Consider the following 57,415-nt stretch of genomic DNA (forward strand, 5'->3'; position numbering starts at 1 on the left):
AAGCTTGCGACATTCTGCGTGAGTACGCGGAGCACATTCCTCTGGAAAAATCCCGCTGGGACCGCGCAGAAGCTGCCTGTAAGGCAATGCTGTTACTGGCCTATCTTGAAAAGCAGAGGGGCAACAAGGCGGAGAGTGAACGGCTGAGTCAATGGGCCTTGACGCAGTGGCTCATCACCGGTTCACGCCGTGAAGACAAAAGCACCCTGTTCTGGCGTCAGGTGGAAGCATTCAACACGGTCACAGATATGATCCAGTTCTGCGACATGCCGCACAATAATATGTGCGTGGCTTATGGAGAGCATTTTCTGGAGTTTCTCTACTTTGAGCAGTTGGGTGAGTATTTCGAAGAGTTTTCCCCCACAGACCAACTCATGCTGACTTCGGCCCTGGGTGAGACTATCCGGATTTTGAAAGCACAGCTATTGGCTTTAGCAGATGATGGGAGATGATGCTCTCCTTGTTGGTTTCGGAATATGGATAATCCGGTCCGGTTTTCCCGGGGCGTGAATAGATTCATGGTCCCGAGACAATGCTTGGGCGTGCGATTCCCGCACAGATCTAGTCCAGCCCTTCCCAGGTTCATGATGTGATAAAGTAGTCGCCACACTCCCAGCCCCGGATTCCCCATGCTCGTTTATCTCCTCGTGGCCTGTGACGGCCTTGATGAAAAACAGGAAAAAAAGCTCAAGCGTAATCGGCCAGAGCTGCAGGCTACCTTGCAGGCCTATGTGGAAGAGAATGAAGCAGCCAGTGCTGTGCTGATGAATGAGTGCGACAGCGAGGAGTGTGAGGACTGGGTACTGGGGGTTAGCCAACCGGTGAAAAAGAAGGCGGAATTGAAGCCGTTGGTGACCTTCTTCAATGAAATTGCCAAGAAGTACGCTGTGGATTGCGAAGTAGGTGCTATTGAGGACGATCAGCGTGACCCGGTGAGTTATTTCGGCAAGCAGGAAGGGCAGGGGGATGCGTTCCTGATTGCGGCTTATCTGGGGCTGTAGCGGCCCTGCTAGCCGGCGGCGCAGTCTTTGCCGCCTTGTCGCCCTGAGGGCTGCAGTCAAGTTTTCTGACTCGAAACATGCTTTCCTGGTTATTTCCAGTTTGGTCCGCTTGCTCTCAAGGGATTAGGCTTTAGTTACTCGATAGCGAGAATAACGGGAGTGCCAATGAGCAAGAACGAAACCGTCCTGTGCTGGGTCTACGCGGCCATCGCGGTGGTGGCGCTTTTCGCCACCTGGAGCAACAACATTGCTTTCATGATGGAGACCGGAAGCCTGAATCTGATTACCTTTATTGAGGCCTTGTATGTGAACCATGCAGCGGCTTCGATCGCCAACGATATTCTGCTGGTTTGCCTGTCTGCTTTTATCTTCATGATCTATGAGGCTCGCCGCGTGGGTGTGCGCCATGTGTGGGTGTATATCGTTCTGTCAGGGATGATTGCCATTGCGGTGATGTTTCCGGTGTTTCTGATTGCCCGGCAGCGGGCGTTAGCCGTCAGCCGGGAATCCATCTCCTGACCTGAGTGTGCCTGTTGCCGGGCTGTGCTGTCCGGTTAGCGTGCGGTCATGCCGCCATCCACGGCCAGGGCCTGGCCGGTGACAAAGCTCGCCAGCGGCGAGGCCAGCCAGACTACCGCGTTGGCCACTTCCTCCGCCTTGCCCATGCGGTTCATGGGGTGCAGCCCGGCAAATTGTGCTTCCACATCCGGCTCCTGTCCGGTGATCCGGTCGATCATTTCGGTCTTGATGGCGCCGGGGCAAACGGCGTTAACCCGGATGTTTTGCTCGGCGTATTCAATAGCCGCTGTGCGGGTCAGTTGCACCACGCCGCCCTTGGAGGCGCAGTAGGCGGGCAGACCGGGAAACCCCACCAATCCTGCCACTGAAGCCATGTTAACGATAGCGCCATGGCCCTGTTTGGTCATGATGCCCAGTTGGGTCTGCATGCATAGAAAGAGACCGCGCAAATTAGTGTTCAATGTGCGGTCGAAGTTTTCCAGGGGGCAATCCGCGGTGGGGGCCTGACTGCCTTCGATGCCGGCATTGTTGCAAGCGGCGTCCAGTCTTCCGAAGTGAGCAAACCCCCGGCGATGCAGTTCACTGACGTCCTGGGGATCACTGATGTCAGCACTGACAAACAGTATGTCGCGACCTGTGGCTTTACGCAGAGCTTCGGCACCGCTTTCTCCCCGACGGGCGTCCTTGTCGGTAAGCACCAGGTTGCAGCCGGCCCGGGCGAACGCCTCGGCAATGGCGCAGCCAATTCCGGTGGCGGACCCGGTGACCAGTGCAACAGCAGATTCACTGAACATGACGACCTCCCTGTGTCTGAGTCATACCTCTAATGGTAGTCCTGCTTGCCAGACAAACATTGATATATGGCAAAAATTTCGATTTTCGGAACATTGCGATCGTCTGGTGGAGCAATGTGAGATATGTCCTACAGACAACCCCTGAGAAGTGATGGAAAATGAACGGTATTCGTTTATTAAAATAAAACAGGCCGTCCTGACGGCGAAATTTTGGGTTACAGGGACAGAAAAGGGGGAAGCATGTCGTCCGAGAATCCTTATCAAAGCACAGCCGCTCAGGTGGCTGACGAGCAGAGCTTTGTAGATACACCGGAACAGATCGCGGGAAAGATCCAGAATGGCTGGATTGCCGGGTTGATCACAGCGGGCGGCTCTCTGCTGTTTGGGCTATGGCAGTTTTTCATCAATCAGATCCCGGCTTCCTTCTTCGGCTTTGTTGCCGTGGATGCCCTGTTTGTGGCGGCCCTGTCTTTCGGCGTCTACAGAAAGAGCCGGGTAGCCGCGATACTCTTGCTGGTGTATTACCTGCTGGGTCGCATCGGGTTCTATCTTGAAGGTGGTAATCTGGGCGGGGTTTTCCTGCAGATCATTTTCCTTATTTTCTTTTATCAGGCAGCCCAGGCAACGCTGAAATGGCATCGGCTTGAGCGGGATCAGGGGGATCAGGCATGAACGCGCTCCACGCCGCCCTGATCGACGCCTCCCATGAAGCAGCGAAACGCCCTGCATTTTATAAAGCCCTGATGGAAGCCGATGTCTTTGTTATTGGCCATACAGACCAACCAGATGGTGGAGAGCATTCTCTGCAAGCTGGTGCAAAGGTATCGCTGGCCAATTGGGAGAAAGCCGACGGGTCGCCGGTGATTCCGTTTTTTACCCATCTCGAAGCGTTGCAGCGGGCCATTGATGCGGAGACCAGTTATCTCTCTCTGCCCGCGCGCAGCTTGTTTGAAATGACCCGTGGAACCACGCTATTCCTGAATCCCAAATCCGATTACGGGAAAGAGTTTGTGCCCCATGAGATTGATGCTCTGCTGGAAACTGGCATGAACCAGCAGGTGGAATCTCGTGTGGTAGAAAAGGAAACCCAGGTGCTGCTGGGGCAGCCTGCGGAATATCCCACAGCCATGGTGGAAGCGCTGCGGCAATTATTGCCATCTCATCCTTCTGTCCAGGCCGCCTATTTATGTCTGATGCATGACCCGGAAAGTGGCGATAAACCTACGTTGGTAGTGGGTTTCGAGGGGAAAGCGCTGGACCAGGCCATGCGTGAAGCGGGATCGGTGGTTGTGGATACGGCACCGGATAACCAGCCTGTGGATTTTGTGGTGGTGGATGAGCACGGGAGCGGTGTGGGAGGTTATCTGCGCGAGAGTGGCGCGTTTTATCAGGCGTGAATGAGACAATAATAATCAGGGAGTGATTAATGAGTGGTCTTGAAACAGCCGCAGACTGGATTGGCGCTGCCATCTTGCTGCTTTCCTATATATTTGTACTGACGATCGCTTTCCAGAAGTCCACCGGTTGGGGGTTGGGATCGTTGTTCTTGTGGCCGGTCGGCGTGATTTTCGTGCTACTCAATTTCCGCGAAACCAGCTTCTGGGTTGGCGGAATGGCACTTGGTATTGCCATCCTGAGTGTGTTCTAGCCTGGTTTGATGTGACGCTACCATACCGTAAGAAATGAGGCTTGGCTGACTCGGAGGAAGACTAACGGCGAGCGGTGGGGAATCCGGGAGCAGGGAGAGGGTTAGTTTTTCTCCCTGCCCGGACAGGCCTGCGCGCAACGCCTCTTACGCTGCCGTTTCTTCCGTGGTGGGCGTGTACTGCGTGGCATCGGTGGTGTATTCGGCGTGGCCGTATTCCACCAGAAGATCCTTGATGCGCTTGACCAGGAATTTGTCCGCCACCTTGTTGGCGACAGGGATATCCTGGAGGACCCGGAAGGCGGTCAGGCGTGGTAGCACGAACAGATTACCCACGGAGAACAGGGCATAGTCCAGCAGGTGAGGCTCCACACCCATTTCCTTAGCTTTGGACTTGTCCTTGCGGCCAAGGAAAGCCTCAGTAAAGAAAACCTTCGAATAGCTGCGCTCCACCGCATTGTGGATTTTGCTAAGCAGCTTCTTGTCCTTGGGACGGTACACGGACATGGTGGTACGGGTCAGTTCGCCACAGGTTTCGTCGTCATAGCCTTCTCGCAGGGTACCCGAGTAGGTGAGCATGGTGTCGATGATGTCTTTCGCCCTGGCTGGCAGTAGCTCTTCCGGCAGGCCCAGCAGGAAACACTCGTAGCGGGACAGTTCCACGATGGCGCGTTCCTGAGGGGTGAATTCCGTACGCCCCTTGCGCATGGCCTTGAAAGCGGTCAGGTAGGCGGGCATGGTGCCGGCGGGCATCTGGTCCACCTGGGGAATGGGGATGCCATAGACAGCCGGGTCCCAGGGGCCACCTTTGTCAGGCGTAGAGCGCTTGAGAATGTTGAAACGCACCATGGAATGCATCAGGCGAACCATGGCGGCGGCCTTGAAGCCGGGACCAAAGCGCTCCAGTGCACCTGGCAAGGTGGCGGTGGTAAAGAAACTGGACGTTTCGTTGATGCGTTGGTTCACGGACTCGTTGGCCAGGGTGCCGGTGATCGCCATGGGCAGGCCCGAGTACTTGTTCATGAAGGTGGCCACAAAGGCGCCACGGATCACCCAGGGCGCCAGATTCGCCATCTGGTTACGGCTCAGACGGGCGCCTTCGCGCACCAGTTCCATGTCCACCCATTCCGGGGTGTCTTCCATGGCCTGGATGAAATTCACCAGTTCCGGGGGGGCGTTTCCCACGGCGTCCAGCCCTTCATCGCAGGCTTTCTTCAGCATGGTAATCAGGTTGCGGAAGCCGTACTTGGGCATCAGTGCGGCATAGGCATCTGACACGGTGTCTCCGAGCAGGGTATAGGCCCGCGCCCGTTCCACCTTTTCTTGGTCGGCCAGAATATCGCTGCGGTACTTGCTGGCGAATTTCTGCGGTAGAGCACTGCGTACGTTGATGTCATCAGTGAAGCGCTCAGGGGTGGCATCGAAATCGATGTCGCCGTAGAGAGAGGGGATCAGGGTTTTCTGTGCACGCACCTTTTCCCAGAGTGCTTCCAGAGATTGGGACATTATGGCCTCGGCATTAACACGGGTTTGGTGCATACATAGCGTTTACTGGGCCGGGCTGACAATGACCGAAAATTGTAGAGCTGGAACTCACGGGTTTTTGGCCTGTAATGACGGCAAAAAAGAAACATACGGCTGGAAAGTGTTGAGCTACGAGCTACGAGCTACGAGCTACGAGCTACGAGCTACGAGCTACGAGCTACGCTCGATCGGATAGGAAGAACCAAAAAGGTTCCCCTGGTTTTGCCTTTCGAAACTCGCTTCTCGCAACTCGAAACTCATTCCTCGCCGATGTTCGTATCGCTGGCAGGCAAGCTCCTGCAGGGTCAGAAAATCGCTTCTATCCCTGTGCCTCCATGGCTGCCTTGTAGAGCGACTTGCGGGGCTCGGCAAAGACCTTGCGCAGCATGGGCTCGAAGTAGTCCAGCGGCAGGATCTCGCCTTCAGGATCAAAGGCCGGGGCGTCGTATTTGCTGACGAATTCCACAGTTTGTTTGAAGTGGGGGTGATCCTTGTAGCTGTCGCGCAGGTTGCGGTCCATGCCCAGGTAGTGGAAGAAGTAATAGCCCTGGAAGATGCCGTGGTGCTTGACCATCCAGTGGTTGGCGTCACTGACGAACGGTTCCAGCAGTACTGCCGCCACATCGGCATGGTTATAGGTGCCCAGGGTATCGCCGATGTCGTGGAGCAACGCGCAGACCACATACTCATCGTCCTTGCCGTCCCGGTGGGCGAGGGTAGCGGTCTGCAGGCAATGCTGGAACCGATCAATCTGGAAGCCACCGAAGTCGCCTTGCAGCAGACGCAGGTGATCCATGATGCGGTCCGCCAGGCCATGGCTGAACTCGCCGAAATTACCCGCGATGATTTTCCAGTCTTCGGCGCTGCCGTCTTTCATATGCCTGAATTTGGCACGGGGTTGACGCATGTCATTCATATTGGCTCTCCCGGTCGGTTTGAGTTTGTTGTTGTACGGGTCAGTCTGCGTAGCCAGGGTTCTCCCTATCCAGCTTGCGCAGCAGCCCCGGCCAGGCCAGCTGTCCCCCCATGCCTTTGGTCACCTGATCGGCTTGCTGCTTGATGGTCTGGACGATGCCGTCGGGGATCGGGGTCAATGGACGATTGCCAGACAGGGCCTGGAGCTGGATCTCGCAGGCCCGCTGCAGGATGAACATGTTCAGGAAGGTATCTGCCACGGTGCTGCCCACGGTGAGCAGGCCGTGGTTACGCAGGATCATGAAGTTGGTGTTGCCAAGGTCTGCCTGCAGGCGGGCTTTTTCATCTTCGCGCAGGGCTACGCCTTCGTAGTCATGATAGGAGAGGCTGGAGAGAGGGAACAGGCTTTGCTGCGAGAGGGGCAACAGGCCTTCCTTCTGGGCAGAAACCGCGACACCGGCGGTGGTGTGGGTGTGCATCACGCAGGTTGCATCGTCGCGCACCGCATGGATGGCGCTGTGGATGGTGAAACCCGCCGGGTTGATATCGAAATCCCCGGGGTCGAGCTTGTTACCTTCCTGGTCCACACGGACCAGGCTGGATGCAGTGATCTCGTCGAACATCATCCCGTAGGGGTTAATCAGAAAATGATGGTCGTCACCCGGAAGGCGGGCAGACAGGTGGGTGAAAATCAGATCATCCCAGCCGAACAGGGCAACAAGCCGGTAGGCGGCTGCCAGGTCCACTCGCAGTTGCCACTCTTCGACACTGACACGGTCTTTTCTGGAATGGATCACCGCAGGATCAAGCGTTGCTTGGCTCTTCATTATAGTGCTCTCCCTGAATTTCTTTTGTGTGTGGGCGCCTCTTAATCATCCCCTCCAAGCCCCGGTCTTTCTGTCTGGCTCACAGCTTGGTACGCGTGTAGAGGGCGTGATTCTGAATATGTCTGTACCGCGATTGCCCCTAGCAGTTTAGGGCCGCATTTGCGGAAAAGACTGTCAACAGGTTTACAATTGCTGAATGACTGATACCTTCAACATTCTTCGGAATTGCCCCCTTCTTGCCGGTTTCCCGGATGCTGCGCTGCTTGAGGCAGTGGAGCACACCCGAATTCGCGACTTTTCTGCCAATGAAGTGATCTATCAAAAGGATGAGCTGCAGTCGTACTTGTGTGTAATTGCCGAAGGGATGGTCAGGATCAACTCCATTAATGCCCAAGGGCGTGAAGCCCTGCTGATCATCTTTGATCAGGGGACCTGGGTGGGGGATGCCGTATTCACGCCGGGCGGGCGGCGAGTCTACGGTGCGACTGCGCATACCCACGCGCGTCTGGTCGAGCTGCCCGGCCCATATTTTCGCACACTGATGGAGCGTTATCCGCAGTGTTATCCGGTAGTGCTGGAGTGCATCAGCCGTCGTCTTTGGTCCGCAATGCACCTGATTGAGGAAGATGCCCTGCGTGGGACAACCGTCAGGGTGGGGCGGCGCCTTTTGTTCCTTTGCGACATGCAGCGAGGCACTGCTGAATCGGGAGCGCCCGTGACGGTGTATCTCACCCGGGAGCATTTGGCCAACATGATGGGAATGACTCGTCAGGGAGTTCATCGAACGTTGAAGCGTTTTCAGCAGGCCGGGCTTATCCAGCTGGGATATGGCTGTGTGACTATCAATGATGAGGAGGCGTTACGCGTCTGGCTGGAACACTGTCAGGAGTGATAACTCGGGAAAGGGGAGTGTGGGGAATAATTCTGGGGGTGTTTGATCTAATTCTTTTGGCTAATAAAAAAACGCCATAAAAAGGGTTTTGTACTCCATCAGTTAATACTTTTGGTTATTTTTAATGCCCCGTAATGGGGGTTTGTTGTTCGCCATATTTCTAAATCATTACTTAAAATATTTGACAGATAATAAGATCAATTCATTAGGAAATCCGCGTCACATTTTAATAAAAACACCATGGAATGGGGATCCTGACCTCTCTAGCATTCAAGCTGTTCAATAGGGCTAGTAAAAAAGCCTTACTCAAATAAGGGTGGTCACCAGGAAGTGCTACCTTAATGAAATAAGGAGAGACGAAACAGGAATAAAAAATGTGCTCTTTATATAAAACTCTGGTTTTCTTGTTTTCATTTAATCTTGCGGCGTGTGGTGCCGGTAGCAGCGGTGGCGGTGAAGCAGTTTCCAATCCCGACGCAGGGTCTTCGTCAGGGACTCCAGAAGCATCTTATCCGAAGGATAGCGACAGCTCAGCAGGTGCTGGCGGGGGTGAGAGTGACAGCAGTGGTGCCCCTGTGTATCAGGGAAAGTCATCATTCGATCAAGCCTTCTCCTCAAGCGTGCTCCAATACGAAGTCACGGACGGCACGAAGCAGAAAACACTCTATTCCGAGGAGTTGCTGGAATACCCTGAAACGGATTATTTCTACTTCAAAAACGCGTATCTGGTCTTTGATCTCATACGTGAAGGCAAGGCCAAAAAACGTTCGGAACTCCGTCAGTATCCGGAGTGGTCCATCGGTGATGAAAACACCATGACAGCGACCCTTCGTCTGGAGTCTTCCGAGTTGAATGAATACACCTGGATGCAATTGCACCGGAAGGAAAAATATTCAGTCAAACCTCCGTTGAGATTGACTTGGGCGAAAGCACAGCGCATCGACGGGAAAACTTACAAGGATTATCTGGTAGCGGTTTTTTACCATGAGGGCAGCGGGTACCACAAAGTACCTCTAATGCCTCGTCCTGACGGTGACTTCAAGGCGCAGGTCCGCGCTAATAACCACCAGGTGTTTATCAGTGTTAATGATAGCCTGATGCATGTGGAGAACGTTGCAGGTTGGGCAAACTATAACTGCTATTTCAAAGTCGGCCTTTACCTCTCAGGCAGTGAGTCCGCGTATGGGAATACGCAGGTTGCTGTCTCGGCATTGGACTTTCAGCACAGCCCGAGTATTAGTGGAAAGTACTGATGAGAACTCGGGCCTGAGGAGGCTTTTGACATTCATTGGGTCAGGCTGCTGATGTCGAGCGTCAAAGTCAGGAGAGCTTCTGGATCAGCATTATCCGAATGGATGGTCAGGGAGCCGCTGAACGCCCAATGACCGCTACATTCGTCCGGCAGGTTGCTCCAAAGCAGTGGCTTCATACTCTTCCGGTCTGATTGTTTTGTGGTCATTTTGTAATTTTCTACTGTCACGAAATTGAAATGGCTGATGTTATTTCGTGGGATAAGTACCTATTTTTATTGAAAGTTTGAAATTCTGGAATGCAGTTTTTTTTTGTCCCTTAATGGGGAGAATAAAAAAAACGTCAATTATAAAGGAGCAAAAGCCGACTGGCGGCCTGTTCTGTGCTGTTTAACACTGTTCCTGCCCATTACCGAAAGGAGCCGTGTCATGCAATCGGGTGCTGTTGTTACGCTCTGGTTTTTCTTTTTGATGGTGATCTGTTCATCGGCGGCAGCAATGGAAGAAGCCTTGAGCCAAAGTGAGCTGCAGTATGAAGTGGGCAATGAGAGGATTTGGGAAGTTTGGGACAGCGATGCTTTGCTCGCGTATCAGGAAGCGCCTTATTATTATTCCTATTATGGGTATCAGGTATTTGATCTGACTCGTCAGGGCAAAGAAAAGAAACGTGCTGAACTCCGTCAGTCAGAAGAGTGGTCGGTTGCAGGTACCCAAGAGCTTAGAGCAACCATGCGGCTGGAGTCCTCCAGTCTTGATGAATTCACTTGGATGCAATTGCACCGCAAGGAAGATTACTCGGTCAAGCCGCCGCTCAGGTTGGTATGGGTGCGCGACGAATGGATTGCGGGGGGGCGCTATAGGGATTACCTGGTGGCTGTCTTCTACCATGTTGGCCAGGGGTACACTGTTCTGCCATTGAGGGAACGCCCTTCCGGGGACTTCAGCGTGCGACTGGTGGTGAGTAATTATCAGGTCTATGTGGTCATCAACGATCAGCTTCTGGCCGTAGAAAATGTGTCGGCCTGGAGCGGTTATGATTGCTATTTCAAGCTTGGGTTATATACATCAGGCAATAGTGCGGATTATGGTCAGGCGAGGGTTGGAGTGCGGGAGCTAACGTACTTGCCTCCCGCACTGTAGCCCTATGACTAACGGACTTCCATGCCAGGCTTGGCACCTGTGTCGGGGCTGAGGATATGGATGTCATCGCCGCCGGGGCCGGCGGCCAGTACCATGCCTTCGGATACGCCAAACTTCATCTTGCGCGGCGCCAGATTGGCCACCAGAACCACCAGTTTGCCTTCCAGATCTTCCGGATTGTACTTTGCCTTGATCCCGGCAAATACATTGCGCTCACCCAGCTCGCCCACATCCAGAGTGAGCTGCAGCAGTTTGTCGGCACCTTCCACATGTGCCGCCTTGGCAACACGGGCCACACGAAGTTTTACCTTTAGGAAATCATCAATGGTGATGGTTTCGTCATCACTGGCCGCAGGTTCGGCAGTTTTCTTCGCAGGTTTGTCAGTCTTGGCCGCTACGTCGCCGGATTTGGAATCTTCCAGCATGGCCTCGATCTGTTTCATGTCAATGCGACCCAGCAGTGGCTTGAACTTGGCGATCTCGTGATCCAGAAGCAGGCTGTCAGCATCTGCCCAGATCAGGGGCTCCACCTGAAGGAAGGCCTCGGCACGCTCGGCCAGTGCCGGCAGGACTGGCTTGAGGTAGATCACCAGCAGGCGAAAGACGTTAATAGCTGTGCTACAGATGGCCAGCACTTCCTGTTCCTTGCCGTCTTCCTTGGCCAGTGACCAGGGGGCCTTTTCGGCAATGTAGCCATTGGCGTGGTCGGCCAGGGCCATGATTTCACGCATGGCCTTGCCGAATTCACGCTGTTCGTAGAACTCTGCAATGCGCGGGGCGGCTTCCTGGACTTCGCGTACCAGCATCAGGTTGTCGAGATCGTTGCTGAGGGTGCCACCGAACTTCTTCACGAAGTTGCCGGTGCGGCTGGCAATGTTGACCAGCTTGCCGACCAGGTCGGAGTTTACCCGCTGGGCAAAATCTTCCAGGTTGAGGTCGAAGTCATCAACCCGACTGGAGAGCTTGGCCGCAAAGTAGTAGCGCAGGTACTCAGGGCTCATGTGATCCAGGTAAGTGCGGGCCTTGATGAAGGTGCCGCGGGACTTGGACATCTTGGCGCCATTGACGGTCACAAAGCCGTGGCTGTAGATGGCGGTGGGTTTGCGCAGGCCGGCACCATCAAGCATGGCAGGCCAGAACAGGCCGTGAAAGTTGATGATGTCCTTGCCGATGAAGTGGTACAGCTCGGCGTTGGAGTCCTTGCCCCAGTAGTCGTCGAAGCTCAAGCCTTCGCGATCACAGTAGTTCTGGAAACTGGCCATATAGCCGATGGGCGCATCCAGCCAGACATAGAAGTACTTGCCCGGGTAGCCGGGGATTTCGAAGCCAAAGTAGGGGGCTTCGCGGGAAATGTCCCAGGGCTGCAGGTCTTCAATCCACTCCTGCAGCTTGTTGGCCACTTGTTCCTGCAGGGCGCCTGATCGGGTCCACTCGCGCAGCAGGGATTCAAATTTTGGCAGATCAAAAAATAGCTGTGTCGTTTCTTTTTCTACCGGCGTTGCGCCGCTGACGGCAGAATAGGGATCGATCAGATCTGCTGGTGAGTAGGTGGCACCGCAAACTTCACAGTTGTCACCGTACTGGTCCTCGGCTTTGCACTTGGGACAGGTCCCCTTGACGAAGCGGTCTGCCAGGAACATGCCTTTTTGGGGATCATACAGCTGGGTGATCTGCTTCTCGACAATGTAGCCTGCATCCTTGTTACGCTGGAACACCATTTCGGAGAGGGCACGGTTTTCCGGGCTATGGGTGCTGTAGTAATTGTCGAAGTGAATCTGGAAATCGGCGAAATCCCGCTCATGGTCGGCTTTGACCTGGGCAATCTGTTCTTCGGGGGTGACGCCATTCTCTTCGGCCTTGAGCATGATGGCGGTGCCATGGGCATCGTCGGCGCACACGTAGGTACACTGCTGGCCGCGGAGCTTCTGGAAGCGAACCCAGATATCCGTCTGGATGTATTCGAGCAGGTGGCCAAGATGGATCGGGCCATTGGCGTAGGGCAGGGCGCTGGTCACCAGAATCTTGCGTGGCGTGTCACTCATGAGAACAGGGTCGTTTATCCGGCCAAAGGGGCGCCTATGATACGGGGACAGCGGTTTTTTTTCATCCTGTCCGGACAGTCATCCGCCAATGGCTGCCATTGGTAGACCGCAGGGCTACATTTGACTCTTTGGCTGGTATGACTCTCGCTGGCGGTCTGGCGCTCCACTGACGGGACAATAATCAAACAATCCGCTTATTGATGTAGGGGAACAAGGGGAATGACACTTCGATCACGAATTCGCTGGTTGCTGATTTTTACGGCGGCCAGCTGCGTAGCGCTGATCTCTGTTGCCCTTTATCAGGTCAATCATTCATTTCTGGATCGGCTTAATGAGCAATCCGCTGGCCGAGAACTGCAGAAGGTGGAAGCGGCTTTTCTGGATCAGTTATCGGTGCTGCGGGTGCGGGCGGCAGACTGGACTCAGCAGCCAGACAAGCCGCCGCTGAAGCTGGACGGTGTTGGGCATCTGGATATGCTGATGGCCCTGGAGAACGACCGCATCGTCTGGCAGCAGGGCGCCGAGAGCCTGATTGCCGGCGGTGTGGCGCAACGTCTGGCAGGTAATTTCGCTGAAAGTTGCTCGCCCATATGGGGCGTTGTACGGACGGATGAGCGGGCTCTGCTGTTTATCACCGCAGTTGAAAACCAGTGTGAGGCCTATCTGTTGGGGGTCTGGCTGGATAGCACGTGGATGAACTATCTGTCCGATCGGGTGGGCCATGCTCTCTATGTCCGGGATGTGCCGGCAGGTAAAGAGCCGGTCCGGGGGCTTTCACGGGAAACCAGTGACGCGCTGCATGGTCGCTTTCCGTTACCCGATTACCTGGGCGGACAGCCGCTTGAGGTGGTGGTGGAGCTGCCCAGAGATGGAATGGGTGCCATGGTCAGTTCCGTGGTGGCCATGATTATTATCATGGTCGTGCTGGTGGCGCTGGCCGTGATTTTGGTAAACCTGCGTATTCAAACCATGCTGTTTGGCCGACTCAAGCTGGTCCATAACGCGGTGCGTTCCATCGCCCGTGGTGGCACTCTCGACCAGCGATTACCCGTGCTCAGCGATGATGAAATCGGTGAGCTGGCAATGGATTTCAACAGCATGGTGGATAGCATCGAAAATGCGCAAAACCAGCTGGCAGAGGCTCGAACCCAGGCAGAGAGTGCAAGCAAGACCAAAAGCCAGTTTCTGGCCAATATGAGCCACGAGATCCGTACACCGATGACGGCGATCCTTGGCTATACCGAACTGCTGCGTGGTGGCGTGCTGAGCGCGGAAGAGCAGAAGCGTTATCTGAATATTATCCAGCATAACGGTGATGCCCTGCTGGCATTGATCAACGACGTGCTGGACTTGTCTCGTATTGAAGCCGGGCAGGTGACCAGTGAGCAGCGACTGTTCTCTCCCCAGGATCTGCTCGATGAGGTGGTGGACAGCCTGCATCTGCGTGCCAGAGAGAAAGGCCTGGCTCTGGAGTTGACTTCGTCGGGCCGGTTACCGGCAACGGTATCCGGCGATGTCTTCAGGTTGCGGCAGATCCTCATGAATCTGGCGGGTAATGCGGTGAAATTCACCGAGCATGGCCATGTGCGGGTGTTGGCGAGCTGGGATACGGCTGGCCAGAGTTTGAAGGTGCGAGTAGAAGATACCGGTATTGGTATCAGCGAATCCGAGTTGAGATCTATTTTCCAACCGTTCTCGCAAGCCGATGCGTCACATTCGCGACGCTATACGGGTACCGGGCTTGGCTTGAGTATCGCCCGGGAGTTGGCGCGTGCCCAGGGCGGGGATATCACGGTTTTCAGCCAGGAAGGCAAAGGCAGCCGTTTCGAGTTGGTACTGCCTCTGACGGTGGCCAGTGCCATGCCATCGGGTCGTGAAGTCAGAGCAAACCCGGGTCTTAATGTCGAAGGACCGCTTAGCGGGCGGGTGTTGCTGGCCGAAGACAACCAGGTTAACCGCTTGTTCGTTCACAAAGTGTTGGGAAATGCCGGGCTCACTGTGGTGGAAGCGGAGAACGGCAAGGAAGCCTGCCGCGAGTTTGCTGACAACCCGGATTTCGACTTGATTGTACTGGACATGCAGATGCCTGAAATGGACGGCTATCAGGCTGTGGCCGAGCTGCGTGACAGGGGGTATGCAGGGCCGGTTCTGGCCCTCACTGCAAATGTGCTGGCCCTGGATCGCCAGCGCTGTCTGGACGCAGGGTGTGATGAATTCCTCGGTAAGCCGGTTCGCATCAAGGAGCTGATCCAGGTTTGTTCCCGATTGTTGAGTCAGGCGGAAACATCACTGGATTTGGAGAGCTGAGCGCGTTTGATGGCCTCGCTCACCTGCTGTCGGGAGACCGGCTTGCTCAGATAATCATCCATCCCCGCATCGCGGGCTTTTTGTACATAATCCCCGGTCGCATGGGCTGACAGGCCAATGATCCAGCAATGGGGCTGGCTCGACTGGTTACCTTCCATTTCACGAATGGCGGTGGTGGCCTGGTAGCCGTCCATCACCGGCATTTCGCAGTCCATAAAGCAGATATCCCAATAGTTGGGTTGCTCGGCGACCAGCGCCAGAGCCTCCTCACCATTTGCAACCAGAGTGGGGTGAAGCCCCAGTGACTTGAGAATGCTTTCGATGACAAGCTGATTGACTGCATTGTCTTCCGCAACGATGACATTCAGGCGATTGGCCTGATCCAGAATCACAGTTTGCTCAACCATGCCGCTGTCTAAAGCGGATTCATCTTTACCTGTCACCAGGCTGCGTTTCAGGGCCTGACAGGAAAGCGGCGTTTCAATCAATAGCAGATCTTCCGGCAGCTGATTGCTGAGCGGAGTGCCGGTTGGGTGTAGCAGCACCAGAGTAGGATTTTGGAAACGATCCCGAAGGCGCTCCACCAGTGATTCGGAAGCCATGACATTGTGTTCGGCAATGACAAAATCAACGGGCTGATCCTGAAGGCCAGGATCAAGAGCTGATTCGGCATCACGGAATTCCCGGGTCTTGGCTCCCCAGCGGCTGAGAAGCTGGGACAGACTGAGCAGCTGGGCCGGAGTGCTGGAAATGACCACAGCAGAGCGGTTCTTCAGTACCGGCCGTGGACTGCTTTGTGCGACTTTGACAGGCAGCGATAACCAGAAGGTAGCGCCCCGGCCGAGCGAGCTGCTGACACCGATGTCGCCGCCCAACAGCACGCTGAGGCGTTTGCAGATCACCAGCCCCAGGCCGGCCCCTTTCTGGTCGCCCTTGTGACGCACTTCGCTGACCGCGTCAAACAGGGTGGCTTGCTGCCCTTCATCCAGACCACTACCGGTGTCCACGACTTCGATCATCAATACGCACTGATGGTTAGAATTCACTGGCTGCTTGAGGGTGACGTGCAATGCAACACTGCCACGCTCTGTGAACTTGAAGGCGTTGCTGAGCAGGTTGGTGAGGATCTGCTTCAGACGAATCGGGTCGGTGCGAATAGTGTCCGGGACCCGGCTGTCGATGTGGATATACAGTGGCACCTGTTTCTCGCTGGAGCGAAGGGCAAACAGGCGAACACAGTCGTCGACGATGCTTTCCAGCGCTGTGTCCTGAAAATCCAGTTCCAGTTTGCCGGACTCGATGCGGGAATAATCAAGGATGTCGTTGATCACCGTCAGCAGCGACTGGGTGGACTGGTAAATGGTGCTTACATATTGCGCTTGCTGCTGAGTCAGTGCGGTGCGGCGGAGCAGGTCACTCATCCCCATGATGCCGTTCATTGGTGTGCGGATCTCATGACTCATGGTGGCCAGGAATTCGCTCTTGGCATGGTTGCGGGCACCGGCCTTGAAGGCTTCCATTTCCGCGATAGCCCGGTCCCGGATGGAATCAGAATGTGCTTCCTTGAGGCGGTTGATGCGACGGGCCAGGGCGAGAGAGAGCAGCACGACCTCCACGAACACACCCACCTGCAGCAAGTTTTCAGTCAGCACATTGCGAGGCACGATACCGTACTTGTTTAGCGCCATGGATGCCGCACCAATAATGAAACAGGCCCAGGCGAAGGTGAAAATACGGGCGTCGGGATCCCCGGATCGAGCGCGTATCAGGCCCACTAGCAGGATACTGAAATCCATGACCAGAATGGCAATCACGCTAATCGGAATCAGGAATTCACGACTGGAAAAGGGGGCGGCCAGAAACAGAATCGTACCGGTGATGACCAGGCCTTGCAGCCATAGGGCAAGGCGGGGCGCTTTTTCCTTGAGCGACAAAAAATGCAGCGTAAAGAGCGACGGTAACAGGACCAGCAAAGGCAGCAGGAAATGAATGATGTGACTGCTGATCAGAGGGGAATGAGGCCAGAAATAACGCTGTGCATAGCCCTGGAACACAGCCAGGTAAAGCGTGATGGCCACTGACCAGCACACATAAAGCAGATAAACCTTTTCCCGGACGGAAAAAAACAGCGACAGGTTGTAGAGAATCATCACCAGCATGCCGCCAAAGAACAGGCCTTGTATCAGCGTGCGGGTAAGAAAACCGGACTCGAATTTCTCACGGGTCATCAATGCAAGCGGTAACTGGAGACTGTGCGCTGAGCTCACGCGGAAATAGAAGTCGCTGTCGATGCCGGCAGGCAGAGATATGGGAAACGCAGGGACCGGGTACTCACCGGTTCGCACGCTGAAGTCTCTGTCCATACCTGCCTGGTAATAGCTGATGATATTGCCACCGGCATCCACCTGGTACACATCCACTTCGCCCAGCATTGCGTAATCAATTCGCAGGAACCATTCACTCTGCAGGGTGTTGAGATTGCGTACCGTCAGGTGAAACCAGCAGTGATCGCGGGTAAAGCCAAGGTTGGGTGTGCCACTATCGACTTTTTGCCAGTTTCCTGATTCTCGAGTACGCACACTATTGATGTCAGGGACCTGATCTGCAGGCGTGCAAAAAAACTTGATGCCCTCTTGGGGATGGAGAATTTGTTGCTGTTCACCAATAATCTGCATATTTGTGCTGTCGGCGTGTGCGACAGACACAGCAAGTTGCAGAAAAAACGCAACAACCAGAAGAAAACCGAATCGTACGTCCTTGGACACAGTTGGATTCCTGAATAAAGGAGGGGCGCCTTCTCGGGTGTGATTTAGAGTTATCCCCAAGAAGGAATGCTAGCAGTGTGGGGGCAGGTGCTCAATCAGGGGGGAAGTGAATGTCACGGATGGTGAACCGTTTCGCGGTTGGCCCGATTGTGGGAGAAGCCGGGGCAACGCACGTGAGGCTGTTTGGTTCCTTGCCGGCGAACACCTTGAACTCGGGCGAAAAGTGTCAGTGGGGCAGGGTGCGATGGCGTGAGGAACGGGATAAAGACTGGTCTCCAGCTCGCCGTTTCAGGGTAAATGGTAATTTTGATGGCAGCGGTGTGGTGGTCCTCAATGGTTTACAGCCGGGGACTCGCTATCAGTTTCAGGCTGGCTGGATCAGTAGCGAAGAGGAGTTTGCTCTGGACTGGCAGCATATCGAAACTGGCTTCTTTTCGACCAATGATCCGCAGGCCAGACGCACCCGGTTGTTATTTGGCTCCTGCTGTTATCGCTTTGTGGGGCTGGATGGAAAAATTCAGGATGACCGGGCGGACAAGATCTTTGCGGAGATGAGTTCGCTGGCCGAACAGGAAAAGCCGGATTTTGTCCTGTTCGGGGGTGATCAAGTGTATGCAGATTCCATGCATAGCCTGGGCGCCGCGGAGAATCGTGATGATTTTCTCAGTCTTTACCGGGAAAGTTTTTCTCAGCCCCATCTGGCTCGCCTGCTGCGTGAAAGCGGCAGCTACATGATCCTTGATGACCACGAAATCGAGAATAACTGGCCGGCAAGAGCGGATGCTTCCCGTTGGACCAGCAAGTATCCGGCGGCAATCAAGGCTTACCAGATTTACCAAGCTTCCCACTCGCCAGCGGCGCCGCTCAACGGTGCCGGCACCTGGCTGGACCGGGATCCGGACAAGTTCTGGTACTGTTTTTCCCGTGGCCCTGCGGATTTCTTTGTCATGGATGTGCGGACAGAGCGGGTTCTCAGTCGCTGGCCCTGGCAACGGCAGATGATCAGCGAGGCCCAGGAGAGCGCATTCCGCCGCTGGCTGGAAACTGAGCCCGGGCGAATCAAGGTGCTCGTCAGTTCCGTGGTGATGTTTCCCGAGCAGCGCCGTCCGTTCCGTGGCAAGGATGCCTGGGAAGGCTTTCGCCATCAGCGTCAGCGTCTGTTGCAAGCCATGGCGGACAGCCCCGCCGAGAAGCTGGTGGTGCTCAGTGGCGACGTGCATGCCTCGCTGTATGCCAACCTGACACTCAAGGGAGGCAAGCAGGTGCATAGCTGGACCTGTTCAGGCTTGTTCTGGCCCACAGCGCTGATGGCATTCCGCTGGTACCGGCCCATGATTCGGGTGCCGGGGCTGCTTTATGGCGGTTGGGGAAAGCCGCTGGGTCAGGTGAACGTGCCGGGTGAGGTATTCAGCGATAACGCGTTCTCCATGGTGTCATTCGATGAACAGGGTGCGCGCTTTGAGCTGTTCGACCGGCGCAGGCGTGCGGTGGAGGCTTCCAGCCAGCAGATTTACTGGTAATTCTACTTTGGGGGTAGGCAGGAACTTCGTGCAATTATGGCGAATGGCTTACATTAACAGAGGCAAATGGCCTCTTATGGTCGCACGGTGATTTACCTATAGTGGACCACGCAAGGACGCGATAGAACACGGATGTTCGATTTCGGCCCGGTACAGCCTCGCCCGCCAGACCCCAAACTGGCGGGCGTTTCTTTTTTTGCCGCTTTACAGCCTCAACATGTCTCATGCTTCAGGCAACAAGCGCCCTTCATCTCCTCTCTTCCTTTGCCTCATGGCGCCCAAGTCGCGATAATGCGCCGGATTCGAACCGGAGCACACCATGTCTGAACAACGCGTAGATCGTGACGTCCTCAAAGCCAAACTGAACCAGGAAACCGCCAAGGCAAGCTGGGCCGAGCTTCAGCCCTTTTTTGCCCGGGGACAGACAGTCTATGTGGCCCCGGGACTGGACCTGGTGGACGTGGCGTTGGCTTTTTCAGAGGACAATGCAGGCCAGCTCACCTTGTGGCGCGAAAAAGGGCAGGTCGACAAGGTGTCCGATGAGCAAGCCGGCCAGTGGTATGACGCCGACCAGACACTTTGGACCGTAGTGGTGATGCCGTGGGTGTTGGTTCAGCCGGAACAGATGCAGTAAGCCTGTTCAGGACACCTCGCGATTCAGCTCTGCCATGTGCTTTGCCGTCAATCCGGGTTTTTCCTGCTGAAATCGCGCCCGGTACTCGCCGGGTGGCATCCCCTGCCAGCGCTTGAACGCCTTGTGAAAGGAGGTGGGATCCTCATAGCCCATCTGGCGGGCGATATTGTTAAGACTCTCTTCGCCGATTCTGACCAGTAATTCGGCCTGTTCTGCGCGTACCTGGTCCAGCAAATCCCGAAAGCAGGTGTTGTGACTGCTGAGCCTGCGCTGCAGATTGCGTACGCTGATGTTCAGTGCACTGGCCAGTGTTTTTTGGTCGATTTCGCCGTTGGGTAACTGCTGGCGTAGCGTGTTGCGAATTCCTGCCACGAAATGCTCGTCACGTAACGCGGCCAGCGCCTTGTCGCACTGGCTTAATCCCTGCTGATAGCGGTCATCATCGTGGTTGGGATTGAGGGTATCCAGACAATGCGAGGGAATCACCACTTGATCCTGCTGGCAATCGCCCCTCACTGGCACCTTAACCAGCGCGGAAAACAGGTCGGTGAGGGGCGTGTCCTCACTCAGTTCCAGTCGGGTGGTCTCTCCGTCCTGCACTCCGAACATCACATCTGCCAGGCGGACAAATCCGCTGAGAATGGCATGGGTCTGCATGCGGTGAACCTGGATACCGTCAACCGCATTGCAACGTATGGCTATTTCATCCTGGCCAGCACGATGCAGGCTGATGGTCTGTGCCTCGGTGAGCAAGGGCCAATAGGTTTCCAGCGCCTTTAGTGCCTGCCAGCCATCCCGGTAGTAGTGCAGCACATCGCCCAGGGGCGACAAGTCGGGTAAAAGCACCTGCTGGCCGATACGAAACCCCATGCCTGGATCGTTGAGGGAGGTCTGAGCGGCTTCAAAGAGTCTGCAAATGGATCTGACTTCGAGGCGGGTCTGTTCCTGCGAGAGCTGTGACGTGGGTAGCTGGGCCTGACGGGCCAGTTCGTCCAGATTCAGCCCCTGCTTTTGCCAGTAGCGCAGGTCATTGCGAAACATGGCGATGTGTTTGGTGAACATGTCGGTCTCCGGGGACGCATGATGTGGCGTCATTGTTCTAATGATTTGGTGCTAGACGACACGCATCCATTCGTTCTGGCGCTCCTTACCATTGTTGTCCGTTAGTGCTTCCGTAAAGTCTGTCGCTTGTACTGCCGTACTGCAGAAACCCAAGAATAAGCCAAAAAATGGGGTTCAAGGCGGCTGTTTTTTCAATCTAGTGAGACGTGCGTCACAAATACAGGTGATGCCGGGAGACTATACGAGATGCAGAACAATAGGAATAAAGGATTAGTGGGTGCGTTGCCGGGTCTGGCAGCTCCCATGGCGATTGCGCTGGTCATGACCGGCTGCGGCGGCGGTGGCAGCAGCAGTTCCGGTGGGGCAAAAGCGGATGACAAGCCTGCTTCCGCCTATAGCTATCCTGCTGACATGCCTGCAGATGTGGCGACCAAGGAAATGGCCTGTGGTGGGGAAGATGCCATTGAACTGGATGCCAACAACATTACCGATAGCGCCAAGATTGCCTTCCTGGACGCCCAGGATGGAGACGTGATCGTGTTCCCCGAGGGCAAGTTCAATCTGCAGGATACCCTGACGCTGGATGGTGAGCTGGGCGGTGCCCGTGTGGACGGCGTAACCATCTGTGGCCAGGGCATGGACAAGACCATTCTGGATTTCTCCCAGTCAGTGGGGGACGACGGCCTGTTCATTACCAACATCAACAATGTGGAAATCTTCGGCCTGGCTGTCACCGAGGCGGCCAACAACGCCATCAAGCTGCAGCATGCTGATGGGGTGAAAATCCATTACACCGCCACCGTGTGGCAGGGTGAGCCTGACAAGGGCAATGGCGCCTATGGCCTGTACCCGGTTGAAAGCAAGAACGTACTGGTGGAAAACAGCTATGTACGTGGATCAGCGGATGCCGGTGTGTATGTAGGGCAGTCCGAGAACATTGTGGTGCGTAACAACGTGGCCGAGTACAACGTGGCCGGCATTGAAATCGAGAACTCCAGGAATGCCGACATGTACAACAACATCGCCCGTTACAACACGGGTGGTCTGCTGGTATTCGATCTGCCTATCGGTAACGGCGCATACGGTTCCGGTGTGCGGGTCTTTGGCAACGAGGTGTATGAAAACAACACCAAGAACTTTGCCAACAGCAGCAGCAATCCGGGTGGCGTGCACATTGTTCCGCCGGGTACCGGTGTGATCGTGCTCTCTACCGATAACGTGGAAATTTTCGATAACACTATCGAGAAACACGACACCCTGGCCGTGGCGGTCACCAGCTACCTGATGGCGGATGAGGATGCCTTCGGTGCCGACTACCAGGGCATCATCGCTGACGGTTGGCTGCCGCTGGTGCGCAACATTCATGTGCACGACAACAGCATTGCCGACACCGGTGCCAACCCCAATGGTGCCCTGATTCAGGACCTGATCCTGCTGTTCAGCTTCACCGAAGGGCTGCAGTGGTCGCACATCATCTATGACGGTGCTGCCGAGCAACTGGCTAACACGGGGGCTCTGATGGGGCTGGGTATTGGTGCCTATGAAGCGGGCGACAAGGTGTGCTTCCAGAACAACAGCGGCGCCACCATCGGCTACCCGTATGACCCGGCAACCTCTGCCACTGAAGCGGGCCCGACCCTGAGCCCGGCCTTCGGTACGGATCTGCTTGACTGCTCTCATGAGCCGCTGCCCGCAGCATCCCTGGTGTTTGACGGCGTGACCTATGGTTGCGGTGTGGATGACACCACCAGCGAGCACTGCGCTGCGAGCCTGTAACTTTCCTACCTGAAAAGGAACCGCTGTCCCCGTTATGGGGCCAGTGGTTCTGGAGTGATGACATGAAAACCCTGATTCGACTTTCCCTGATGGCTGGTGCGGTAGCACTGGCCGCTTGTGGTGGTGGGGGTGGCAGTTCCTCAGGTGGAAAAGCCCCTGAGGCTGACAAGCCGGTGGCCAAGAACTGCCAGATCAGTGAATCCAGTGATGTGAACTGGACGGCACTGGCCAGTGAGAACCTGACCAAGCTGTCGGACTACAACCTGTTCGCCAGCAGTTGTGATCCTACCCGCGATGCCCATGGCGGCATGCCCTACGATTTGAATTCTCCGCTTTTTACTGATTACACCAGCAAATACCGTTTTGTGTTTATCCCGGACGGTGAAGCGGCCGCGTATCAGCAGAATGATGTTTTCGATTTCCCGGTAGGCACGGTCATCAGCAAGACATTTGCCATGCCTGCAGAAACCTCACACCGGGGCTATTCACCGGATGAGAGCGGCGAGCGTTTGCTGGAAACCCGCTTGTTGATCCATCGTGCAGACGGTTGGACCGCGCTTCCCTACAAGTGGAACGCAGACGGCACAGAAGCCACTTATACCCCGCAGGGTGCCCAGTTGCCCATGTCGGTGGTACACAATGGCGCCCAGCAGAACTTCACCTATGTGGTACCGGACAAGGCACAGTGCAAGCAGTGCCACAGCTACGATAATGGGGATACCAATGTGTTCATTCCCATCGGTCCCAAGGCGCGCCATCTCAATGGCGATTTCGATTATGGCGAGGGCCCGGTCAATCAGCTGACCCACTGGCAGTCTGAAGGCCTTCTGACGGGTTTGCCGCTGCTGGAAAATGTGGATCAGGTGCCGGTTTACAAGGATGCCGATGCCAGTCTGCTGGATGGCTATTCCGATCAGCAGCTGATGGATGCGGCCAAGGGCTACCTGGATGCCAACTGTTCCCACTGCCATGGTGTCGGGGGTACTGCGGCCTATACGGGCCTGCAGCTGGAATTCTGGCGCGCTTACAGCACCGAAAAAGAAAAACACGGTGTCTGCAAATCACCCATTGCCTATGACCAGGGTGAGATGAGCTATGACGTGGTGCCCGGTGATGCTGCCAATTCCATCCTGCATTTCCGAATGAACACCACCAACAATCAGGACAGCATGCCGCGTCTGGGGCGAGGCTTGATCCATCAGGAAGGGGTTGCCCTGATTGAGGCCTGGATCAACAGCCTGCCTGCTGAAGCTTGCTCGCCGGCATCTTGAGGTGAGCATGCGTCTGCTGGTTGGCGTGGCGGGGCTGCTGTTACTGGCTGCTTGCGGTGGTGGCGGCAGCAGCGGCACCTCTGGCAGCGCCAATGACGTGCCTGTTACTGAGCCGCCACCGGTAGAGGTGGACCCTCGTTGTCTGAGCGAGGAGTCCGGGCCTAACTGGCCGGCGCTGTTGGGTGTCAATTGCCCGTTGCTGTCTCACTACAACCTGTTTGCTGATCAGCGAAATCCTCGTGTGACTGCCACTGGGTCGGGGTTACCGTTTGCCCCGGCCAGTGGTCTTTTTACTGATCATGCCAACAAGTACCGTTTCGTATTTCTACCGGAAGGCGCCAGCGCCACTTATCGTGACAACTATGGCCTGCAATTTCCCGTTGGCACTGTGCTGGTCAAGACCTTTGCGCTTCCTGTTACTCAAAGCGGAGCGGATGATCGGCTGATGGAAACCCGCCTGCTGATACACCGTGAAGACGGCTGGGTCGGTTTGCCGTTTGCATGGCGGGATGATGGTCAGGATGCCGAACTGGCCAGAATCGGCAAGGCTGTTCCGACCTATGTAATGGTGGAGGGGGTGCAGCAGGAGTTTACCTATCAGGTGCCGGATGTGCTGACCTGCAGAAAGTGTCATCAGGGCCGTACCGAGAATGAGGTGATGACGCCGTTGGGCACCACGGTAAGGCAGCTGAACCACACCTTGGACTATCCAGCAGGGAGCGAAAACCAGCTGGTGTACTGGCAACAGCAGGGGCTGCTTTCCGGCGTGCCGGACGCCAGCCTGTGGCCACGGGCGGTGAACTGGAAGGATGAATCAGAATCCCTGACGTTGCGCAGCAAATCCTATCTGGACAGCAACTGCAGTCACTGCCACAGCGACGTGGGCAGCGGTGCTTTATCCGGATTGCGCCTGGAATTCTGGCGCGACGAAACCCGCTATGAATATGGCATCTGTAATCCGGCCCAGGGCTACTACGGCGGTGAATACAGCCTCACGTATGACATCATCCCGGGGGATGCAGAGCATTCAGTGATGCCTTACCGGATGGGGTCCGAGCGTAGCACCCACAATGCCAAGGACATGATGCCGCCATTGGGGCGCAGTCTTGCTGATCATGATGCGGTTGCCATGATCCGCGAATGGATTAATGCCATGACTGCCGATCCTTGCCCTACCTTGAACTAACGGAATATCGACTACAGCGTGCGCGGATGACACCCCGGGAAAGGATAGGGTGGTATTGGCGCATGGCTCCGGTATAGAGTGACTTCAAGGGGTTCTTTTAAGACTCCTTCAAGACCTGTCGCAGGTCGTGCGGCAGGTTGGGCACTGACGCCGGAGGAAAGGATGCAGGACGACATCGCCCAACGCCAGACACTGATGCTGGCCCAGCTGGAACGCATGCTGGCCGCCCAGATCAAAGCCGAAGAACAGCCTCTGTTTCGCAGCTTTCTTGCCGGCTATTTCGAAATGGCCAGTCACGCTGCGCTGAGTGCTCGTACTCCTGAACACCTCTTTCGACTTGCCCGGGAACACTGGCTGCTTGCCTGGCAGCGGCACCAGGAACTGCTGATCGAAGTCTGTCCACCCGAGCGTCCCGGCGAACTGGCTTGCCTGCGTGCGGTCACCACCGATATACCTTTCCTGGTCGACTCGGTATCCATGGCAGTGCGGGATGCGGGGACTGCCATCGACTGGACTGTCCACCCGGTATTGCGGATTCGCCGTAACGAGAAGGGGGAGATTTCCCGTATTGACGGCGTGGGGGACGGTGATCATCCGGCAGAATCCCTGATTTACATGGAGTTCGAACCACTGGCCAGTGAAGCGGACTACCAGAGATTGCGCGAACAGCTGGAGTTGGTGCTGGGAGAGTTGCGTGTGGTGGTCAAGGACTTCCACGCCATGCTCGACAACCTGCGTGCCACCCAGCAGAACCTGTCCCAGGAGTATCCGGACCGGGATCAGGAAGAACTGGCAGAGGCCCGCGCCTTTATCGATTGGCTTCAGCAGGAACATTTTACCTTTCTGGGATATGCCCGCTCCCATGCCCGTTCGGTGGGCGACGTGACCCAGGTGCAACTGGATAATGATGCCGGGCTGGGGTTGGCCCGTGCGGGCAGTCGCCACGCGGATGCTGATCAGTTCATCGCGCCCAACGAAGAAATGGCCAAGTACATTACCCATGGGCGTCTGGTGGTGGTGACCAAGGCCAACATGCGTTCCTCCATTCATCACCCCCACTACATGGATGTGATATCCATCAAGCGGCTGGCTGCTGATGGCAGCGTGGAGGGGACGGATCGCTATATCGGTCTTTTTTCACTGGATGCCTACATTAACCGGCCCAGGGATATCCCGCTGATTCGCCGCAAGGTCAATCATGTGCTGGAGCGCTCGCGGTTGCCGGAGCGCTCCCACTCTGGCAAGCATCTGCGCGACATTATTTACCAGCTCCCGCGCGATGAATTGTTCCAGTGCAGCGAGGACGAGCTGTTCCACATGTGCATGGGGATTCGGGCGCTGCGCGACCGTGACCACCTGCGCCTGTTCCTGCGCCGGGACCGCTACGGTCGCTTCTATTCCTGCATGGTTTACCTGAGCCGTGAGCAATTTTCCCGGGAGCTGCGTGACAGGGTGACGGACGAGTTGATGCGGTTGTGCAATGGCTTGTCCGTGGAGCGCAGTGTGGATTTTCTGCGTGAAGGGCTGGCACGTATTCACTGCATTATTCGCATCCCGCAAGGTACCCAGCTCGGCATGAGCGAAGGGCAGGTGGAAGAGCGCTTGCTGGTAGTGACCCGGTCCTGGTCTGATCAACTGCGAGCGATCCTTCGTGAGGAAGGCGAAGAGGGAGCTGCGCTGGCCATGCGCTATGGCGATGCCTTTCCGGTGGGGTATCAGGAAAATACCTCGCCCATGGGGGCCGCAGCGGACATACACTATCTGGCTCAGTTGACTGCGAATCAGCCGGTGCTGCCGAGCTTGTCTGTCAGTGAAGATGATGCCGCGGCCTGTCCCACCTATCTGCGTTTGTTCAGCCTCGGCAACCCGCTGGGGTTGTCCGACATTCTGCCCTTACTGGAAAACTTCGGGTTACGGGTTGTCAGTCAGGAGCCCACCCGGGTTTCCCTGCGCGATGGCCCGGATCAGTGGGTGCAGTCTTTTTCGATAAGGGTAAATGGCGATTGTGCATTGGGGCCGGTCCAGCAGAAGCGATTTTTTGAGGATGCCTTTCTTGCCTGCTGGCATGGACACACCGAGAACGACGGTCTGCACCGGCTGGTGTTACTGGCTGGCCTGAATGCGCGACAGGTTGTTTGCCTGCGTACCCTGACCCGCTATCTGGTGCAGACGGAATTACCTTTTTCCCAGAGTTACATGGAGCAGTTGCTGGCGGATCATGCTGTGATTGCCCGTTTGCTGGTGCAGTTGTTTGAAAACCGGTTTGATCCTTCATTGGATGATGCGCGGCGCCAGAAAGAGGGTGTGGCATTGGCGCAGGCACTGGATCATGAACTGGATCAGGTTGCTTCACTGGATGGTGACCGGGTGCTGCGTGCCTTTCTGAGTGTGGTGCGTGCCGGGCTCAGAACCAACTTTTATCAGCAAGGGGCCGATGGCAAGGAAAAGCCCTACGTCAGCCTCAAGCTGGATCCCAAGCGAGTGGCCGAACTACCGCCACCCTTGCCCATGTATGAAGCTTTTGTCTATTCCCCGCAAATGGAAGGTATTCATTTACGCGGCGGCCCGGTGGCCCGTGGTGGTTTGCGATGGTCCGATCGGCGCGAGGATTTTCGTACCGAGGTGCTGGGTCTAGTGAAGGCGCAAATGGTCAAGAACGCGATCATTGTGCCGGTGGGTGCCAAGGGGGGCTTTGTGGTGAAGCAGGGCAACCCGGCCAATCGTGAAGAATGGCAGCAACAGGGCGTGGACTGTTACAAGCAGTTTATCCGCGGGTTGCTGGATATTACCGACAACCGTGAAGGCGATGAGGTAGTGCCGCCCCCGTCTGTGGTGCGCCACGACAGTGATGACCCCTACCTGGTGGTCGCAGCAGATAAGGGTACCGCTACCTTTTCCGATATCGCCAATGGCCTGGCAGATGAGTACGGTTTCTGGCTGGGGGATGCGTTTGCGTCGGGTGGTAGCGTGGGCTATGACCACAAGAAGATGGGCATCACTGCACGCGGCGCCTGGGAAAGTGTGAAGCGGCACTTCCGGGAAATGGGCAAGGATATCCAGACGCAGCCCTTCACTGTGGTGGGCGTCGGTGATATGGGGGGCGATGTGTTCGGGAATGGCATGCTGCTGTCCCGGCAAATCCGTCTGGTAGCGGCGTTCAACCACATGCACATCTTTATTGATCCGAACCCGGATCCGGCGCGTACCTATACCGAGCGTCAGCGTCTGTTCAATACCAAAGGCGCTACCTGGGATGACTTTGATCGGGAATGTCTTTCCGAAGGCGCGGAGGTGTATTCCCGTTCAGCCAAAAATATCCGGTTGAGTCACCAGGCCTGTGAGGCGCTGGGTATTGAGCAAAACAGCCTGACCCCGGCGGAGTTGATCCAGGCCATTCTCAAGGCGCCGGTGGAGTTGTTATGGAATGGTGGTATTGGCACCTATGTGAAGGGCAGCCATGAAAGTCATGCCCAAGTGGGTGATCGCGCCAACGATGCAATCCGTATTAATGGTCGCGAACTGCGCTGTCAGGTGGTGGGCGAGGGTGGCAACCTGGGGTTGACCCAGCTGGGGCGTGTCGAGTTTGCGCTCCATGACGGACACATCAACACCGATGCCATCGATAATTCCGGCGGCGTACACAGCTCTGACCGGGAAGTGAATATCAAGATTCCGCTCAACCAGATGCTCAAGGCAGGAACCCTGAGCCACGAGGAGCGCGATCCCATGCTGGAAGCCATGACCGACGATGTGGCTGAAGCTGTGTTGCGAGATAACTATGTGCAGAGTCTTGCGCTGAGTCTGCTGGAATACGATGCGGCCGGTCGGCTGGAGGAACATGCCAGCCACCTGCGGATGCTTGAGCGGCAGGGGGTTCTCACCCGGGCGGTGGAATATCTGCCTGATGATGAGAGCCTTACCGAGCGACGTACCCGTGGTATGGGCCTGACCCGGCCGGAATTGTCAGTGCTGCTGTCCTATACCAAGAATGCCCTGTTTGATGCGCTTTTGGCCTCTAACGTTCCGGATGATCCTTTCTTCGACCGGGATGTGCTGAATTATTTCCCTCCTGCGCTGGTGGAGCAGTATCGGGATGCGCTGCTCAATCACGGTCTGCGACGAGAGTTGATCGCTACTGTGCTGGCCAATGCAGTGGTCAATCGCATGGGGTTTGCATTCGTGCACCGTTTTGCCGATGAGCATGGTCTGTCGCTTCACCGTCTGGTGAAAGCCTATGCCATGGCCCATGCGGTGTTTGATGCGGATATCTACTGGCAGACCGTGGACCGGCTGGATGGGGTCGTCGACAGTCAGGTGCAGTTGCGGGTCTATGGCCGCGTGATCGGCTTGCTCAAGCATATGACTACCTGGTTGCTGTTCTACAAGTGGGGGCGACGCCCGGTGGCCGAAGCGGTGAGTCGTTTTCAAAGTGCCATCGTGGAACTGGAGCAATTGCTGCCCGATATTCTGCCAGGTGGATATCGTGAGGAGTGGCAGCAGGCCGTTGCCGGCATGGGAGAGGACGGCGTTCCGGAGAGAGAAGCCCGGGTGCTGGCCAATACCATGGTGCTGGGCAGCGGACCCGATATTGCCGAGTTGGCCTCCCAGGCACAGGTGCCACTGAAACTGGCGGCGGAAGTGTATTTTACTGTCGGAGACCGACTGAACATTCTCTGGTTACTGTCGGCGATCATAGAGCTGAAGGTGAACGGCAAGTGGCAGGCCCTGGCCCGGGCAAACTTGCGTGAGGACTGCTACCGGCTGCATCGGCAGGTTGCCGCGCGGGTGCTTGAGCAGGAGGGTGACAGTGCCGAGCAGCGTTTTGATGTCTGGTTGGGCAAATCCAGCAACAAGATCGAATTCAGCATTCATCGCCTGCATAGCCTGCAGGCAGATAGCCATCATGATTTCATGACTCTTGCGGTGGGCGTCAGGGAGCTGCGCAAGTTACGGCTGCTGTAGTTGAGGGTGGCCGGCGGTCGGGCCTGCACACTGGCGCAACTCTTTTGGCTTATCGCCAACGGGCGGGAACGTGGTGCCGAGGCTGAGCCTGGGTGCCAGCCGTTATTCACGGAAAGTCCACACGCCTTGAGTCAGTTCATCGGGCAAACCGTGTGCAGCAAGAAGCCGGTATCGCTCACTCGTGAATCGTGATGGGGTATGCCGGCAAAATCATTGAGTCCTGCCGCCTGTTGATATACTGTACGTAAAGACAGTATATCAACAGGAGTGGGTATGCCTGCCGTAAACCGGGGAACGCTCAGTGACATGCCGGGCCGTTTCGTCATTTCGCACAGCGAGATGCATGAGAGTCCGACCAATCGTGCCACCCGATATCACCGCGAATTGGCCAAAAGCATCATCATGACCAATCGCAGCCCTGATCTGCCTTTTTCCCAGAGCATCAATCCGTACCGCGGCTGCGAACATGGTTGTATCTATTGTTATGCAAGGCCGAACCATGCCTATGTGGATCTGTCTCCGGGGCAGGACTTCGAAAGCGAAATCTTCTGCAAGGATAACGCCGCTGAAGTGTTGCGGGACAGCCTTCGCAAGCCCGGTTACCGTTGTCAGCCCATTGTACTGGGCACAGCCACGGACCCGTATCAACCGGTGGAGCGGGAGCGGCGATTGACCCGTGAGCTGCTTCAGGTGCTGGCGGATTGTCAGCATCCGTTCAGTCTGATCACCAAGAGCACCCTGGTATTACGTGATCTGGACCTGATCGCCCCCATGGCGCAGGCGGGTAGAGCCGCTGTGACGGTTTCAGTAACCACGCTGGATAACCGCTTGAAGGCACAACTGGAGCCCCGCGCCAGTGGTGGCAAGGAACGCTTGCGGGCCATTCGTGAGTTAAGCCGTGCAGGCGTGCCGGTGTCAGTACTGGTCGCCCCGGTTATTCCGTTTATCAATGATCATGAACTGGAAGACATCGTGGGGCAGGTTGCTCAGGCGGGTGCAGAGCATGCTGGCTATGTGGTACTGCGCCTGCCCCATGAAGTGGGCCCGCTGTGGCAGCAATGGCTGGAGGAGCATTATCCGGATCGCGCCGAGAAGGTCATGTCGGTGATGCGAGACCTGCACGGTGGCGCCATTTATGACAGCCGTTGGCATAAGCGACAAAGCGGGCAGGGCGCGTGGTCGCATATTCTGCGCCAGCGATTCGAAAGCGCCTGCCGCCAGGCGGGGTTGTCTGCCCGTGAAGCCCTGGCACTGGATACCGAAGGGTTTAGACCTCCCGGGCCGCATGGGCAGTTGGCACTGTGGGACACCTGATCCAGCTGCGACCGCACAGGCGGGGGCGTCGGAGCGGGGCTCGAGCCTGAAGATCGTTACCGGTTTCTGCCGGCAACTGTCTGATTTTTGTGCCTGAAATTCGGGCGCTGGTCTAAACGGCATGGCTTTGCTATTTTAGTGACCCTTGGTCACTTATTAGGAGAAAGTCATGGAAGCAGCATCCTTGCAAGCAGTTGTCGTCACTGGTGCCAGCGCTGGTATTGGTGAAGAGTTTGCCCGACAACTGGCCGTTGCCGGGCATCATCTGGTGTTGGTGGCGCGACGTCTGGATCGTCTGGAGGCCCTGGCCGGTGAGCTGCAGTCCCGACATGGCATTCAGGTTGTCTGTATTGCTTCTGATCTGGCGAGGGCTGATGCTGCGGAACAACTGGTTGCGACGTTGCGGCAAAAGCAGGTGCAGGTAACCGGCCTGGTTAACAATGCGGGTTTTGGGGATAGAGGATCGGTGGAATCTCTGGCTCTGCAGCGACAGCTGGACATGATTCAGGTGAATGTGACCTCGCTGGTAGATCTGACCTGGCGGTTGCTCCCCGGGTTGAAGAACGTGGCCAACAGTTTTGTTATCAACGTGGCATCAACCGCCGCCTTTCAGGCTGGCCCGAACATGGCGGTTTATTACGCGAGCAAGGCGTTCGTATTGTCTTTTTCCGAAGCCCTTCATGAAGAACTGAAAGGTGATGGTGTGGCCGTCAGCGCGCTGTGCCCGGGGGCAACGGATTCTGAATTTGCCAGCGAAGCGAATATGACCGACACCCTGCTTTTCAAGGCTGGCACCATGACCACCGAAGCGGTTGTGCGAAAAGCACTGGCGGGGCGTCGCAACGCTATCGTCATTCCCGGATTCAAGAATCTGCTGCTGGTCTGGCTTGGCAAGTTGTCCCCCCGTCTGGTCACACGGCGTCTGGCGGGGATGCTGCAGGCATGACCTCGTGTTGTTTTCAGCGTGCCCGTTCGCCCCAGCAAAAGGCTGAGCGCCGGGCGCAGATTCTTCAGGCCGCTGCCGAGGCGTTCCAGCGAGACCGATTTCAGGCTATTGCCCTGGCGGACATTGCCCGGCAATCCGGTGTCAGCAAGGCGGCGCTGTATCGTTATTTCCCTTCTAAGGAATCATTGTTCCTGGCGTTGTACCTCAGTGAGCTTGAAGCGCTGGCCGACTGTACGCTGGTGGAGGACAAGGCCCTATGGGAGCAACTGGCGGATAATTTGATTGCCCGCCCGTTGTTCTGTCGCCTCACTGCCATTCTCCACTCGGTGCTGGAACAGAATCTGGACCAGACACAGGCCAGAGAGTTCAAACTGTTACTCTTGGAATCATTTTCCTCGCTGAGTCGTCGCCTTCAGTTGCACTACGGGCTACCTGAAAAGCAGGTGAATGCCTATCTGCTTCAGGCCCAGCAAAGTGTTATTGGTTGCTGGGTAATGAGCCATCCTGCTCCGGTGATGGACAATTTGCTTGATGAGGCGCCTTTTGATGTATTCAGGGTTCAGTTTGATCGGGCACTGAAAACCCAGCTCGCGGCACTGGAGGCTGCCCAGAAATGACACAGGCGGATTCATTACCGGATTTATTGTTCACTCCTGCCAGCAAGCCCAGGGCCCTGATGTTGTTTGCCCATGGCGCGGGTGCGCCCATGGACAGCGATTTCATGACCACAATGGCGCAAGCGGTAGCAGATCAGGGCATTAGTGTTGCCCGATTCGAGTTTCCCTACATGCAACGGCGTCGTCAGGAACAGCGAAAATTTCCACCTGACCGGGCCCCCGCATTGTTGGCACATTTTCAGCGAGTACTGGCTCAGGCAGCTGAACATGGCTTGCCAATATGGATAGCGGGTAAATCCATGGGCGGACGAATGGCATCCATGCTGACAGCGGATCGTTCTTCCGGGCTTGAGAATGTGCAAGGGGTGATTGCCCTGGGGTATCCTTTTCATCCGCCAGGCAAGCCAGAGAAAACCCGTACTGAGCATCTTTATGATTTAACGATGCCCATGCTTATTTGTCAGGGTACGCGGGACCCTTTTGGAAAACCCGTGGAAGTATCGGGCTATAATTTACCTGTCGGGATACAGGTGCACTGGCTGGAGGGGGGAGACCATGATTTCAAGCCGCTCAAGCGCAGTGGTTTTACTCAGACGCACCTGATCGCAGAGGCTGCTGAACAGGTCAGCCAGTTTATACTGTCATAAAAAACGAATCAGGATATATCAGGGGATATGCATGGATGCATGTAGTTACCACGCACGCAAATCAACAAGCTGGGTGTGTGAAGGTTGCAACAAGCCCTATTGCACGCAATGTGTGCCGGGTGGTGAAGAGAATTTCAAGGCTGGTCAGCCCCGCTGTCCTCTCTGTAGCCAGCGTCTTGAATGGCGCGGCGATGGCCTTCCCCGATTGCCATTCTGGCAACGATCCCGAGAGATTCTCGGTTATCCGCTGAAGCTGCCGGCACTGTGGTTACTGCTGGCCTTTGGGGCCGCCAATGTCATGCTCAGTAACATGATCACGGCACTGTTTTTCCTGTTTGTGTCTACGCTGCTGTCAGTGTACGCCATGCTGGTGATTGCGGATGTGGCGAGAGATAACTGGGAGCCACCATCGCCCATGGACGGTATTTCGGAAGGCGGTCTGCTTTTTCGCCAGCTGGGATTGATGTTTGTGCTTTTCGTTGGCCCTTTCCTGTTTGCTTCCACGTCCATGGTGCTCGCGTTCGGATTGCTTGCCCTGGCGGCATTTATTCTGCCCGCTGCTCTAATGTTGCTTGCAGTCAGTGGCTCTCTGCTTATGGCTTTGAATCCGCTGCGCTGGTTGCAGCTTATCCTCACCGTGGGCGCTTCATATCTGCTGCTGTGGTTGGCGGTGATGGCGGTGACGGCAGCCCCGGCGTTACTGGAGTCAGGTAACGCCATGCCGGCAGTGGTGTTCGTCGGTGCCTTTTTTTCTGCCTATACCACCCTGGTTGCCGCGGCCATGATGGGGGCAATGCTCAATGAAAAGGCACGCCAGCTGGGTCTGACCATGGATGAAGAGCGTGGGCGTTCGCTTTCCCAGGAAGATTATGAGATCGCTGAAGTGCTGGGGTCTGCGCATATCTATGCTCAGGAAGGTCGACTGGAAGAGGCCCTGAAAGTGATCAACCGTGGTCTGGCTTCTGCTCCCCTGCATCAAGAACTGAACTGGCGTCGTTTGCGGCTTTTGAAACTGCTGCACAAGGAGGGGCCGTGGCTTGAACACCTGGCCCGTTTTGTACGCCAGCAGTTAGGTTCTGGCAATGCCGGAACGGCGGTACAGATATGGCTGGAAGCAAGTCAGCAACAAAGCGGGTTGCGTTTCGAGGATGATCCGGCTCTGTGTCTGTCGCTTTCCAAAGCATTGTTCGAGCGTGGCCGTTTTCGCGAGGCACAGCAATTATTGGTGAATCTTCATCAACGGGCGCCCCAGTTCAAGGGGCTTGGTGAGGCTTACATGCTGCTGGCAAGGCTGTATCTTGAGCAGGGGAGCACCGCTACGGCCAACCGTCTGGTCAGCTTTGTGAAGAAGCATTTCCCCGGAGATCACGACAGCGAGGATGGGCTGGAAACTGTCGCACTGCTGACAAGGTTGCAGGCTCACAGCTGAACAAGGTCATGGGCCGCTCAGCTCCAGTTGCTGGCTGAGCTTGTCCATGCGCGGGTGTTGCCACTGCTGCGTGCGGAGTTCTGTCACGATGGCACGGGCCTCCGCCGTCCGTTTCTGTTGCCATGCCAGTTCTGCCAGTAATAGCCGGAAGGGGGGGGGGAGCCTGGCAATGTCGCCACCCAGAGAATCGTATTCTTTCCATAGCCAGGCGATCAGAACTACTTTACCTGGTGTCTTGCTGAGGGTCTTCATGGCGTTTTTCATGGCGCTGTCCAGTTGCTTCTGACGTAGACCCATTTCCAGGTAAAAGGCCCACAGCGGGCGGCTGGTCGGGTACTTCGCCAGCCACTGCTCACACCGCTGTTGGGCGTCGGCAAAGCGTAACTCTTCGGCCATTTTTAGACAGGCTTCGGGGACTTCCCGGTCTTTGATATCAGTGCTGGTGTCTTCGTTTGGGCTGTTGTCATGGCCTGAGTACGGCAGCAGGAAGGCGAGTATCAAACCGCTGATAAGACCACCCGCATGGGCCATGTATGCCACGTTGGTGTCTGCGGTAGCGGCCTGAACCAGCTCCCAGCCCAGCCAGACAGGAAACAGCACCAGAGCAGGGGCACGAAAGCTGCCAAACACAAAACCGAGCGTATAGAAGAACTCCACTTTGCGAAGCCGATAAGTGCCAGAGTAGAGGCCCATGATGCCGGAGATGGCGCCGGAAGCGCCTACCAGGGGCACGCCGCTATCGGGATCGACCATAATGAACAGCAGGCCAGCGCCGAGTCCGGCAGCGAGATAGGCGATGCTGAAACGAAGCCACCCCCAGTAACGCTCCATGGCGATGCCAAATATGATCAGCCAGACCATGTTGCCCAGCAGGTGAAACCAGTCACCGTGCATGAACATGGAAGAGACGAAGGTGGTGGCAGTAGGTGCATTGGGGATCAGGCCCCAGCGAAAGGCAGAAAAGCGGCTGACCCACTGTTCCATGTCTCCGCGCAGCTTGCGCCATTGTTCGGTTGGCGGACTGCTTTGCCACTGTTCATGGACATGCCGGGTGAACGCCTGATTGAACCAGCCATAGGCAAACATGAAATCCGGGCCGCGATCATTCATGGCAACAGCATCGGAGTAGGTCGCGCTGTCCTGACGGGAAAGCCAGGTCATCAACAGGGTAGATTCGTACTCCGCAAGGTTTGTCAGCTGCTGGTCGGTAAGCGGAATTTCCAGCTGGTTATCGCGGTGGGTGGAGGTCGCATACAGGAGCGTGTTGATGATGATCAGGAAAATACATACCCAGGGCAGGGTGCGACGGCCGGTGTTTTCCCCAACGGGTAATATCAACATGGTAAAGCTCCCTTCCCCAACAAGACGCCAGCCATCCGGGCTGGTGATTAAGCGATTTGTTGCAGTGTAACGTTAGCGCAGACAAAGCGGGAGGGGTGAGTGAGCCCGGCATGGCCGGGCACAGTGGAGGCAGGCTATTTGGCCGGTTTTTCACTGATCCAGAGATTGATGGTGCCCTCTACCACGACGGTGCCGTCATCGCGCATGGCCTTGACGGTCACAGGCAGATCCCCGGGCTTCCAGTCTTCCGGGTTGACCTCGGCGATGGCGGTGATATCGGTAGTGGCCTTGGCGGTGTAGTTCACGCTCATGCCTTTGGGAATCCAGCGCAGATGCTTGGGAATAGAGGACTCGGCCATGGCGCCCATGGCACATTCCAGTGCGTTGCAGATAGCAATGACGTGTACGGTCTGGATATGGTTTTCCACCCCTTTACGCTTCTTGAACTTAACCTCACAGAAATTCGGTCGCAGCTGCGTGACGACGGGGGTAATAGTGGCGAAGTAGGGGGCTTTGCGACTGAACATCATGGAAAACAGCTTTCTGCCCGCGGGCAATTTAAGCGCTTTTTCGTAGATATTGAGCAAGTAGTTGTCGCTCATGATTTTGTCTCCTGGTGGCTCTCCCGATGAGAATGTGGACATTTTCCATGGCTGCCAACGGGGTGCAATGGGTTTGGGGCGCGACGGTTGCGCGCAGGTGCTACCATTGTGTCAGGATTGAGATGAGCATGAGGGATCGGTTGTGAAGGTGTTGGAGACTTGGAAGCAGAGCAGCTGGAAAATCAAGACATTGGTGATCCTGGCTGTGCTGTATGTGTTGTACGTGTTATTGGGCTTTCTGGTAGCGCCAGGACTCGTCAGAGACAATGCACGGCAGGCACTGGCAGAGTTGACAGGCCGGGACGTTCAGATCAATGAGGTCAAGATCAACCCATTGGCGCTCAGTGCCACCATCAATGGCTTTGCCATCAAGGATGAGCAGACCGAGGTGCTGGCTGCATTTGATCACCTCTATGTGAACTTTCAGGTTTCCTCCCTGTTTCGCTGGACCTGGTATTTCGACCAGATCGCACTGGACGGGCTGACGCTGAGAGCTCGCCGCAACCCCGGCTCCGTGTTCAATTTCGACGACATTCTTGCCCATATCGAGGCGCAGGCTGAAGCAGAGCCGGATGAAGAGGCGCCTGTTGCTGAGCAGGACGCAGCCCTGCCAAGCATCGCAGTGGGCGAACTGGTATTGACCAATGGCGATCTGCGCTATACCGAAGCGGCAGGGAAGACGCCTCATGAGCTGATTCTGCCTATCGCCTTTGACGTGAATAACTTCTCCACCGTTGCCAAAGACAAGGAATCCAACGATTACGCTGTGCGCCTGGAGGGCCCGGATGGTGGGGTGTTCGATTGGGCCGGGCATTTTGAGTTTACTCCCTTTATTGCCAACGGACGCTTACAGGTTGAGCGGGTGGATCTGGTTTCCCTTGCCAAGCTTGGTCAGGATCAAGTGCGCTTTACCGTCCCTTCTGGTGAGATGGATCTTGAAGCGCAATACGAGTTCACCCAGCACCCGGAAGCCAAACTGCTGATCGAGGAAGGGCGCCTTACCTTGCGCAATGTCTCGCTGCTGAAACCGGGTCAAGAGTCGCCGAGTATCCGGGTGCCAGGAGTGACGGTTTCGGGTATCGGGGTGGACACTCTGGCGCAGACGGTTTCTATCCCTGAGGTGGAAATTTCAAAACCTGAGATTCATGCGGTGCTGGAAGAGGCCGGTTTGGATCTGGCAACCCTGTTTCTGCCTCCGGATGAGGAAAAAGCGGAGCAGGTCAAAGAGCAGGTGAAGGAGAAGGCACAACAGGCGGCGGAGCGTATCGTCGAGGCTGAGACCTTCTGGAAGGTCACGCTGGACAAGGTCGGGGTTAACGGCAGCCTGCTTCGCTTCACCGACCGCACCTTGTCGCCGGCTCAAACCGTAGAGCTGAGTGATGGGGATCTGACCCTTACCAATCTGGTGGTGGGTGAGGAAGCGCCGTTCCAGTGGCAGGGAAGTGCAAAGCTGGCCGGTGAGGGCGCGTTGTCTCATTCTGGCGAAGGCAAGCTGGCGCCGCTTTCCATCAGCAGCAAGGCAAGCCTCAGCGATTTGCCTCTGGCTACTTTCTCGCCCTGGCTGGAAAAGGATATGCCTCTGTCGCTGACTGCCGGAACGTTGGGTGTAGACATGAATGCTCAGGTCTCAGGGGATGCCCCTGATGCGACAGTCAGTGCCAGTGCCAATATACAGGGGCTGAATTTGCTCGAAGGAGGTCGCCCGCTGCTCAAGGCCAACAACGCCACACTGCAAGGCCTTAGCCTTTCCACGGCAACCCGGCAGGTACAGATTGAGGAAATCGGTCTGACGGGACTGGATATGCTCCATCAAATCGATAATCAGGGCCGTGACGCCGCTACTCGCATTGACGCGGGAAGCACTCCGTCAACAGCGGACAGCTCTGGCGCTGCGGACAGCGGCAAGCCCTGGCAAGTAGGCATCAAGCGGGTGCGGTTGGTGGGGAGCCAGGTGCGTCATGAAGATCTGACCGTCAGCCCCAATTTCCGCATAGGTCTGTATCAACTCTCCGGGATCGTTTCCAACCTGAATACGCGTCCCGGCAGTCGGGCAAACCTGGATTTGAAAGCGCAGATTGACCGCTATGCCCCATTCTCCATCAAGGGGGTGCTGGCGCCAGAACCGCTGTATTCCGATCTGGCGATAACACTACAGAATTATGAGATGACCAGCCTGACACCGTTCACCGGTCTTTACCTGGGATATCAGGTAGAGAAAGGGCAGCTGGGGGTGGAAACCGACGTCAATATCGAGAATAACCACCTCCGAAGCAAGTCAGATATTCGCGCCAATCAGTTCTATCTCGGTGAGAAAGTGGAGAGCGATGAAGCGGTGAAGGTGCCGATCAAGCTGGGCCTCTCCGTGCTTCGTTCCCGTAGCGGTGAGATACACCTGCCGGTAAAAATGTCGGGCGAACTGGATGATCCCAGCTTCAGCGTGACCGGCATGATCCTCAAGGTGCTGACCAATATCGTGGTGAAGGCAGCTACCGCTCCATTCTCTGTACTGGCTGGGCTGGCTGGCGGCGAAAACCTGGAGAGGATCCAGTTTGAGCCGGGCAGTGCCACCGCTGGCGCACAGACCAATGATTCCCTGGAGGCACTGGCCAAGGTATTGGATGAGAAGCCTGACCTGAGAATCGGCTTGATCGGGACCACCAATGCGGCGGACCGTATTGCGTTGGCAGAGCAGGCACTTGGTTCCGATCTCGACGGTGAAGACTGGCCGGGTATCGATATGGCGCTGGAGGAATCTTCGTTGCGTCGCAAACTGAAACGCCGCTATGAATCATCTACCGATAAGGATGTGGAGACGTTGGTCAGTGAGCCGCTTCCCGAGGATGAGAACGAGGCGGACAGGATTCTGGCGAAGGCGGCATGGGATGCCATGGCACCACCGATGGCCGAGGCGATTACCACGCAGCAGTTGGTGGAACTGGCCCGGTTGCGTTCTGAAAATGCCAAGGCAGCCCTGGTTCAGCAACTGGGCGTGGCCCAGGACCGTGTGTACCTGAATGAGTCGAAGGTAGATGGCGATGTTGCCGGCCTGACACTGACCCTGGCGAAATAATATGGCCGTTGTGTGGAGCGCAGACCGAGAAGGTGTGCGCTACGAAGTCCACCGCAAGGGAAAGAAACTGGAGCTGTATGCCAATGGCGTACAGCATTCGGAGTTTCACCCCAAACGGTTGCTGACCGGCAGCGTTTGGGATCTGCTCTGGCTGCCGGCCTTGCTGCATGCTCCGGACCGCTATCAGCGGGTACTGGTGCTGGGGCTGGGAGGTGGCTCGCTGATTCCTCCCATTCGTGCGCTGCTCAACCCCGATACCCTGATTGCCGTCGAGCTGGATGCCCCGCACCTTGAGGTGGCGCGGGATGTATTTGGCGTTGCCGAAATGGGCGTGGAAACCCATCTGGCGGATGCCTGCCAGTGGCTGGCAGATTATCAGGGACCGCCCTTTGACCTCATCATCGAAGACCTGTTTGCTCCCAGTAACGAACAGGTCACCCGCGCGGTGCCGGGGTCTCTGGAGTGGCAGCAGCGCCTTGCTTCTCACGTTTCTGATCAGGGTATGCTGGTGATGAACTTTGGTGATTGGGCAGAGTATCGTGACAGTGAACTGGCGGAGGAGGAGTCCATGGCCGGTTTTGCCAGTCGCTTCCGGCTCTCCTGTAGCGATTGCCATAATGCGATCATTGCATTCAGTCGCACGCCAACCCGCAGTATCCAGCTTCGCCGTCAGCTGGCGGGCATCCCGGAACTGAATACCCGCGACGCCCGCGGCAGGCTGGATTATCACATTCGCCAGCTGGACTAGAGCAGGCGAGCTACGAGCCATGAGAAAAAACAAAGCTTTCGCTTTTGAACTTCCTCACAGCTAGTAGCTAGCAGCTGCTCTTATTCCAGCATGGACAGGGTATAGCTGCTTTCGTTTTCCTTGTCGCTGATCAACTGCGCGGTACGAGGCTGGTCATCGTGAAGACCGATGAACAGCACTCGATAGGTGAGTACGGCCTGCACATAATCGCGGGTTTCCCGGAAGGGAATCGATTCCACCCAGACGTCCACCGGCACAGCCTTGTCATCGTCTTCAGCCAGCCAGTTATCAATCCGATGCGGGCCTGCGTTATACGCGGCCAGTGCCAGCAAGCGGTTGCCGTTGAATTGATCAAGCAGTTCTGCCAGATAGCGGGTGCCCAGGCCAATGTTTACATTTTGGTCATAGAGCATGGCCTGGGTAGGGCGTGCCTGATTGGCGTCACTGGCCACCTTGCGAGCTGTGGCGGGCATCAGTTGCATCAGGCCGCTGGCGCCCACACCGGAACGGGCGCGGGGGTTGAACGCACTTTCACGTCGCGATACGGCCATGGCCAGCCAAGGATCCAGATCGTTTTCCAGAGCCTCTTTTTCAAACTGGGCCTGGTAGGCCGGCGGGAAGCGCCAGGCAAGAGTGTTCCAGGATTTGGACTGAATCGAGGCCTCGACAGCCAGGCTGTACCATTGCTGGTTCAGGGCATACTCGGCCAGGGCCCGTTGCTGTTCCTTGTCGCTGTGCCACAGTAACCACAGCCATTCTCGATGGGCGGCGCTGTCTTCTTCAAGTTCCTGGAGCAGCTTTATCCGGTTCAGGGCGGGCGGCGCCTTGAAAGGGGTTTCTGCCGAGTAGGGCTCATCGGAAAACCGATAGGGTTCACCTAACCGGTCTGCGGCCAGGAAGGCGAAAAAGTTACGCCCCTGGGCGGCCTGCTGAAACAGTCCCCGGGCGTCATCTTCCGAGCCTGTTGCTTCCAGGGCTCGGGCTTGCCAGTAAAGCCAGCGAGAGTCGGCCTGCTCCTGTTGTGGCAATTTCCCGATCCAGTGGGCGGTGGCATCCCAGTTTTGTTCGATAATGGCCCTGCGGGCGCGCTGACTCAGCAGCTCGGTATCGCTATGGCTTTCCAGCCAGTCATCCAGCCACTGGCGGTTTTCCTCAATGCCGCGAATGGTGGAATACCAGGCGAGTCGGCGCCCCAGGGATTGCCGGGCATCCTCATTCTTGATGCGGCTTTCGTGTTTTTCGAACCACGCCCTGGCGGCCACGGTGTCGGTATAGATCCAGCGATACAAGGCCGCTTCGCGAAGATCTTCCTTGCGGGCCTTTGTTAAGCCACGAGGGAGGTCGTCAATGTCTTGCGGCGAGCGGTAGAGTTTTTTCAGCCAGTTGCCCGCGGTTTCATACTCGCTGTTTTTCAGAGAACGGTTCAGGTAACGCATCAAGCTGTAATTGCCGGCTTCAAAGGCCAGCCGCTGGCGTTCCCAGATGGCTTTTTCATCAATGACGCCGGCTTCGCGGGCGGCGTCAAAAAGCGGGTCGCAGGCATTCGGTCGTGAGCTGCCATGGGCCCACAGGCGGGCTGCTTCCTGCAGGGCGGAGTCGTCGTCACTGGCGAGCTTTGCCTGATAGTAGTAGCACTTCAACGTGACCGGCCCGGGGGGCTTGTCACTGATGGCCAGCAGGGCATCCCAGCGCTTCGCCTGGGCGTAGGAGACAATGGCGATGTCACGAATGTCTCCAGGCAGCGGGGAATCGCTGTAGCGTTCTGCATACGCCTGGACCTTTTCCGGTGATAGCTCGGGCAGGCCGGCTCGAATCCGGTGAAACTCAAGGTAGGCTTGCAGTGGATGTCCATCATCCAGCGCGCTCTCAAGACGGTTGAGCGATTCCCAGTCGTCATTGCGAGCGGCATCCAGTGCCTGGCGGAACGTGTCGGTCTCGGCCAGGGCCAGCGAAGCCATCAGGCTACAGGCAATCAGTACTGCGGCGCGAACCATCTGTGCCTCCATGTAAGTCGCAGTTATGAGCAGATATCTTTCCGATTCTACCGCCAGGGCGTCGCTCCTGAAGTGTGGATTATGTAAAACTTTCCGGAATGTGCCGGGAATGGGATACACATCCGACGGGAGGGTCGGGGAGTGGCTCGACTGGGTTATACTTACGGGCTGGTCAGCGGAAATTCGATCTGTTTTGTACGGGATACCATGGAAAATACTACGCAATTATTACTGCGACAACGTCATGAGTTTGAGGGCCGCCAGGTGCTGGTGGTCGAAGCCAATGATGGCGCCCTGACGTCGCTGGATGTGGACGCGCAAATTCATGTACATGCGGATGATTTCACTATCGGGGCCCAGCAGTGGTCGCCGGCTCCGTCGATTCCGGACGGGGTGGACCTGCTGATCCTGCCGTTGCCGAAATCCGGAGACCGCCTACGTTTTTTGCTCAACTGGCTGGCGGGCAAGATTGAGTCGCCCATGGAAATCTGGCTGGTGGGGCCTGCCAAGGGCGGGATCAAGGGGGCGCTCAAGCATTTTGATATTCATGTGGATCATAGCGACCTGGTAGACAGTGCCCGTCACTGCAAGCTTTACCGCGGCATGTTGCAACCCGGTGAGGCACAGACCCTGGACGCCTGGGGAGAAGTGATTACCGTGGATGAGCTTACGGCGATCAGCTATCCCGGTGTGTTCAGTCATGGTCGTCTGGATGAAGGCTCGCGCCTGCTGCTGGATGCCATGAACGAACATAACCTGCCCCGGCCGGGCAAGGTGATTGATGTGGGCTGTGGTGCCGGTGTGCTTGGCATTACCCTGGCGCGCCAGGGCTGGCAGGTGCAGGCCATGGATGTCAGTGCGACAGCCGTGGCTGCCTGCAAGGCAAGCCTGGAACAAAATGGCTTGCAGGGGCAGGTAAGTGGCGGGGACTTGTTCTCTGCGGTATCCGGTCGTGTGGACATGATAGTGACCAATCCGCCTTTCCATGATCGCCGTCTGCGCACCACGGATATCACCCGTCGTCTGATTGAGGAAGCGCCAGGCCATCTCAAGGAAGACGGCGAGATGTGGTTGGTGGCTAACCGGGAGCTGCCTTATGTGCAGTGGCTGGATGCGTCCTTCCAGCATGTGCAGGTAGCGGCTGAAACCAGTCGTTTCCGGGTATACCGGGCGGTGAGATAACGCACAGGGGCGCTGGGCCCCGGTGCTTCAGGGCGTTTCTACAGGAGGTTTTCCCGGGCCATCCAGGTGATGCAGTTTTCGATCATGGTGGCCAGTGGAATCTGGTCGTTGAAGCCCAGTTTCTCTACCGCCTTGCTGCTGTCTGCGTGAACGCGGTGGGTAATCAGCGCCACCTTTTCCGGGGTCAGTCTGGGCTCGTTACCGGTGAACAGGCTGCCGATCGGGGATAGCTGGCCGACCAGTCTCAGTACAACCGGCGGGACGGTTTTTCTGGGGACCTTCCTGTCCAGCTGACGGGCAATGGTTTGTACCAGTTCCAGAAAGCTGGCTTCTATGCCAGCGAGAATATAGCGTTCTCCACAAACGCCTTTTTCGTACGCGCTGATATGCGCTCGCGCCACTTCCTCTACGGCACAGAAATTTCCGCCGCCCGGCGGTACGCCCGGCAACTTGCCATCGTTGATCAGCTTGATCATTTGTGACCAGTTATGGGTGTCGCCGGCGCCGATGATGCCACAGGGGTTGAGAATGACCGCGTCCAGCCCCTGGCGGATACCGTTTTCCACTTCCTGTTCTGCCAGATACTTTGTGCGATTGTAGTTGATCCAGTCACTGGCGGCGTTGGAGGGCGTGAGTTCATTGATCGGCTCATCCTGAATGCCCCAGGCGGAGATCGAAGAGGTATGAATGAAACGACCTGCCACGTTTTTCTGGGCTGCACTCACCATGGCGCGCGTACCGAGCACATTGTCCCTGTACTGCTGGTCATTGCCACGGCGCCACATGCTGGTGTTGCCCGCCACATGGAACACGGCGTCCGGGGCGGGGGGCATGACCAGTGCCAGTTCGGTGGGGTTATCCAGCGGCGCTTGCACGACAGAAACGCCCCTGGCCTGCAATTGGGAGGCATCGCTGCGTGGACGAATGACGGCGGTGACATCCCAGCCCCTTTCCAAAAGCTGGTCGACGATATGGCCCCCCAGAAAACCCCGGGCTCCACTGACAAATGCCACCGGCATGGCGATCTCCTCACTGAATCAGTCCTGTCAGTGTAACCCGAAGCGTTGGCAGGTAAATAAAGATCTGATCAGGGGGTGCCGGGACTGGCCAAGGTGCAGGGTTTTGTCTATATTGCCGTTTCCAAAGCGGGTGTAGTTCAATGGTAGAACGGCAGCTTCCCAAGCTGCATACGAGAGTTCGATTCTCTTCACCCGCTCCAGACACGACAAAGCCGCCCAAGGGCGGCTTTGTGCGTTTTGGGGAAAGTGAGGCAAGGCCCGTTGCATCTTTTCCGCAACCCCCGGACACTTCATCCATGGAATTGATTATCAAATTGTCTGAACAGTGCCTTGAAGTGCATGGCGATCACTCTGAACGCTTTGCCATTTCCTCTGCCCGCAACGGGGCAGGGGAGGCCATGGGCTCCCAGGCTACCCCCCGTGGTCGCCATGTCGTACGCGCCCGTTTTGGCGCCGGCTTGCCTCAAGGTGCCGTGCTCACAGGGCGCAAGTTTTCCGGTGAGATCTATACTCCCGCGCTGGCCGGGCAACACCCTGACCGTGACTGGGTGCTTACCCGAATCCTCTGGCTTGGCGGGCTGGACGCGGGGCTGAACCAGGGGGGCAGCGTGGATAGTTTTCAGCGCTTTATCTATATTCACGGCACGCCAGACAGTGAGCCCATGGGCACCCCCGCGTCCCATGGCTGTATCCGCATGCGCAATGCGGATCTGGTTCGTCTTTTCGATCAGGTGCCAGTGGGCACACTGGTGACAATAACCGAATAACCGTCTCCTTCAGGGTAGTCATGTCTGACACTATTTCCCCGTTGTTAATGCTGGATCTGCAAGGGCTCACCGTAGCCGATTCCGAAAAGGATCTGCTGGCTCATCCCGGCACCGGCGGCCTGATCTTTTTTGCCCGCAATTACGAAAGCCGCGAACAATTGCGCGAGCTGGTTCGGCAAGTACGTGCCATTCGGCCCGATTTGCTGATCGCAGTGGATCAGGAAGGCGGCAGGGTGCAGCGCTTCCGTGATGAATTTGTGCGCCTGCCACCCATGGCGGCACTGGGGCGCCGTTACGATCAGGATCCGGCTACCGGCATATACGCTGCCGGCTTGCTGGGAGAGTTGATGGCGTCAGAGCTGACCGAGCTGGGCATTGATATCAGTTTTGCGCCGGTACTGGATCTGGATTACGGCAGCAGTACCGTGATTGGTGATCGCAGTTTTCATGGCGATGCGGATGCCATGATTGCCCTGGCGGGGAGCTTTATCGACGGCATGAATGCAGCAGGTATGGCCGCCACCGGCAAACACTTTCCGGGCCACGGTCATGTGGTCGCGGATTCCCACCTGGAACTGCCGGTGGACCCGCGCCCCCTGAGCGAGATCGAGGCGGCGGACATGCGCCCCTTTATGGCGTTGGCTCCACGTCTGGATGGCATCATGCCGGCCCATGTAGTGTACAGCGCGGTAGAAAACCAGACCGCAGGTTTCTCCCGATTCTGGTTGCAGAGCCAGCTCCGTGAGCGGCTGGGTTTTCGCGGTGTGATCTTCTCTGATGATCTTTCCATGGCGGGTGCCCATGGCGTGGGTGGCTACCCACAGCGCGCGGAAGCGGCGCTGGCTGCTGGCTGCGATATGGTGCTGGCTTGCAATAATCGACAGGGAGCGGAACAGGTGCTGAGCTGGCTGGAAAGCCAGTCTTTTTCGGGGCAGGTGGCGGCTGGCGGTCTGCGGGCACGACCACGGTGTTCCATGGAGGCAGGGCGTCGCCGGGAAGCGCAGGCCCTTGCAAAATCACTGATTGAGGAAAACGCATGAACTGGGACTGGAGCCAGCTGCTGAATTGGCCAACGCTGGAAACCCCTTCTGACATATGGCTGACGCAGCTGTTTTTGCTGGTGGTGTGCACGGTGGCGGTGAATTTCACCATGATGCGGGCCATTGATGTCGCCGAGCGGCTGATCAGAAAGACCGATACCCTCTGGGATGATGCGCTGCTTGAGGCCGCAAGGATTCCACTAAGGCTGGTGTTCTGGGTCATTGGCCTGTCGATCTGTGTGGAGCTGCTGCAGTCAGTCAGTGATGAAAAAAATCTGGTGTTCGATCTGGTACCCCAGGCGCGCCGCATCGGTTTCATCGTGATTATCGCCATGTTCCTGAACCGGTTTATTTCTTACACGGAAAAGAACCTGATCGACCCGTCCCGGATGCGCAAGCCCATGGATCACTCCACTGCCGCCGCGATTGCCAAATTGTTGCGGGTGTCCGTGATCATCACCGCATTGCTTATCATCCTCCAGACTCTGGGTTACAGCATTTCCGGGGTGCTGGCTTTTGGTGGTATTGGTGGCATGGCGGTGGCCTTTGCGGCCAAGGATCTGCTGGCCAATTTCTTTGGCGGCATGATGGTCTATCTGGACAAGCCGTTTCGGGTGGGCGACTGGGTGCGTTCGCCGGATCGCGCCATTGAGGGCACGGTGGAGAATATCGGCTGGCGTTTGACCCGCATTCGTACCTTCGATCAGCGACCGTTGTATATTCCCAATGCCATGTTTACCTCCATTGTGCTGGAAAACCCTTCGCGCATGTTCAACCGCCGGATCAATGAAAAGATCGGTATTCGCTATGATGACTGGCAAAAAATGCCCGCGATCGTGGCAGAAGTGAGGGCCATGCTGGAGGCCCATGAAGAGCTTGAAACCGAGCAGAAAACCCTGATTGTGAATTTCGACAGCTACGGGGCGTCTCATCTGGAGTTTTTTATCTACACCTTCACCAAGACCACCGAGTGGGTGCGCTACCATGAGATCAAGCAGGATGTTCTCATGAAGATCATGAATATTGTCCATGAGCATGGTGCCGAGTTCGCGTTCCCCACACGCACGTTGCATCTGGTCAGCAACAATGATGATGCTCCTGAAACCGGCCTTGAAGAAGACAATGCAGAGGAAAGCCAACATGTCCATCGCTGATGATGTGCAAAAGCAATTGATGCAGGTACGCCGTGAGGCCATCGAGCTGCATTCTTCCGATCAGGTGCAGGAAGCCATTGCCAAGCTGGCGTTCGAGGTCACCGAGGCCTACAGCGGCAAGGTGCCCGTATTTGTGACCATCATGAATGGTGGCATGATCTTCGCAGCGGAACTGGTCAAGCGGCTGGATTTCCCGCTGGAGATGGATTATCTCCACGCCAGCCGCTACCTGGGTGAAACTACAGGTGGTGATGTGGAATGGCTGGTGACACCCAACGCCAGTCTGGCTGGCCGCCATGTGTTGATCGTGGATGACATCCTGGATGTGGGTACCACGCTGCTGTCCATTATTCGTGCCTGTGAAGCGCAGGGGGCTGCGTCAGTGAAAACCTGTGTGCTGGTGGACAAGCAGCATGACCGCAAGGCGGAGCCGGGTTTGAAGGCCGACTTTACCGCGCTTGAAGCCGCCGACCATTACCTGTTTGGCATGGGCATGGATTACAAGGGCTTCTGGCGCAATGCACCGGGTATCTACGCTGTCAGAGAGGAAGAGCAATAACATGCTGGCGTTTATTGGCGGAACCGGACTCACCCGGATGGATAATCTGCAGATTACCCGTCGTCATGACATCACTACGCGTTTTGGTAAGCCCTCAGCGCCGGTTCTGGAAGGGGTGCTGGATGGCCAGCAGGTGCTGTTTCTTGCCCGTCATGGTGATCCCCATGTGCTGTTGCCCCACCAGGTAAACTACCGGGCCAATATGCTGGCTCTCCAGCAAGCAGGCGCCTCAGCCATCGTGGCGGCGAACGCGGTGGGAGGCATCACCGCGGAGGCTCCGACAGGAGCGCTGGTCCTGCCAGACCAGATTATCGACTATACCTACGGTCGTGAGATGACCCTGTTTGATGATCCGGACGAGCCACTGGTGCACGTGGATTTCAGCTGGCCGTTTGATACGGCCTTGCGGAATGCCTTGAAAGAGCAACTGGCCGCCTCGGAGTTGGAGTGGAATGACGGCGGTTGTTATGCCGCCACTCAGGGGCCGAGACTGGAAACCGCCGCTGAAATCCTGCGGCTGGAACGTGACGGTTGTGACATTGTCGGTATGACGGGCATGCCGGAAGCCGTATTGGCTCGTGAGCTGGAGCTACCCTATGCGATGTTGTCGCTGGTGGTGAATCCGGCGGCGGGAAAGTCTACCCATGAAATCACCATGGCGGAGATAGAAGCGGTGATTCACGACGGTATGGCCAGTGTGTGCCAGCTGTTGGCGGATTTCGCGCGACGCTATTCTGTCTGATGCTGAAAGGGCAGCCGGATCATCGGCGGCTGTCTTCAACAGGAGTTTGCTGTCTTGACCTTGCTCATTGTTTTCGCCGCCATCTCCATTGGTTTCTCCTTTATTTGCTCGGTGCTGGAAGCCGCTTTGCTCTCCATCACTCCGAGCTTTATCGCCGGCTTGCGTGAAAAACGCCCGGCGCTGTATCAGTCACTGCGTGCGTTCAAGGACGATATCGACAAGCCACTTTCTGCGATTCTGACCTTGAATACCGTGGCACATACCGTGGGTGCGACCGGTGTTGGGGCCCAGGTGGCGGTGGTGTTTGGGGAGACCTGGCTGGGGGCTGCGTCGGGTATCATGACGCTGGCCATCCTGATCCTGTCCGAGATCATTCCCAAGACCATCGGCGCCAAATACTGGCGTTCGCTGGCGCCCATGCTGCCGCCGGTGCTGAAGTTCATCATGGTCGTGTTGGCGCCCTTTGTGTGGCTGTCCAAGCTGATTACCAGTCAGATCGGTGGTAATGAACATGATGTGGATGTGCGGTCTGAAATTGCCGCGCTGGCGGATATGGGCAAGGACCAGCAGGCCCTGGCCGATGACGAGCACAAGGTGATCCTGAACATTCTCCATCTGCATGATGTGAAGGTGGGCGCCATCATGACCCCACGCACTGTGTGCCGGACGGTTTCTCCGGAGATGACGGTGGCCGGATTTCTGGAGCAGGAGAAGGGGCAGCCGTTTTCGCGCTTCCCGGTGATGAACGAACGGGGCGAGTGCAGCGGTTATATCCACAAGTCTGACTTGCTGGATGTGTCCCCGGAGCAGACCATGAAGGCCCTGGCGCTTGATGTGTCCATGATCAGCACGCGAATGAGCATCGAAAGCCTGTTTCATGCCATGCTCAATCAGCGCCAGCATATGGCGGTGGTCTACGATGAGCATGGCACCTGGGTGGGGCTGGTCACGCTGGAAGATATCCTGGAAACCATTCTTGGTCGTGAAATCATGGATGAGACGGATAGTGTGGCCGATCTCAGACTCTATGCGCGTCAGCGCTGGAGCAGAAAACTGAAGAAACAGGGTAGCGCCGATACGAAGAAGGATGCGCCCTGATTGTTTTTCCTGACAACTCCTCACAACAAGGAGGCAAACCATGGCACAGATTTACAAGGATAACAGCGAGACTATCGGCAACACGCCGCTGGTAAAAATCAACCGCATCAGCAAAGGCAACATTCTTGCCAAGCTGGAATCCCGTAACCCGGCGGGCAGTGTGAAATGCCGTATTGGTGCCTCCATGATCTGGGATGCCGAGCAGAGCGGCAAGCTCAAGCCAGGGATGACCCTGGTGGAACCCACCAGCGGCAACACCGGCATCGCACTGGCCTATGTGGCCGCCGCCCGCGGCTATGATCTGGTCCTCACCATGCCCGACTCCATGAGCCTGGAACGCCGCAAGATTCTCAAGGCGCTGGGCGCCAGGCTGGTGCTGACGCCGGGTCCCAAGGGCATGCCCGGTGCCATTGCCAAGGCCGCAGAACTGGTCAGCGAGAACCCTGATACGCATCTGATGCTGCAACAGTTTGAGAACCCGGCTAACCCGTCCATCCATGAAAAGACCACAGGCCCGGAAATCTGGGACGCCACCGATGGCGAGATTGATGTGCTGGTAGCAGGTGTCGGTACTGGCGGTACCATCACCGGGGTGTCTCGCTATATCAAGAACACCAAGGGCAAAGCCATCACCTCCGTGGCAGTGGAACCGGACTCCTCAACCATGATTGCCGCCGGTTTGAGCGGCGATGAGCCGACCCATGGCCCGCACAAGATCCAGGGGATTGGCGCCGGCTTTGTGCCGAAGAATCTGGATCTGTCTGTGGTAGACCGCGCCGAGCAGGTCAGCAACGAAGACGCCATGGCCTGGGCCCACAAATTGATGCAGGAAGAGGGCATCCTCGCCGGGATCTCCTGTGGTGCTGCCATGTGCGTGGCCGACCGCCTCAGCCAGCAGCCCGAGTTCGCCGACAAGACCATCGTGGTGGTGCTGCCGGATTCCGGGGAACGTTATCTGACCTCGCCGTTGTTCGCAGACATGTTCAGCGAGCAGGAGTTGAGTCAGTAAGAGACGCAACATGCAACACGCGGGCAGGGCCTTGCTATCCGGCGAGGCCTTGCCAATCTCGCCCTAGATGCTTGCCTGCAAGCGATTTTGCATTGGAAAAGCACCTTTGGGGTTTTCTGACCTGACTGCTCCAGGTTATCCGTACTGGTTTGCTTTTCCCTTTTCAACTTTAAACTTTCAACTCGCCATTAGCGCCTCTTTCGTGGGCACTATACCGCAGCACAGTACACGCCATTCCGCGCCTTGAAGCTTGCCGCTTGCTGCTCTCTTTTTTGCTATCCTTGCTCCCCAATCAGGAGGGGCCCATGGCTGCCATTACAGAGACTGACATTGTTGTCATCGGCGCCGGCGCTGCCGGGCTGATGTGTGCGGCTACAGCGGCGTATCAGGGGCATCGGGTGCGGGTGCTGGATCATGCCAACAAGGCAGGCAAGAAGATCCTCATGTCTGGTGGCGGTCGCTGTAATTTCACCAACCTGAACACGACGCCAGAGCATTTCGTCTCCGCCAATCCTCACTTCTGCAAATCCGCCCTGAAGCGCTATAGCCCCTGGCATTTCGTCGAGCTGGTGGAGCGTCATGGCATAGAGCATGTGGAAAAGGCACCTGGGCAGCTGTTCTGTGCGGACTCCTCCAAGGAGATTCTGGGTGTCCTGCTCACTGAGTGTGAATGGGCTGGAGCCGAGATTGCCCTGAATACCTCTATCAAGCGAGTCAGCCAGACTGGCAAGGGATTCAGTCTGGCCACCAGTGCCGGGACAATCACCTGCCAGAAGCTGGTGGTGGCCTGTGGCGGGCTGTCCATCCCGACCATGGGTGCCACCGGCTTTGGCTACCAGCTGGCAGAGCAATTTGGTCTGCAGGTGTTGCCTACTCGAGCCGGGCTGGTGCCTTTTACCCTGCAGCCGGATGACAAGGCCTGGCTGGCCGAGCTGTCAGGAATCAGCACTGAGGTGGTAGCACGCACCGCCAGTGCGTCTTTTGCCGACCCCATGCTGATTACCCATCGAGGCCTGTCCGGTCCGGCCATGCTCCAGGTCTCCAGCTTCTGGGTGCCGGGACAGGCCGTGACTGTGGACTGGCTGCCACAGATTGTCGATCCGGTTGCTGAACTGGCGGCGGAGCGGCAGCAACACCCTAATCGCGGTCTGGAACGCTGGCTACGGCAGTATTTTTCCCAGCGGCTGGCATCGGCGCTGGTGGAGCAGTTCGGTTGGCAGGGCAACCTGCAGCAGTTCAGTAATGAGCGCCTGTCATCCGTGGCTGCGGTATTGAAGGGGTGGTCCTTCAAGCCTTCTGGCACGGAAGGCTACCGCACCGCAGAAGTGACCCTGGGCGGGGTCGATACTGACGCCATTTCCTCGAAGAACTTTGAGGTGAAATCCGTGCCGGGCCTGCACTTTATTGGCGAGGTGCTGGACGTGACCGGCCAGCTGGGCGGGTTCAACTTCCAGTGGGCCTGGGCCAGCGGCTGGTGCACTGGCATGGCATTGTGAGCTCAACCATCAGGAGGCGTCATGGATGACGTGATCATCGGGACCGATGGACAATGTCGCTGTGCCTGGAGCCAGGCCGCGCCGGATTATCCCCGCTATCATGATAGTGAATGGGGGTTTCCCGTAGGAGATGATATTCGCCTGTTCGAGAAGGTCTGTCTGGAAGGTTTTCAAGCCGGGTTGAGCTGGCGCACCATCCTGGAGAAACGGGAAGCCTTCCGCGATGCTTTTGCCGGTTTCGATTACAGGGTGGTAGCCGGGTTTGGTGATACTCAGGTAGAAGCTCTGATGGATAATCCCGCGATTGTCCGTAACCGCCGCAAGATCCAGTCAGTCATCAACAATGCCCGCCGTGCGGCAGAACTGATGGAGGAGTGCGGATCGCTGGCGGCTTTTTTCTGGTCTTTCGAGCCTGACGCAGGGCATTTGCCAGCACCGCAATCGGTGGCAACCTCGCCGGAATCCGTGGCGCTGTCCCGGGCGTTGAAAAAAAGGGGCTGGACCTTTGTCGGGCCGACCACCTGTTATGCCTTTATGCAGGCCATGGGATTAATTAATGATCATCACTTTGGATGCGTGATTCGCAACAAGGTGGAGGAGGCGCGGTCGCACTTTGTACGACCGGAATGACTGAGGCGGTTATACAGGGAACGCCATAAACCGTTTGCCGATCACAAACAGGGCATGAATCTCAAGGTGGTCATTCAAGCTGCGTACAGCATCGCTGGCCAGCTGGATATAGGGATAGCGATGGGCCCAGGCACTGGGCCTTACATAGTGTGTGCGAGGCTGTCCTGTTTCCTTGTTGATTGCCATAAAGCCGTCGTGCTCTGTGTTATAGAGCACGTAGCCTTGGAATATCGAATTGGACGGAAGTCCCAATTCTTCCATGAAGTCGGAGAACCATTTGGAGTTAGATTCGACGCTCATACTGTTCCTTGGCCGTGTCGGGCCAGTAATTATTTATCTCCGTGCCTCTCTACTTTGAGCGATGGTTTGTACTTGGTGGATGGCGGTTTTTATGAGGTTTTGTAAGTGCTCGTAATTCATGTTTGGGTTTGGTGTCTATGCAATGGTTTTGCACCAAATGCTGTACATATGAACAGTATTTGGATAACCTGATTTCCCATTAGTGAGTCAGGTGTGACATGGCTGCATTACCGTTATTTACTGAAGCCGTGCGGGCCGGCTTTCCCTCGCCGGCCCAGGGTTACATGGAAGAACCGCTGGATCTCAACCGCCTGTGTATTCGTCAGGAGGCCGCCACTTTCCTTCTACGGGTGGAAGGGGATTCGATGATTGATGCGGGGATTTATGCGGGTGACATTCTGGTGGTGGATCGCTCACTGGAAGCGCTGCATGGTGACATTGTGGTGGCCGCTGTGGATGGGGAATTTACCGTCAAGGAGCTGGCCCTGAAACCGTCTCTCCGTTTGCTGCCGCGCAACCGCCGCTATGCACCGATTGTGCCGGAGGAGGGGAGTTGGGAGTTGTTCGGGGTGGTTACCTTTGCGCTTCATACCCTGCGTGGCGGGGCGGGCTGACATGTTTGCCCTGGTGGATTGCAACAGCTTCTATGCCTCCTGTGAACGGGTATTTCGCCCTGATTTGCGCGACCGGCCGGTGGTGGTGCTGTCCAACAACGACGGCTGTGTGGTGGCCGGATCGGCGGAAGCGAAAGCGTTGGGTATTCGTACCGGGGTGCCGTTGTTTCAGGTGCGCGATCTGATCCGCAAGCATGACGTGGCGGTGTTCTCTTCCAACTACACTCTGTACGGAGACCTGTCACGGCGGGTGATGACGACCCTGGCAACCCTGGCGCCCAAAGTGGAAGTGTATTCCATCGACGAAGCCTTTCTGGATCTTTCCATGGTGCCTGAAGCACAGCTACAGGTGCTTGGGGAGCAGCTGCGCGAGCGCGTAGCCCGGTGGGTGGGGGTGCCGGTTTGTGTCGGGATTGCCCCCACCAAGACGCTGGCCAAGCTGGCCAATCATTACGCCAAGCGCCTGGGGTCGGGTGTGGAGGTGTGGGCCAGGCCTGAAGACTGGCAGGCGGTGCTGGGCCAGACGCCGCTGGGAGATATCTGGGGTGTGGGCCGCCGTCTGGTGGCTCGTCTGGAGGCGTTGGGAATCCACAACGGTGCGGCGTTGGCAGCACTGGAGTATGACTGGGTGCGGCGCCATTTCTCCGTGGTGCAAGCGCGTATGGTCCGGGAGCTGAACGGTGAGCCCTGTCTGACGCTGGAGCTGCAGCCGCCACCGCGCCAGCAGATTATCCATTCCCGTTCCTTTGGGCAGCCTGTAGTGTCGCTGCCGCCGCTCCGTCAGGCGGTAAATGACTATACGGCACGGGCTGCAGAAAAAATGCGTATGGAAGGCCAGCTGGCCGGAAGCGTCAGTGTGTGGTTACGCACTGCACCCATGGGCAAGCCTCAGCAGCTCTGGCCGGATTCACTCAGTCGCGATTTGCCGCAGGCCAGTGCCGATACCCGTGAGCTGGCGCGGCTGGCGGTGCAACTGCTGGAGCAGTTGTGGAAGCCCGGATTGCGCTACGGAAAAGTTGGCATAATGCTGACAGATCTACGCCCTGCGGAACATGCCCAGGGGGGATTGTTCGAGGCGAGCAAGACCCGGCAGGGTGAAGCACTCATGGCGGTGATGGACAGCATCAACCGTAGCGGCAAGGGCCGCGTGTGGCTGGCTGGTCGGGGAGTGAAAACCCGTCAGGAATGTGTCTGGAGCATGCGTCGGGAGTACTTGTCTCCGGCCTATACGACACGGGTGAGTGACCTCCCTCGGGTGTCTTGAAAGCCGCTTCGAGCTGCGAGCGACTGACTACGAGGAAAGGGGAAAAGCAGCGGCAAGCTACAGACCTCAAGCTACAAGGAAGGACAGAAGCAGGGACGGTTTGCTTCTGGTTTTTTGTGGGAGCTTGCCTGCAAGCGATAAGGCATATCCAACCGCACAGCCGTCTGCCGGCAGACTCCCACGGTATCCTCCTCCTGTAGGAGTTCCTCTTGAGGGACGAAGGTCCGATCTGCCTTTCAGCACAGAGACAACAGCGCCGGTATACCGGATGTCGTTGTGGGAGCGGTCGTTTGACCGCGAAGGGGTGGAGCAAAATCGCTTTCTTTCACCACAGCGTTCACAGAGGCGCAGAGAAGCCGCTCGTTTCCCGGTGATCTCTGTGACCTCTGTGGTAAACCCGCCTTTGGGTTTTAAAGCGTCAGGCTTCGGACGTTCGTCATCCTGCGCCCCATCACACCACTGACATCGGCACCTGATCCAGCATGCGCTCCTCGATGCGATCCAGGCGAGCGCGGCAGTCGCGGAAGGTGCGGCTAATCATGGTGGTGTTGGCTACCATTTCCACCTTGGGCCAGGTGGCCTGCTCGCCCTTGCGGATGTAGTTGCGTACATCCTGCAGAGTCGGGTTGCTGAGCACCTTGAGAGCATTCATGGGCTGACGGGGCGGGATCATGTTGATGTCGCCGATATACTTCTGCGTCACCATGCTCTTGGCCTTGTCGATCATCAGACCCACATCGTTGGAAGCAACACGCTGCTGTACCAGTTTAAGGGCATAGCGAATATTCATGGAGGCGTTGCGCAGGGCCCAGTCACCGAGGGTGCTGAGTGAGTTACCTGTGTCGCTACGGGACAGGAACGGCACCACATGGGGGTTGGTCTGGCTGACGATGGAGTGATTCACGCCATACAGACGGGACAGCCGGCGGATCGGCAGATCGTCGACAATGGAGCCATCAACAAACTTGCGGCCGGGGATATAGGGCACTCGCTCGCCGTCGATATTCTTGGCCCACAGGGATACCGGTGGATAAATGCCGGGAATCGCACAGGACGCCAGTGATGCCTTGCGAATCAGCACATTGGGGGAGGTGCGTCGATTGAGCAGCCGGGCATGCTGGTTGCGGTCATAGGGGCTGACCGTGATATTGATTTCCCGCCCGGTATGCCGGTAGGCCTCTTCAAAGGTCATGTCGGAAATGTTTTCTTCCAGGCAGGCTTCCAGGTGGTCGCCGTCCAGCACCGGGGTGCCGCGGATCAGGCCTTTCCAGCCCAGTACCTTGAAGGCTTCCAGATAGATGTTTTCCGGTTCCAGCTTGAGCTTCAGTTCTTCATCGTTGTGGGTGCCCACCACGGAAGCAATGATACTGCCGGCACTGGATCCCGAGATCACGGAAGGCAGCAGGTCCTGCTCCCAAAGGCAGCGGGCCACGCCGATATGGAAGAGTCCCAGTGCAGCGCCGCCGGACAGCATCAGACAGCTCTGCCCGAAGGCCTGACCGGTGGTCTCGAAGAAATCCAGTTTCTCCTTGAGCCCGAACTCCTTGAAGTTGGTGTCACACAGGTAATTCAGCGCGGTAGTCACCTCGGTGAGATAGTTCTCGATCAGGTGTTTGGTACCCACGCGGCTGTGCTGATAAAGGTGCGGATTGGAAATGTTGCCCAGATTGCCATGCAGGCCTTCATGCAGGTGGAAGACCAGCTTGTTCACGTCCCCGCGCTCGCGGGCCTGGCGGATTTGCCAGAGGCGATTACGGATCAGTTCGTAATCGTAATGGGGAGAACGGTCGATTTCTTTCCA

48 protein-coding genes and 1 tRNA gene (2 of these 49 only partly in view) are annotated in these 57,415 nt (G+C 56.7%); 36 read left to right on the forward strand and 13 right to left on the reverse strand.

Annotated elements, in window-relative coordinates:
- The 3 genes from GQF00_RS00855 to GQF00_RS00865 form a co-directional block, all read left to right on the forward strand.
- Positions 1-452, forward strand: partial view of a hypothetical protein gene (locus GQF00_RS00855; RefSeq protein WP_161317128.1) — the 3' portion only. It extends 151 nt beyond the left edge of the window; only the last 452 of its 603 coding nucleotides appear in the window; its start codon lies beyond the left edge, outside the window; the stop codon is at positions 450-452.
- A gap of 177 nt (positions 453-629) precedes the next feature.
- The gene (locus GQF00_RS00860) at positions 630-1,001 is read left to right on the forward strand and encodes a hypothetical protein (RefSeq protein WP_161317130.1); all 372 of its coding nucleotides are present in this window, start codon (positions 630-632) and stop codon (positions 999-1,001) included.
- 165 nt (positions 1,002-1,166) lie between these two features.
- Positions 1,167-1,520 (forward strand): DUF2834 domain-containing protein, encoded by a 354-nt coding sequence (locus tag GQF00_RS00865; protein WP_161317132.1) that lies wholly within the window; start codon positions 1,167-1,169, stop codon positions 1,518-1,520.
- 35 nt (positions 1,521-1,555) lie between these two features.
- Here GQF00_RS00865 and GQF00_RS00870 read toward each other — a convergent pair whose 3' ends face one another.
- Positions 1,556-2,314, reverse strand: coding sequence for a glucose 1-dehydrogenase (locus GQF00_RS00870; RefSeq protein ID WP_161317134.1), 759 nt, complete (start codon positions 2,312-2,314; stop codon positions 1,556-1,558).
- A 240-nt stretch (positions 2,315-2,554) separates the two neighbouring features.
- On the opposite strand from GQF00_RS00870, the gene GQF00_RS00875 reads away from it, so the two are divergent.
- Genes GQF00_RS00875 through GQF00_RS00885 form a run of 3 tightly spaced genes read left to right on the forward strand, consistent with a single transcriptional unit; the run spans position 2,555 to position 3,962 of the window.
- Positions 2,555-2,986 (forward strand): hypothetical protein, encoded by a 432-nt coding sequence (locus GQF00_RS00875; RefSeq protein WP_161317136.1) that lies wholly within the window; start codon positions 2,555-2,557, stop codon positions 2,984-2,986.
- Positions 2,983-3,711: an enhanced serine sensitivity protein SseB C-terminal domain-containing protein gene (locus GQF00_RS00880; RefSeq protein WP_161317138.1), complete on the forward strand. Its 729-nt coding sequence runs from the start codon at positions 2,983-2,985 to the stop codon at positions 3,709-3,711. The genes GQF00_RS00875 and GQF00_RS00880 overlap by 4 nt, the downstream gene beginning before the upstream one ends.
- A 29-nt stretch (positions 3,712-3,740) precedes the next feature.
- Positions 3,741-3,962: a hypothetical protein gene (locus GQF00_RS00885; protein ID WP_161317140.1), complete on the forward strand. Its 222-nt coding sequence runs from the start codon at positions 3,741-3,743 to the stop codon at positions 3,960-3,962.
- A 144-nt stretch (positions 3,963-4,106) separates the two neighbouring features.
- Here the strand turns inward: GQF00_RS00885 and GQF00_RS00890 are convergent, their stop codons facing one another.
- The 3 genes from GQF00_RS00890 to GQF00_RS00900 form a co-directional block, all read right to left on the reverse strand.
- Positions 4,107-5,465, reverse strand: a complete 1,359-nt coding sequence (locus GQF00_RS00890) for an oxygenase MpaB family protein (protein WP_161317142.1) — start codon at positions 5,463-5,465, stop codon at positions 4,107-4,109.
- A 337-nt stretch (positions 5,466-5,802) separates the two neighbouring features.
- Complete coding sequence (locus GQF00_RS00895) at positions 5,803-6,399, reverse strand: HD domain-containing protein (RefSeq protein ID WP_161317144.1); 597 nt, start codon at positions 6,397-6,399, stop codon at positions 5,803-5,805.
- 40 nt (positions 6,400-6,439) lie between these two features.
- Complete coding sequence (locus GQF00_RS00900) at positions 6,440-7,225, reverse strand: class II aldolase/adducin family protein (protein ID WP_161317146.1); 786 nt, start codon at positions 7,223-7,225, stop codon at positions 6,440-6,442.
- A 196-nt stretch (positions 7,226-7,421) separates the two neighbouring features.
- On the opposite strand from GQF00_RS00900, the gene GQF00_RS00905 reads away from it, so the two are divergent.
- From GQF00_RS00905 to GQF00_RS00915, 3 genes are all read left to right on the forward strand, one after another.
- Positions 7,422-8,117, forward strand: a complete 696-nt coding sequence (locus GQF00_RS00905) for a Crp/Fnr family transcriptional regulator (protein WP_161317148.1) — start codon at positions 7,422-7,424, stop codon at positions 8,115-8,117.
- A gap of 374 nt (positions 8,118-8,491) precedes the next feature.
- Positions 8,492-9,370 (forward strand): polysaccharide lyase family 7 protein, encoded by an 879-nt coding sequence (locus tag GQF00_RS00910; protein WP_161317150.1) that lies wholly within the window; start codon positions 8,492-8,494, stop codon positions 9,368-9,370.
- A 426-nt stretch (positions 9,371-9,796) separates the two neighbouring features.
- Positions 9,797-10,507: a polysaccharide lyase family 7 protein gene (locus GQF00_RS00915; RefSeq protein ID WP_161317152.1), complete on the forward strand. Its 711-nt coding sequence runs from the start codon at positions 9,797-9,799 to the stop codon at positions 10,505-10,507.
- Positions 10,508-10,515: 8 nt separating this feature from the next.
- Here GQF00_RS00915 and metG read toward each other — a convergent pair whose 3' ends face one another.
- The gene (gene metG / locus GQF00_RS00920; RefSeq protein WP_161317154.1) at positions 10,516-12,549 is read right to left on the reverse strand and encodes a methionine--tRNA ligase; all 2,034 of its coding nucleotides are present in this window, start codon (positions 12,547-12,549) and stop codon (positions 10,516-10,518) included.
- A gap of 219 nt (positions 12,550-12,768) precedes the next feature.
- On the opposite strand from metG, the gene GQF00_RS00925 reads away from it, so the two are divergent.
- The gene (locus GQF00_RS00925) at positions 12,769-14,856 is read left to right on the forward strand and encodes an ATP-binding protein (RefSeq protein ID WP_161317156.1); all 2,088 of its coding nucleotides are present in this window, start codon (positions 12,769-12,771) and stop codon (positions 14,854-14,856) included.
- Here the strand turns inward: GQF00_RS00925 and GQF00_RS00930 are convergent.
- Positions 14,823-17,621, reverse strand: coding sequence for a 7TM diverse intracellular signaling domain-containing protein (locus GQF00_RS00930; protein ID WP_370519434.1), 2,799 nt, complete (start codon positions 17,619-17,621; stop codon positions 14,823-14,825). The genes GQF00_RS00925 and GQF00_RS00930 overlap by 34 nt on opposite strands.
- A 110-nt stretch (positions 17,622-17,731) precedes the next feature.
- On the opposite strand from GQF00_RS00930, the gene GQF00_RS00935 reads away from it, so the two are divergent.
- Positions 17,732-19,141 carry an alkaline phosphatase D family protein gene (locus GQF00_RS00935; protein WP_161317158.1) on the forward strand — a complete coding sequence of 470 codons (1,410 nt, stop codon included), beginning with the start codon at positions 17,732-17,734 and terminating at the stop codon, positions 19,139-19,141.
- A 319-nt stretch (positions 19,142-19,460) separates the two neighbouring features.
- Entirely contained in the window at positions 19,461-19,775 is a 315-nt protein-coding gene (locus tag GQF00_RS00940; RefSeq protein WP_161317160.1) for a DUF2288 domain-containing protein, read from the forward strand.
- A 6-nt stretch (positions 19,776-19,781) separates the two neighbouring features.
- Here GQF00_RS00940 and GQF00_RS00945 read toward each other — a convergent pair whose 3' ends face one another.
- On the reverse strand, positions 19,782-20,837 hold the full coding sequence (locus GQF00_RS00945; protein ID WP_161317162.1) for an AraC family transcriptional regulator: 1,056 nt from the start codon (positions 20,835-20,837) through the stop codon (positions 19,782-19,784).
- A 246-nt stretch (positions 20,838-21,083) separates the two neighbouring features.
- Between GQF00_RS00945 and GQF00_RS00950 the strand changes: the two genes are divergently transcribed.
- From GQF00_RS00950 to GQF00_RS00990, 9 genes are all read left to right on the forward strand, one after another.
- Complete coding sequence (locus GQF00_RS00950) at positions 21,084-22,613, forward strand: parallel beta-helix domain-containing protein (RefSeq protein ID WP_161317164.1); 1,530 nt, start codon at positions 21,084-21,086, stop codon at positions 22,611-22,613.
- A 62-nt stretch (positions 22,614-22,675) separates the two neighbouring features.
- Entirely contained in the window at positions 22,676-23,884 is a 1,209-nt protein-coding gene (locus GQF00_RS00955; protein ID WP_161317166.1) for an SO2930 family diheme c-type cytochrome, read from the forward strand.
- A gap of 7 nt (positions 23,885-23,891) precedes the next feature.
- Entirely contained in the window at positions 23,892-25,070 is a 1,179-nt protein-coding gene (locus GQF00_RS00960) for an SO2930 family diheme c-type cytochrome (RefSeq protein WP_161317168.1), read from the forward strand.
- 162 nt (positions 25,071-25,232) lie between these two features.
- On the forward strand, positions 25,233-30,032 hold the full coding sequence (locus tag GQF00_RS00965) for an NAD-glutamate dehydrogenase (protein ID WP_161317170.1): 4,800 nt from the start codon (positions 25,233-25,235) through the stop codon (positions 30,030-30,032).
- Positions 30,033-30,305: 273 nt separating this feature from the next.
- The gene (locus GQF00_RS00970; RefSeq protein ID WP_161317172.1) at positions 30,306-31,346 is read left to right on the forward strand and encodes a PA0069 family radical SAM protein; all 1,041 of its coding nucleotides are present in this window, start codon (positions 30,306-30,308) and stop codon (positions 31,344-31,346) included.
- Between the two features lie 169 nt (positions 31,347-31,515).
- Positions 31,516-32,292 (forward strand): SDR family oxidoreductase, encoded by a 777-nt coding sequence (locus tag GQF00_RS00975; protein ID WP_237440339.1) that lies wholly within the window; start codon positions 31,516-31,518, stop codon positions 32,290-32,292.
- Positions 32,289-32,909 carry a TetR family transcriptional regulator gene (locus tag GQF00_RS00980; protein WP_161317174.1) on the forward strand — a complete coding sequence of 207 codons (621 nt, stop codon included), beginning with the start codon at positions 32,289-32,291 and terminating at the stop codon, positions 32,907-32,909. Before GQF00_RS00975 ends, GQF00_RS00980 begins: the two co-directional genes overlap by 4 nt.
- A gap of 59 nt (positions 32,910-32,968) precedes the next feature.
- Positions 32,969-33,556 (forward strand): alpha/beta family hydrolase, encoded by a 588-nt coding sequence (locus GQF00_RS00985; RefSeq protein WP_370519435.1) that lies wholly within the window; start codon positions 32,969-32,971, stop codon positions 33,554-33,556.
- 31 nt (positions 33,557-33,587) lie between these two features.
- Positions 33,588-34,985 carry a hypothetical protein gene (locus GQF00_RS00990; protein WP_161317178.1) on the forward strand — a complete coding sequence of 466 codons (1,398 nt, stop codon included), beginning with the start codon at positions 33,588-33,590 and terminating at the stop codon, positions 34,983-34,985.
- 6 nt (positions 34,986-34,991) lie between these two features.
- Here GQF00_RS00990 and GQF00_RS00995 read toward each other — a convergent pair whose 3' ends face one another.
- On the reverse strand, positions 34,992-36,326 hold the full coding sequence (locus GQF00_RS00995) for a rhomboid family intramembrane serine protease (protein ID WP_161317180.1): 1,335 nt from the start codon (positions 36,324-36,326) through the stop codon (positions 34,992-34,994).
- A 134-nt stretch (positions 36,327-36,460) separates the two neighbouring features.
- On the reverse strand, positions 36,461-36,928 hold the full coding sequence (locus GQF00_RS01000; protein ID WP_161317182.1) for a hotdog fold domain-containing protein: 468 nt from the start codon (positions 36,926-36,928) through the stop codon (positions 36,461-36,463).
- A gap of 148 nt (positions 36,929-37,076) precedes the next feature.
- On the opposite strand from GQF00_RS01000, the gene GQF00_RS01005 reads away from it, so the two are divergent.
- The gene (locus GQF00_RS01005; RefSeq protein ID WP_370519437.1) at positions 37,077-39,998 is read left to right on the forward strand and encodes a DUF748 domain-containing protein; all 2,922 of its coding nucleotides are present in this window, start codon (positions 37,077-37,079) and stop codon (positions 39,996-39,998) included.
- 1 nt (position 39,999) lies between these two features.
- Positions 40,000-40,746, forward strand: coding sequence for a hypothetical protein (locus tag GQF00_RS01010; RefSeq protein ID WP_161317186.1), 747 nt, complete (start codon positions 40,000-40,002; stop codon positions 40,744-40,746).
- A gap of 80 nt (positions 40,747-40,826) precedes the next feature.
- Here GQF00_RS01010 and GQF00_RS01015 read toward each other — a convergent pair whose 3' ends face one another.
- The gene (locus GQF00_RS01015) at positions 40,827-42,740 is read right to left on the reverse strand and encodes a transglycosylase SLT domain-containing protein (RefSeq protein WP_161317188.1); all 1,914 of its coding nucleotides are present in this window, start codon (positions 42,738-42,740) and stop codon (positions 40,827-40,829) included.
- A 207-nt stretch (positions 42,741-42,947) separates the two neighbouring features.
- Here GQF00_RS01015 and GQF00_RS01020 point away from each other — a divergent pair, with 207 nt between their 5' ends.
- Complete coding sequence (locus GQF00_RS01020; RefSeq protein ID WP_161317190.1) at positions 42,948-43,922, forward strand: methyltransferase; 975 nt, start codon at positions 42,948-42,950, stop codon at positions 43,920-43,922.
- Between the two features lie 38 nt (positions 43,923-43,960).
- On the opposite strand, the gene GQF00_RS01025 is transcribed toward GQF00_RS01020, so the two are convergent.
- Positions 43,961-44,941 carry an NAD-dependent epimerase/dehydratase family protein gene (locus tag GQF00_RS01025; protein WP_161317192.1) on the reverse strand — a complete coding sequence of 327 codons (981 nt, stop codon included), beginning with the start codon at positions 44,939-44,941 and terminating at the stop codon, positions 43,961-43,963.
- Positions 44,942-45,067: 126 nt separating this feature from the next.
- Here GQF00_RS01025 and GQF00_RS01030 point away from each other — a divergent pair.
- The 10 genes from GQF00_RS01030 (at position 45,068) to GQF00_RS01075 (ending at position 53,436) form a co-directional block, all read left to right on the forward strand.
- Positions 45,068-45,141: transfer RNA gene (locus tag GQF00_RS01030), tRNA-Gly, on the forward strand.
- A gap of 96 nt (positions 45,142-45,237) precedes the next feature.
- Positions 45,238-45,708 (forward strand): L,D-transpeptidase, encoded by a 471-nt coding sequence (locus GQF00_RS01035; RefSeq protein ID WP_161317194.1) that lies wholly within the window; start codon positions 45,238-45,240, stop codon positions 45,706-45,708.
- A 20-nt stretch (positions 45,709-45,728) separates the two neighbouring features.
- On the forward strand, positions 45,729-46,748 hold the full coding sequence (gene nagZ / locus GQF00_RS01040) for a beta-N-acetylhexosaminidase (protein ID WP_202560314.1): 1,020 nt from the start codon (positions 45,729-45,731) through the stop codon (positions 46,746-46,748).
- Complete coding sequence (locus tag GQF00_RS01045; RefSeq protein WP_161317196.1) at positions 46,745-47,902, forward strand: mechanosensitive ion channel family protein; 1,158 nt, start codon at positions 46,745-46,747, stop codon at positions 47,900-47,902. The genes nagZ and GQF00_RS01045 overlap by 4 nt, the downstream gene beginning before the upstream one ends.
- Entirely contained in the window at positions 47,889-48,461 is a 573-nt protein-coding gene (locus GQF00_RS01050) for a hypoxanthine-guanine phosphoribosyltransferase (protein WP_161317198.1), read from the forward strand. The genes GQF00_RS01045 and GQF00_RS01050 overlap by 14 nt, the downstream gene beginning before the upstream one ends.
- Position 48,462: 1 nt before the next feature.
- Positions 48,463-49,203, forward strand: a complete 741-nt coding sequence (locus tag GQF00_RS01055; protein WP_161317200.1) for an S-methyl-5'-thioinosine phosphorylase — start codon at positions 48,463-48,465, stop codon at positions 49,201-49,203.
- A 54-nt stretch (positions 49,204-49,257) separates the two neighbouring features.
- Positions 49,258-50,301: a CNNM domain-containing protein gene (locus GQF00_RS01060; protein WP_161317202.1), complete on the forward strand. Its 1,044-nt coding sequence runs from the start codon at positions 49,258-49,260 to the stop codon at positions 50,299-50,301.
- Between the two features lie 40 nt (positions 50,302-50,341).
- Complete coding sequence (gene cysK / locus GQF00_RS01065; protein WP_161317204.1) at positions 50,342-51,310, forward strand: cysteine synthase A; 969 nt, start codon at positions 50,342-50,344, stop codon at positions 51,308-51,310.
- A gap of 305 nt (positions 51,311-51,615) precedes the next feature.
- A complete protein-coding gene (locus tag GQF00_RS01070; protein WP_161317206.1) occupies positions 51,616-52,806 on the forward strand; it encodes an NAD(P)/FAD-dependent oxidoreductase in 1,191 nt (396 codons plus the stop codon).
- 21 nt (positions 52,807-52,827) lie between these two features.
- Positions 52,828-53,436 carry a DNA-3-methyladenine glycosylase I gene (locus GQF00_RS01075; protein ID WP_161317208.1) on the forward strand — a complete coding sequence of 203 codons (609 nt, stop codon included), beginning with the start codon at positions 52,828-52,830 and terminating at the stop codon, positions 53,434-53,436.
- 9 nt (positions 53,437-53,445) lie between these two features.
- On the opposite strand, the gene GQF00_RS01080 is transcribed toward GQF00_RS01075, so the two are convergent.
- A complete protein-coding gene (locus GQF00_RS01080) occupies positions 53,446-53,736 on the reverse strand; it encodes a hypothetical protein (RefSeq protein ID WP_161317211.1) in 291 nt (96 codons plus the stop codon).
- A gap of 218 nt (positions 53,737-53,954) precedes the next feature.
- Here GQF00_RS01080 and umuD point away from each other — a divergent pair, with 218 nt between their 5' ends.
- Both umuD and GQF00_RS01090 read left to right on the forward strand, forming a co-directional pair.
- Entirely contained in the window at positions 53,955-54,350 is a 396-nt protein-coding gene (gene umuD, locus GQF00_RS01085) for a translesion error-prone DNA polymerase V autoproteolytic subunit (RefSeq protein WP_161317213.1), read from the forward strand.
- On the forward strand, positions 54,316-55,614 hold the full coding sequence (locus GQF00_RS01090) for a Y-family DNA polymerase (protein WP_370519438.1): 1,299 nt from the start codon (positions 54,316-54,318) through the stop codon (positions 55,612-55,614). Before umuD ends, GQF00_RS01090 begins: the two co-directional genes overlap by 35 nt.
- A 451-nt stretch (positions 55,615-56,065) precedes the next feature.
- Here the strand turns inward: GQF00_RS01090 and GQF00_RS01095 are convergent, their stop codons facing one another.
- Positions 56,066-57,415: the 3' portion of a DUF3336 domain-containing protein gene (locus tag GQF00_RS01095; protein ID WP_161317215.1), read on the reverse strand. 108 nt of this gene lie beyond the right edge of the window; the window shows 1,350 of its 1,458 coding nt (coding positions 109-1,458); its start codon lies off the right edge, out of view; its stop codon occupies positions 56,066-56,068.

It is taken from the genome of Alcanivorax sp. DP30, assembly GCF_009882945.1.
Taxonomy (GTDB): Bacteria; Pseudomonadota; Gammaproteobacteria; order Pseudomonadales; family Alcanivoracaceae; genus Alcanivorax.

What these genes read in the sequence shown, in the direction of transcription:
- GQF00_RS01080 (WP_161317211.1), bottom strand. Translation starts at nt 53,736, where the DNA reads ATGAGCGTCGAATCTAACTCCAAATGGTTCTCCGACTTCATGGAAGAA.
- GQF00_RS01070 (WP_161317206.1), top strand. Translation starts at nt 51,616, where the DNA reads ATGGCTGCCATTACAGAGACTGACATTGTTGTCATCGGCGCCGGCGCT.
- GQF00_RS00960 (WP_161317168.1), top strand. Translation starts at nt 23,892, where the DNA reads ATGCGTCTGCTGGTTGGCGTGGCGGGGCTGCTGTTACTGGCTGCTTGC.
- GQF00_RS00865 (WP_161317132.1), top strand. Translation starts at nt 1,167, where the DNA reads ATGAGCAAGAACGAAACCGTCCTGTGCTGGGTCTACGCGGCCATCGCG.
- GQF00_RS01015 (WP_161317188.1), bottom strand. Translation starts at nt 42,740, where the DNA reads ATGGTTCGCGCCGCAGTACTGATTGCCTGTAGCCTGATGGCTTCGCTG.
- GQF00_RS00990 (WP_161317178.1), top strand. Translation starts at nt 33,588, where the DNA reads ATGGATGCATGTAGTTACCACGCACGCAAATCAACAAGCTGGGTGTGT.
- GQF00_RS00935 (WP_161317158.1), top strand. Translation starts at nt 17,732, where the DNA reads ATGTCACGGATGGTGAACCGTTTCGCGGTTGGCCCGATTGTGGGAGAA.
- GQF00_RS01075 (WP_161317208.1), top strand. Translation starts at nt 52,828, where the DNA reads ATGGATGACGTGATCATCGGGACCGATGGACAATGTCGCTGTGCCTGG.
- GQF00_RS00915 (WP_161317152.1), top strand. Translation starts at nt 9,797, where the DNA reads ATGCAATCGGGTGCTGTTGTTACGCTCTGGTTTTTCTTTTTGATGGTG.
- GQF00_RS00965 (WP_161317170.1), top strand. Translation starts at nt 25,233, where the DNA reads ATGCAGGACGACATCGCCCAACGCCAGACACTGATGCTGGCCCAGCTG.
- GQF00_RS00995 (WP_161317180.1), bottom strand. Translation starts at nt 36,326, where the DNA reads ATGTTGATATTACCCGTTGGGGAAAACACCGGCCGTCGCACCCTGCCC.
- metG (WP_161317154.1), bottom strand. Translation starts at nt 12,549, where the DNA reads ATGAGTGACACGCCACGCAAGATTCTGGTGACCAGCGCCCTGCCCTAC.
- GQF00_RS00885 (WP_161317140.1), top strand. Translation starts at nt 3,741, where the DNA reads ATGAGTGGTCTTGAAACAGCCGCAGACTGGATTGGCGCTGCCATCTTG.
- GQF00_RS00975 (WP_237440339.1), top strand. Translation starts at nt 31,516, where the DNA reads ATGGAAGCAGCATCCTTGCAAGCAGTTGTCGTCACTGGTGCCAGCGCT.
- GQF00_RS01055 (WP_161317200.1), top strand. Translation starts at nt 48,463, where the DNA reads ATGCTGGCGTTTATTGGCGGAACCGGACTCACCCGGATGGATAATCTG.
- GQF00_RS01010 (WP_161317186.1), top strand. Translation starts at nt 40,000, where the DNA reads ATGGCCGTTGTGTGGAGCGCAGACCGAGAAGGTGTGCGCTACGAAGTC.
- GQF00_RS00900 (WP_161317146.1), bottom strand. Translation starts at nt 7,225, where the DNA reads ATGAAGAGCCAAGCAACGCTTGATCCTGCGGTGATCCATTCCAGAAAA.
- nagZ (WP_202560314.1), top strand. Translation starts at nt 45,729, where the DNA reads ATGTCTGACACTATTTCCCCGTTGTTAATGCTGGATCTGCAAGGGCTC.
- GQF00_RS00970 (WP_161317172.1), top strand. Translation starts at nt 30,306, where the DNA reads ATGCCTGCCGTAAACCGGGGAACGCTCAGTGACATGCCGGGCCGTTTC.
- GQF00_RS01035 (WP_161317194.1), top strand. Translation starts at nt 45,238, where the DNA reads ATGGAATTGATTATCAAATTGTCTGAACAGTGCCTTGAAGTGCATGGC.
- GQF00_RS01045 (WP_161317196.1), top strand. Translation starts at nt 46,745, where the DNA reads ATGAACTGGGACTGGAGCCAGCTGCTGAATTGGCCAACGCTGGAAACC.
- GQF00_RS01020 (WP_161317190.1), top strand. Translation starts at nt 42,948, where the DNA reads ATGGAAAATACTACGCAATTATTACTGCGACAACGTCATGAGTTTGAG.
- GQF00_RS00985 (WP_370519435.1), top strand. Translation starts at nt 32,969, where the DNA reads ATGTTGTTTGCCCATGGCGCGGGTGCGCCCATGGACAGCGATTTCATG.
- GQF00_RS00925 (WP_161317156.1), top strand. Translation starts at nt 12,769, where the DNA reads ATGACACTTCGATCACGAATTCGCTGGTTGCTGATTTTTACGGCGGCC.
- GQF00_RS00940 (WP_161317160.1), top strand. Translation starts at nt 19,461, where the DNA reads ATGTCTGAACAACGCGTAGATCGTGACGTCCTCAAAGCCAAACTGAAC.
- GQF00_RS01025 (WP_161317192.1), bottom strand. Translation starts at nt 44,941, where the DNA reads ATGCCGGTGGCATTTGTCAGTGGAGCCCGGGGTTTTCTGGGGGGCCAT.
- cysK (WP_161317204.1), top strand. Translation starts at nt 50,342, where the DNA reads ATGGCACAGATTTACAAGGATAACAGCGAGACTATCGGCAACACGCCG.
- GQF00_RS00945 (WP_161317162.1), bottom strand. Translation starts at nt 20,837, where the DNA reads ATGTTCACCAAACACATCGCCATGTTTCGCAATGACCTGCGCTACTGG.
- GQF00_RS00870 (WP_161317134.1), bottom strand. Translation starts at nt 2,314, where the DNA reads ATGTTCAGTGAATCTGCTGTTGCACTGGTCACCGGGTCCGCCACCGGA.
- umuD (WP_161317213.1), top strand. Translation starts at nt 53,955, where the DNA reads ATGGCTGCATTACCGTTATTTACTGAAGCCGTGCGGGCCGGCTTTCCC.
- GQF00_RS00955 (WP_161317166.1), top strand. Translation starts at nt 22,676, where the DNA reads ATGAAAACCCTGATTCGACTTTCCCTGATGGCTGGTGCGGTAGCACTG.
- GQF00_RS00950 (WP_161317164.1), top strand. Translation starts at nt 21,084, where the DNA reads ATGCAGAACAATAGGAATAAAGGATTAGTGGGTGCGTTGCCGGGTCTG.
- GQF00_RS01000 (WP_161317182.1), bottom strand. Translation starts at nt 36,928, where the DNA reads ATGAGCGACAACTACTTGCTCAATATCTACGAAAAAGCGCTTAAATTG.
- GQF00_RS00860 (WP_161317130.1), top strand. Translation starts at nt 630, where the DNA reads ATGCTCGTTTATCTCCTCGTGGCCTGTGACGGCCTTGATGAAAAACAG.
- GQF00_RS01050 (WP_161317198.1), top strand. Translation starts at nt 47,889, where the DNA reads ATGTCCATCGCTGATGATGTGCAAAAGCAATTGATGCAGGTACGCCGT.
- GQF00_RS00890 (WP_161317142.1), bottom strand. Translation starts at nt 5,465, where the DNA reads ATGTCCCAATCTCTGGAAGCACTCTGGGAAAAGGTGCGTGCACAGAAA.
- GQF00_RS00895 (WP_161317144.1), bottom strand. Translation starts at nt 6,399, where the DNA reads ATGAATGACATGCGTCAACCCCGTGCCAAATTCAGGCATATGAAAGAC.
- GQF00_RS00910 (WP_161317150.1), top strand. Translation starts at nt 8,492, where the DNA reads ATGTGCTCTTTATATAAAACTCTGGTTTTCTTGTTTTCATTTAATCTT.
- GQF00_RS00875 (WP_161317136.1), top strand. Translation starts at nt 2,555, where the DNA reads ATGTCGTCCGAGAATCCTTATCAAAGCACAGCCGCTCAGGTGGCTGAC.
- GQF00_RS00905 (WP_161317148.1), top strand. Translation starts at nt 7,422, where the DNA reads ATGACTGATACCTTCAACATTCTTCGGAATTGCCCCCTTCTTGCCGGT.
- GQF00_RS00880 (WP_161317138.1), top strand. Translation starts at nt 2,983, where the DNA reads ATGAACGCGCTCCACGCCGCCCTGATCGACGCCTCCCATGAAGCAGCG.
- GQF00_RS00980 (WP_161317174.1), top strand. Translation starts at nt 32,289, where the DNA reads ATGACCTCGTGTTGTTTTCAGCGTGCCCGTTCGCCCCAGCAAAAGGCT.